This window comes from Polynucleobacter kasalickyi (genome assembly GCF_900176405.1).
Classification (GTDB): domain Bacteria; phylum Pseudomonadota; class Gammaproteobacteria; order Burkholderiales; family Burkholderiaceae; genus Polynucleobacter; species Polynucleobacter kasalickyi.
Genome location: NZ_FWXJ01000001.1, coordinates 230,686 through 288,356, shown reverse-complemented (window position 1 = coordinate 288,356; position 57,671 = coordinate 230,686). Strand labels below are relative to the sequence as shown.

General features: G+C 42.3%; 57 protein-coding genes (2 of these 57 only partly in view). 42 read left to right on the top strand and 15 right to left on the bottom strand.

Translation table 11 applies throughout. The features are described from left to right. Positions 1-1,589: the 5' portion of a DNA translocase FtsK gene (locus B8983_RS01365; protein ID WP_084282193.1), read on the bottom strand. Its footprint begins 778 nt before the window's first position; 1,589 of the gene's 2,367 nt are visible here — the first part of the coding sequence; the start codon lies at positions 1,587-1,589; the stop codon falls past the left edge of the window. A 122-nt stretch (positions 1,590-1,711) separates the two neighbouring features. On the opposite strand from B8983_RS01365, the gene trxB reads away from it, so the two are divergent. From trxB to glnK, 4 genes are all read left to right on the top strand, one after another. Next, positions 1,712-2,668 (top strand): thioredoxin-disulfide reductase, encoded by a 957-nt coding sequence (trxB, locus tag B8983_RS01360; protein WP_084282062.1) that lies wholly within the window; start codon positions 1,712-1,714, stop codon positions 2,666-2,668. Positions 2,669-2,769: 101 nt separating this feature from the next. Continuing rightward, positions 2,770-3,309 carry an inorganic diphosphatase gene (gene ppa, locus B8983_RS01355; RefSeq protein WP_084282061.1) on the top strand — a complete coding sequence of 180 codons (540 nt, stop codon included), beginning with the start codon at positions 2,770-2,772 and terminating at the stop codon, positions 3,307-3,309. 69 nt (positions 3,310-3,378) lie between these two features. Further along, complete coding sequence (locus B8983_RS01350; protein ID WP_084282060.1) at positions 3,379-5,016, top strand: NAD+ synthase; 1,638 nt, start codon at positions 3,379-3,381, stop codon at positions 5,014-5,016. A 70-nt stretch (positions 5,017-5,086) separates the two neighbouring features. Next, positions 5,087-5,425 carry a P-II family nitrogen regulator gene (glnK, locus tag B8983_RS01345; protein WP_084282059.1) on the top strand — a complete coding sequence of 113 codons (339 nt, stop codon included), beginning with the start codon at positions 5,087-5,089 and terminating at the stop codon, positions 5,423-5,425. Positions 5,426-5,492: 67 nt separating this feature from the next. Here glnK and B8983_RS01340 read toward each other — a convergent pair whose 3' ends face one another. After that, entirely contained in the window at positions 5,493-6,044 is a 552-nt protein-coding gene (locus B8983_RS01340) for a phasin family protein (protein ID WP_084282058.1), read from the bottom strand. A 105-nt stretch (positions 6,045-6,149) separates the two neighbouring features. Here B8983_RS01340 and B8983_RS01335 point away from each other — a divergent pair, with 105 nt between their 5' ends. The 3 genes from B8983_RS01335 (at position 6,150) to B8983_RS14085 (ending at position 8,011) form a co-directional block, all read left to right on the top strand. Next, positions 6,150-7,028 carry a DMT family transporter gene (locus B8983_RS01335; protein WP_084282057.1) on the top strand — a complete coding sequence of 293 codons (879 nt, stop codon included), beginning with the start codon at positions 6,150-6,152 and terminating at the stop codon, positions 7,026-7,028. Further along, positions 7,025-7,783, top strand: a complete 759-nt coding sequence (locus tag B8983_RS01330; protein WP_084282056.1) for an SDR family oxidoreductase — start codon at positions 7,025-7,027, stop codon at positions 7,781-7,783. The genes B8983_RS01335 and B8983_RS01330 overlap by 4 nt, the downstream gene beginning before the upstream one ends. Positions 7,784-7,873: 90 nt before the next feature. Continuing rightward, positions 7,874-8,011, top strand: coding sequence for a hypothetical protein (locus B8983_RS14085; protein WP_200806851.1), 138 nt, complete (start codon positions 7,874-7,876; stop codon positions 8,009-8,011). A 120-nt stretch (positions 8,012-8,131) separates the two neighbouring features. On the opposite strand, the gene B8983_RS01325 is transcribed toward B8983_RS14085, so the two are convergent. After that, entirely contained in the window at positions 8,132-8,365 is a 234-nt protein-coding gene (locus tag B8983_RS01325; RefSeq protein WP_084282055.1) for a DUF2798 domain-containing protein, read from the bottom strand. Between the two features lie 201 nt (positions 8,366-8,566). On the opposite strand from B8983_RS01325, the gene B8983_RS01320 reads away from it, so the two are divergent. Both B8983_RS01320 and B8983_RS01315 read left to right on the top strand, forming a co-directional pair. Beyond that, positions 8,567-9,286, top strand: coding sequence for a pirin family protein (locus B8983_RS01320; protein WP_084282054.1), 720 nt, complete (start codon positions 8,567-8,569; stop codon positions 9,284-9,286). A 39-nt stretch (positions 9,287-9,325) separates the two neighbouring features. Continuing rightward, a complete protein-coding gene (locus tag B8983_RS01315) occupies positions 9,326-9,964 on the top strand; it encodes a site-2 protease family protein (protein WP_084282053.1) in 639 nt (212 codons plus the stop codon). 90 nt (positions 9,965-10,054) lie between these two features. Here the strand turns inward: B8983_RS01315 and B8983_RS01310 are convergent, their stop codons facing one another. The 4 genes from B8983_RS01310 to B8983_RS01295 are packed head-to-tail and all read right to left on the bottom strand — an operon-like array spanning position 10,055 to position 14,574. Further along, complete coding sequence (locus B8983_RS01310; RefSeq protein ID WP_084282052.1) at positions 10,055-11,350, bottom strand: TAXI family TRAP transporter solute-binding subunit; 1,296 nt, start codon at positions 11,348-11,350, stop codon at positions 10,055-10,057. Between the two features lie 32 nt (positions 11,351-11,382). After that, positions 11,383-12,651, bottom strand: coding sequence for a TAXI family TRAP transporter solute-binding subunit (locus tag B8983_RS01305; RefSeq protein WP_084282051.1), 1,269 nt, complete (start codon positions 12,649-12,651; stop codon positions 11,383-11,385). 19 nt (positions 12,652-12,670) lie between these two features. Further along, the gene (locus B8983_RS01300; RefSeq protein ID WP_084282050.1) at positions 12,671-14,299 is read right to left on the bottom strand and encodes an FMN-binding glutamate synthase family protein; all 1,629 of its coding nucleotides are present in this window, start codon (positions 14,297-14,299) and stop codon (positions 12,671-12,673) included. Positions 14,300-14,334: 35 nt separating this feature from the next. After that, positions 14,335-14,574 carry a hypothetical protein gene (locus B8983_RS01295; RefSeq protein ID WP_084282049.1) on the bottom strand — a complete coding sequence of 80 codons (240 nt, stop codon included), beginning with the start codon at positions 14,572-14,574 and terminating at the stop codon, positions 14,335-14,337. Between the two features lie 449 nt (positions 14,575-15,023). On the opposite strand from B8983_RS01295, the gene B8983_RS01290 reads away from it, so the two are divergent. From B8983_RS01290 to pobA, 14 genes are all read left to right on the top strand, one after another. After that, entirely contained in the window at positions 15,024-16,547 is a 1,524-nt protein-coding gene (locus B8983_RS01290) for a M23 family metallopeptidase (RefSeq protein WP_143736058.1), read from the top strand. Between the two features lie 70 nt (positions 16,548-16,617). Continuing rightward, positions 16,618-17,595 (top strand): Bug family tripartite tricarboxylate transporter substrate binding protein, encoded by a 978-nt coding sequence (locus B8983_RS01285; protein ID WP_084282047.1) that lies wholly within the window; start codon positions 16,618-16,620, stop codon positions 17,593-17,595. A gap of 82 nt (positions 17,596-17,677) precedes the next feature. Continuing rightward, positions 17,678-18,763 (top strand): 4-oxalomesaconate tautomerase, encoded by a 1,086-nt coding sequence (locus B8983_RS01280; protein ID WP_084282046.1) that lies wholly within the window; start codon positions 17,678-17,680, stop codon positions 18,761-18,763. A gap of 34 nt (positions 18,764-18,797) precedes the next feature. Next, positions 18,798-19,826 (top strand): amidohydrolase family protein, encoded by a 1,029-nt coding sequence (locus tag B8983_RS01275; RefSeq protein ID WP_084282045.1) that lies wholly within the window; start codon positions 18,798-18,800, stop codon positions 19,824-19,826. Between the two features lie 27 nt (positions 19,827-19,853). After that, on the top strand, positions 19,854-20,537 hold the full coding sequence (ligK, locus tag B8983_RS01270; protein WP_084282044.1) for a 4-carboxy-4-hydroxy-2-oxoadipate aldolase/oxaloacetate decarboxylase: 684 nt from the start codon (positions 19,854-19,856) through the stop codon (positions 20,535-20,537). Positions 20,538-20,539: 2 nt separating this feature from the next. Next, positions 20,540-21,451: an amidohydrolase family protein gene (locus tag B8983_RS01265; RefSeq protein ID WP_084282043.1), complete on the top strand. Its 912-nt coding sequence runs from the start codon at positions 20,540-20,542 to the stop codon at positions 21,449-21,451. After that, on the top strand, positions 21,451-21,840 hold the full coding sequence (gene ligA, locus B8983_RS01260) for a protocatechuate 4,5-dioxygenase subunit alpha (RefSeq protein ID WP_084282042.1): 390 nt from the start codon (positions 21,451-21,453) through the stop codon (positions 21,838-21,840). The genes B8983_RS01265 and ligA overlap by 1 nt, the downstream gene beginning before the upstream one ends. A 1-nt stretch (position 21,841) precedes the next feature. After that, the gene (locus B8983_RS01255; RefSeq protein WP_084282041.1) at positions 21,842-22,681 is read left to right on the top strand and encodes a class III extradiol dioxygenase subunit beta; all 840 of its coding nucleotides are present in this window, start codon (positions 21,842-21,844) and stop codon (positions 22,679-22,681) included. Continuing rightward, positions 22,674-23,624, top strand: a complete 951-nt coding sequence (locus B8983_RS01250) for a Gfo/Idh/MocA family oxidoreductase (RefSeq protein WP_084282040.1) — start codon at positions 22,674-22,676, stop codon at positions 23,622-23,624. The genes B8983_RS01255 and B8983_RS01250 overlap by 8 nt, the downstream gene beginning before the upstream one ends. Positions 23,625-23,640: 16 nt before the next feature. Beyond that, the gene (locus tag B8983_RS01245; RefSeq protein WP_084282039.1) at positions 23,641-24,642 is read left to right on the top strand and encodes an aldo/keto reductase; all 1,002 of its coding nucleotides are present in this window, start codon (positions 23,641-23,643) and stop codon (positions 24,640-24,642) included. A 93-nt stretch (positions 24,643-24,735) separates the two neighbouring features. Continuing rightward, the gene (locus B8983_RS01240) at positions 24,736-25,242 is read left to right on the top strand and encodes a TRAP transporter small permease (RefSeq protein ID WP_084282038.1); all 507 of its coding nucleotides are present in this window, start codon (positions 24,736-24,738) and stop codon (positions 25,240-25,242) included. Beyond that, positions 25,239-26,561 (top strand): TRAP transporter large permease, encoded by a 1,323-nt coding sequence (locus tag B8983_RS01235; protein WP_084282037.1) that lies wholly within the window; start codon positions 25,239-25,241, stop codon positions 26,559-26,561. The genes B8983_RS01240 and B8983_RS01235 overlap by 4 nt, the downstream gene beginning before the upstream one ends. A gap of 18 nt (positions 26,562-26,579) precedes the next feature. After that, positions 26,580-27,605: a TRAP transporter substrate-binding protein gene (locus tag B8983_RS01230; RefSeq protein ID WP_084282036.1), complete on the top strand. Its 1,026-nt coding sequence runs from the start codon at positions 26,580-26,582 to the stop codon at positions 27,603-27,605. 84 nt (positions 27,606-27,689) lie between these two features. Next, positions 27,690-28,859 (top strand): 4-hydroxybenzoate 3-monooxygenase, encoded by a 1,170-nt coding sequence (gene pobA, locus B8983_RS01225; protein WP_084282035.1) that lies wholly within the window; start codon positions 27,690-27,692, stop codon positions 28,857-28,859. 26 nt (positions 28,860-28,885) lie between these two features. Here the strand turns inward: pobA and B8983_RS01220 are convergent, their stop codons facing one another. After that, entirely contained in the window at positions 28,886-31,504 is a 2,619-nt protein-coding gene (locus B8983_RS01220) for a DUF748 domain-containing protein (protein WP_084282034.1), read from the bottom strand. A gap of 182 nt (positions 31,505-31,686) precedes the next feature. On the opposite strand from B8983_RS01220, the gene B8983_RS01215 reads away from it, so the two are divergent. Together B8983_RS01215 and B8983_RS01210 are read left to right on the top strand one after the other, a co-directional pair. Then, the gene (locus B8983_RS01215) at positions 31,687-31,881 is read left to right on the top strand and encodes a hypothetical protein (protein WP_084282033.1); all 195 of its coding nucleotides are present in this window, start codon (positions 31,687-31,689) and stop codon (positions 31,879-31,881) included. 80 nt (positions 31,882-31,961) lie between these two features. Then, positions 31,962-32,399 carry an acyl-CoA thioesterase gene (locus tag B8983_RS01210; RefSeq protein ID WP_234986838.1) on the top strand — a complete coding sequence of 146 codons (438 nt, stop codon included), beginning with the start codon at positions 31,962-31,964 and terminating at the stop codon, positions 32,397-32,399. Between the two features lie 61 nt (positions 32,400-32,460). Here the strand turns inward: B8983_RS01210 and B8983_RS01205 are convergent, their stop codons facing one another. From B8983_RS01205 to B8983_RS01195, 3 genes are all read right to left on the bottom strand, one after another. Then, positions 32,461-33,282, bottom strand: a complete 822-nt coding sequence (locus B8983_RS01205) for a peptidylprolyl isomerase (RefSeq protein ID WP_159460781.1) — start codon at positions 33,280-33,282, stop codon at positions 32,461-32,463. Between the two features lie 65 nt (positions 33,283-33,347). Next, entirely contained in the window at positions 33,348-34,328 is a 981-nt protein-coding gene (locus B8983_RS01200) for a Bug family tripartite tricarboxylate transporter substrate binding protein (RefSeq protein ID WP_084282191.1), read from the bottom strand. Positions 34,329-34,366: 38 nt separating this feature from the next. Next, positions 34,367-35,977 (bottom strand): NAD(P)/FAD-dependent oxidoreductase, encoded by a 1,611-nt coding sequence (locus B8983_RS01195; RefSeq protein ID WP_084282031.1) that lies wholly within the window; start codon positions 35,975-35,977, stop codon positions 34,367-34,369. Positions 35,978-36,114: 137 nt separating this feature from the next. On the opposite strand from B8983_RS01195, the gene B8983_RS01190 reads away from it, so the two are divergent. The 6 genes from B8983_RS01190 to B8983_RS01165 are packed head-to-tail and all read left to right on the top strand — an operon-like array spanning position 36,115 to position 42,301. Beyond that, positions 36,115-37,125 (top strand): Bug family tripartite tricarboxylate transporter substrate binding protein, encoded by a 1,011-nt coding sequence (locus B8983_RS01190; protein WP_084282030.1) that lies wholly within the window; start codon positions 36,115-36,117, stop codon positions 37,123-37,125. A 1-nt stretch (position 37,126) separates the two neighbouring features. Continuing rightward, positions 37,127-38,245: a TRAP transporter substrate-binding protein gene (locus tag B8983_RS01185; RefSeq protein ID WP_159460780.1), complete on the top strand. Its 1,119-nt coding sequence runs from the start codon at positions 37,127-37,129 to the stop codon at positions 38,243-38,245. Continuing rightward, on the top strand, positions 38,242-39,138 hold the full coding sequence (locus tag B8983_RS01180) for an NAD(P)-dependent oxidoreductase (protein WP_084282028.1): 897 nt from the start codon (positions 38,242-38,244) through the stop codon (positions 39,136-39,138). Before B8983_RS01185 ends, B8983_RS01180 begins: the two co-directional genes overlap by 4 nt. A 26-nt stretch (positions 39,139-39,164) precedes the next feature. After that, entirely contained in the window at positions 39,165-40,289 is a 1,125-nt protein-coding gene (locus tag B8983_RS01175; RefSeq protein ID WP_084282027.1) for a mandelate racemase/muconate lactonizing enzyme family protein, read from the top strand. Positions 40,290-40,322: 33 nt separating this feature from the next. Beyond that, a complete protein-coding gene (locus tag B8983_RS01170; RefSeq protein WP_084282026.1) occupies positions 40,323-41,330 on the top strand; it encodes a Gfo/Idh/MocA family protein in 1,008 nt (335 codons plus the stop codon). Next, on the top strand, positions 41,327-42,301 hold the full coding sequence (locus B8983_RS01165) for a Bug family tripartite tricarboxylate transporter substrate binding protein (protein ID WP_084282025.1): 975 nt from the start codon (positions 41,327-41,329) through the stop codon (positions 42,299-42,301). Before B8983_RS01170 ends, B8983_RS01165 begins: the two co-directional genes overlap by 4 nt. A 36-nt stretch (positions 42,302-42,337) precedes the next feature. Here B8983_RS01165 and aptA read toward each other — a convergent pair whose 3' ends face one another. The 4 genes from aptA to B8983_RS01145 all read right to left on the bottom strand — a co-directional run bounded on the left by aptA (position 42,338) and on the right by B8983_RS01145 (position 46,937). Continuing rightward, positions 42,338-43,681, bottom strand: coding sequence for an omega-aminotransferase AptA (gene aptA / locus B8983_RS01160; protein WP_084282024.1), 1,344 nt, complete (start codon positions 43,679-43,681; stop codon positions 42,338-42,340). 184 nt (positions 43,682-43,865) lie between these two features. Further along, complete coding sequence (locus B8983_RS01155) at positions 43,866-45,095, bottom strand: CaiB/BaiF CoA transferase family protein (RefSeq protein WP_084282023.1); 1,230 nt, start codon at positions 45,093-45,095, stop codon at positions 43,866-43,868. A gap of 3 nt (positions 45,096-45,098) precedes the next feature. Continuing rightward, positions 45,099-45,977, bottom strand: a complete 879-nt coding sequence (locus tag B8983_RS01150; protein WP_084282022.1) for an enoyl-CoA hydratase/isomerase family protein — start codon at positions 45,975-45,977, stop codon at positions 45,099-45,101. Between the two features lie 33 nt (positions 45,978-46,010). Continuing rightward, positions 46,011-46,937: a 3-hydroxyacyl-CoA dehydrogenase family protein gene (locus B8983_RS01145; RefSeq protein WP_084282021.1), complete on the bottom strand. Its 927-nt coding sequence runs from the start codon at positions 46,935-46,937 to the stop codon at positions 46,011-46,013. Between the two features lie 177 nt (positions 46,938-47,114). On the opposite strand from B8983_RS01145, the gene B8983_RS01140 reads away from it, so the two are divergent. The 11 genes from B8983_RS01140 to B8983_RS01090 form a co-directional block, all read left to right on the top strand. Continuing rightward, positions 47,115-48,038: an SMP-30/gluconolactonase/LRE family protein gene (locus B8983_RS01140; protein ID WP_143736056.1), complete on the top strand. Its 924-nt coding sequence runs from the start codon at positions 47,115-47,117 to the stop codon at positions 48,036-48,038. A 40-nt stretch (positions 48,039-48,078) separates the two neighbouring features. Continuing rightward, positions 48,079-48,825, top strand: a complete 747-nt coding sequence (locus tag B8983_RS01135; RefSeq protein WP_084282020.1) for a GntR family transcriptional regulator — start codon at positions 48,079-48,081, stop codon at positions 48,823-48,825. Between the two features lie 26 nt (positions 48,826-48,851). Continuing rightward, positions 48,852-49,985 carry a mandelate racemase/muconate lactonizing enzyme family protein gene (locus tag B8983_RS01130; RefSeq protein WP_084282019.1) on the top strand — a complete coding sequence of 378 codons (1,134 nt, stop codon included), beginning with the start codon at positions 48,852-48,854 and terminating at the stop codon, positions 49,983-49,985. Beyond that, positions 49,982-51,037: an Ldh family oxidoreductase gene (locus B8983_RS01125; RefSeq protein ID WP_084282018.1), complete on the top strand. Its 1,056-nt coding sequence runs from the start codon at positions 49,982-49,984 to the stop codon at positions 51,035-51,037. Before B8983_RS01130 ends, B8983_RS01125 begins: the two co-directional genes overlap by 4 nt. 1 nt (position 51,038) lies before the next feature. Then, positions 51,039-52,028 carry a Bug family tripartite tricarboxylate transporter substrate binding protein gene (locus tag B8983_RS01120; RefSeq protein WP_084282017.1) on the top strand — a complete coding sequence of 330 codons (990 nt, stop codon included), beginning with the start codon at positions 51,039-51,041 and terminating at the stop codon, positions 52,026-52,028. A gap of 150 nt (positions 52,029-52,178) precedes the next feature. Further along, a complete protein-coding gene (locus tag B8983_RS01115; protein ID WP_084282016.1) occupies positions 52,179-53,147 on the top strand; it encodes a Bug family tripartite tricarboxylate transporter substrate binding protein in 969 nt (322 codons plus the stop codon). Positions 53,148-53,193: 46 nt separating this feature from the next. Beyond that, positions 53,194-54,171: a Bug family tripartite tricarboxylate transporter substrate binding protein gene (locus tag B8983_RS01110; protein ID WP_084282015.1), complete on the top strand. Its 978-nt coding sequence runs from the start codon at positions 53,194-53,196 to the stop codon at positions 54,169-54,171. A gap of 20 nt (positions 54,172-54,191) precedes the next feature. Continuing rightward, positions 54,192-55,475 (top strand): 3-isopropylmalate dehydratase large subunit, encoded by a 1,284-nt coding sequence (locus B8983_RS01105; protein ID WP_084282014.1) that lies wholly within the window; start codon positions 54,192-54,194, stop codon positions 55,473-55,475. After that, positions 55,472-55,978, top strand: coding sequence for a LeuD/DmdB family oxidoreductase small subunit (locus tag B8983_RS01100; RefSeq protein WP_159460779.1), 507 nt, complete (start codon positions 55,472-55,474; stop codon positions 55,976-55,978). The genes B8983_RS01105 and B8983_RS01100 overlap by 4 nt, the downstream gene beginning before the upstream one ends. Continuing rightward, positions 55,975-56,865, top strand: coding sequence for an isocitrate lyase/PEP mutase family protein (locus B8983_RS01095; protein WP_084282012.1), 891 nt, complete (start codon positions 55,975-55,977; stop codon positions 56,863-56,865). Before B8983_RS01100 ends, B8983_RS01095 begins: the two co-directional genes overlap by 4 nt. Before the next feature lie 251 nt (positions 56,866-57,116). Then, positions 57,117-57,671, top strand: the 5' end (the start) of a protein-coding gene (locus B8983_RS01090; protein WP_084282011.1) for a CmpA/NrtA family ABC transporter substrate-binding protein. Its footprint extends 741 nt past the window's final position; only the first 555 of its 1,296 coding nucleotides appear in the window; its start codon is at positions 57,117-57,119; the stop codon falls past the right edge of the window.

Sequence of the window (57,671 nt, the reverse complement as noted above, 5' to 3'; positions counted from 1 at the left end):
TTACTCATTAACTTGTAACGCCGATCCATCTCTTTCACAGCCCACTGTAAGGCATTAGACGCCTGCTTCATATCGGTAACCACTGGCGTTAACAAATGAGGGATATCCTCATACATAGCCATTTCCAACATTTTTGGGTCAATCAAAATCAGCCGAACTTCATCTTGTTTGGCCTTAAATAGCAAGGAAAGAATCATGGCATTAATGCCCACAGACTTACCTGAACCGGTAGTACCAGCGACCAAGCAATGCGGCATTTTTGCCAAATCAGCCACCATCGGCTGACCAGCAATATCTTTACCCAAAGCCAAGGTAAGTAAGGATGGACTACCGTTATAGACTTGAGAGCTTAAGATTTCCGACAAACTAATCATTTGTCGTTTTGGATTTGGTACTTCAAGGCCCATACAAGTTTTACCGGCAATTGTTTCAACCACCCGCAATGCTTGCGTACCTAGCGCTCGATTCAGATCCTTACTAAGATTGACAATCTGACTACCCTTCACGCCTACCGCTGGCTCAATCTCGTAACGTGTAATAACAGGCCCAGGATAAGCAGCAATCACTTTTACTTCGACCCCAAAATCTTTTAATTTGCGTTCAATCAGTCTTGAAGTAAATTCTAAGGTGTCGGCTGAAATCATTTCCTGTCTACCAGGAGCCTCGTCCAATAGAGCTAATGGAGGTAACTCAGAGTCTGGAATTTCTTCGAATAGATTTTTTTGTTTTTCGCGCACAACGCGATCGCTAATTTCAATCGTAGTACTTTGCCTGACTATCTGAATTGGTTCCTCTTCAACATATTTCTCTAACTCTTCTTCGACAAACTCTTCTCTTTCCACCGCCGCAACTTCACCAATCTTGCGATCCTCGACCGTTTGCCTTTTATTTCTTAGGCTAAGAAACATGATTTCCAAATAACGGCCCACTTTTTCTGAAAATGATAGCCAAGAAAAGTGTAAAAACAGGGATAAGCCTGAAAAGAAAACGAACAGTAAAAACAGGGTTGAACCCGTGAAGCCCAATAAATCTTGCAAAGGATCACCAATCATTTCCCCTAAAACACCACCCGGATGATCGTTGGGCAATGGAATTTTTAAGGTGTGCAAGCGAATTGACTCCAAAGTCACGCTAGAAATTAGCGTCATCAGAAAGCCTAACCATCGCACAATGAGTACTTCTTGATTGGACTTCTGATCTTGAGCTTGCGATTTTTCCTGTTCTTCTTGCAACCACTCCGGATTGGCAATTTTTGTCCAACCTTGAGTTACCCGCCTTGCAAACAGAATTACCCACCAATATGCAGAGGCGCCAAATACGAAGAGTAGGAGATCGGCGACGAAAGCACCAGCCCGGCCTCCCAAATTCTTAATTTCTCCACCCGAATTATTCGACCAAGCCGGATCATGTTGGTTGTAAGTAATTAATATGAGCAACAAGGCAACACAAGCAGCCAGCGAAAGAAACCACTTAATCTCGACTAGCAATTTGGTAAATTTGTCTTTACTTTCAGTAGGAGAGGGGTATACCCCCGCATGAAGAGGTGATTTCTTGTTAATGTTTGGTCTTTGAACAGAGTTTTGTCCCATATTGCCATTGTAAACTGCATCCTTATTTTTTAGCAGAATTTCCACGACTCAAATGCAGTGAATTTTGTAAAACCTTTTGCAGAATCATGAAAATTATCGTTATTTCTTATAAAATAGAATTTATGACTGATAAAACAATTAAACACGCGAAATTACTCATTTTGGGTTCTGGGCCCGCAGGATACACTGCGGCTGTATATGCTGCGAGAGCTAACTTAAATCCAGTATTAATTACTGGCTTAGCACAAGGTGGTCAATTAATGACAACTACCGATGTGGAGAATTGGCCAGCTGATCCTCTTGGGGTTCAAGGACCCGAGTTAATGCAACGTTTTCTTGAACATGCTGAACGTTTTAATACTGAAATGATCTTTGATCATATTCATACAGCAAAACTCACTGAAAAACCAATTCGCCTTGAGGGTGACTCTGGGGTTTATACGTGCGACTCACTCATCATCTCTACTGGCGCTTCTGCTCAGTACCTGGGTTTACCTAGCGAAGAGCAATTTATGGGTAGGGGCGTTTCCGCTTGTGCTACTTGCGATGGGTTTTTCTACAAAAACCAAGAGGTTTGCGTCATTGGTGGTGGTAATACAGCGGTGGAAGAAGCCCTTTATCTAACCAGTATTGCCAAAAAAGTAACCGTGATTCACCGTCGCGACAAATTCCGTGCTGAACCTATTTTAATTGACCGGTTAATGGCTAAAGTCGCTGAAGGAAAAGCTGAAATCAAATGGCATAGCCAGATTGATGAAGTACTTGGCGACCAATCTGGAGTTACTGGTGTTCGGATTGTGAAGGCGGATGGCACGAAAGAAGAAATTTCCTTACATGGTATTTTTGTAGCGATTGGCCATAAACCCAATACCGATATTTTCGCTGGTCAACTTGAGATGGAAAATGGCTACATCAAAACCTTAAGCGGTACTTCAGGTAATGCCACGGCCACCAATATTCCAGGCATTTTTGCTGCTGGCGATGTACAAGATCACATTTATCGTCAGGCTATTACCAGTGCTGGCACTGGTTGTATGGCTGCTCTTGACGCGCAAAGATATTTGGAGTCCATTGCTTAAGTTGTAGATCTTTACTTTCTTTCTTCAGTCCCCAGACGCCAGCATGCTTTCAGTTAAAATGGTGGCGTCAATCAACAAAATCCCCGTCCTTTGGAGAATTCATGAGCTTAAATCTAGTTGCAGCCGGTAAAAATGTTCCAGAAAAATTTAATGTCATTATCGAAATCAGTATGAATGCTGATCCGATTAAATACGAAGTGGATAAAGAGACTGGTGCAATATTTGTCGATCGCTTTATGGGTACTGCGATGTTTTACCCTTGTAACTATGGCTATATTCCACAAACTATCGGTTTAGATGGAGATCCAGTTGACGTGTTAGTGATGGCGCCTTACTCATTGCCGCCAGGAGTAGTGGTAAGTTGTAGAACCATTGGGGTCCTCAATATGGAAGATGATGGTGGTGTAGATGCAAAGCTACTAGCAGTACCTGACACCAAACTTTTACCAAGTTATGCCCACATTAATGCACTAGAAGATGTCAGCCCACGGACACTGAACCAAATCAAGCACTTTTTTGAACATTACAAAGATCTTGAAGAAGGCAAGTGGGTTAAAATTCAAGGATGGGATAATGCAGATGCTGCTAAAAAAGAGATTTTGGCCGGTATCGAGCGTTATCAATCTGCCAATAAAGGTTAATTCATATATCTAGATGGGTATTGAAAAATACCCTCTAATTTTTTTGTCTACTCGATCAGCTTAAAGCCAATGCAACATACGCCAATAAAAATAGCATTAGCCCAAATCAATTGTGTAGTTGGTGATTTAGCCGGTAATGTTGTCAAAATCGTTGAACAAGCGAGAAATGCCTACCTTCAGGGTGCAAAGCTACTAATCACTCCGGAACTTTCCATCACTGGTTATCCACCCGAGGATCTGCTATTTAGAGATGCCTTTATCAAAGCCAATGACAAGGCACTCCAACAGTTATGTAAAGAGCTTGCTGAGTTTACTGATTTACATGTAATTGTTGGCCACCCACATCGTGGAGAGACTCCTGAGTCAAAACATTTGCTATTTAACCAAGCGAGTGTTTTGAAAAATGGGGCGGTGGTTGCTAGTTATCAAAAACAAATGCTGCCCAATAACGAAGTTTTTGACGAAGTCAGATACTTTGCGGCGGGGAATGAGGCCTGTGTTTTTGAGATTGAGGGTCTCAAAGTTGGCGTTTTAATCTGCGAAGATGTTTGGCACGCCGGACCTGCTCAAAAAGCAAAAGTTGCGGGAGCGCAGATCCTTGTAATCCCGAATGCTTCGCCGTTTCATATGGACAAGTTAAGTCTTCGCAGTGAAGTGACAAGGCAACAAGTGCTGGCCACTGGACTCCCTGCTGTTTATGTCAACTTGGTTGGTGGTCAAGATGAGCTTGTTTTTGATGGTGCCTCATTTGTCCTAAATCGCGATGGTCAAACAGTTTATAACGCGCCTCAATTTAAAGAGGATTTGGGAATTATCCAGGTTATCAACGGTGAGCCTCAAAAACTGCCTTTACTAAAACCCTACTCTGAACTTCAACAAGTGTATGAAGCGCTTGTTTTAGGTGTGAAAGACTATCTAGGAAAAAATGGTTTTCCTGGTGCGATTATTGGACTATCGGGTGGGGTTGATTCCGCCCTAGTTTTGGCAATTGCCGTTGATGCGCTTGGCGCAGATAAAGTAAGAGCTGTGATGATGCCATCAAAGTACACAGCGGAAATTTCTTGGGTTGATGCGAAAGAAATGGCAGATAAGCTAGCAGTTCAATACGACGAAATTTCTATTTTGCCAATGATGGAAAGCTATGATGCGGCCTTAAAAGATGAGTTTACTGGTTTGCCGCTAGATGCTACTGAAGAGAATATTCAGGCTCGAATTCGAGGTACCTTATTAATGGCACTATCAAATAAATCAGGTCGTATCGTGCTAACGACAGGTAATAAAAGTGAGATGGCGGTAGGCTATTGCACCCTATACGGAGATATGGCCGGGGGATTTGCAGTTATTAAAGACGTCTCAAAAACTCTGGTTTACCAACTTTGTCATTACCGTAATAGTGTCTCTCAAGTGATTCCTGAAAGAATTATTACGAGACCGCCATCTGCCGAACTCAGGCCGGATCAAAAGGATCAAGATAGCTTGCCATCCTATGATATTCTTGACGGTATCGTTCAACATTACATGGAAAATGATATTCCGATTGAATCTCTCCCAGCTTTAGGATATAAACGGGAGGATGTTGAACTGGTGACGCGCTTGATTAAAATTAATGAGTATAAACGTCGTCAGTCCCCGATTGGGGTAAGAATTACTCGCCGAGCATTTGGTCGTGATTGGAGATATCCAATTACCTCTAAGTTCCGAGCTTAGACTTCAAGTTGTTAATTGCCACTTAAGAACTATCGTATTAAATTAAAAATCCAACATTCGGAGAATCATGATGAAATTAGTAACTGCAATTATCAAACCATTTAAATTAGATGAAGTACGTGAAGCACTCTCAGATATTGGGGCAAGTGGACTCACAGTTACGGAAGTTAAAGGTTTTGGCCGTCAAAAGGGTCATACCGAACTGTATCGTGGTGCTGAATATGTGGTCGACTTCTTGCCGAAGGTTAAACTCGAGTTGGTTGTGGAATCTAGTCAAGTCGATCAAGTGATTGACGCAATTGTTAAATCGGCTAAAACTGGAAAAATTGGTGACGGTAAAATTTTCGTAACAGAGGTTGAGCAAGTCATTCGTATTCGTACTGGCGAAACCAACGAGAACGCCGTTTAATCGTCCACTAAGCTCTACAAAAGCCAAAGGAAAATTCCTTTGGCTTTTTTTATGCATTCAATTTAGGCTACTTTTTTGCAGCTGTAAAAGTGGTCTTTGCTTTTTTAGTAGCGGTTTTTGTCTTTTCACTCATTTCATCCAATTGCTTATCGGCAGCTTCTAAAGCGTGGTCAATCGTGCGACGTCCTTCTTTATACACTTTGTTGCTTGCCTCAGAAACTTCCTTAACCATCTTAGAAAACTCAACGCCACCAACTGGCATTTTCTTACCAGCATCTTCTAACCAATCTTCCAAAGCATTTTTTGCTTTATCGTAATGTTTTTCTGCTTCATCAGCAGTTTCTTTACCCATTTGCTTGAGCAAACCCTTTACTTTCTTTTGATACCCTTCCATCCGATCAACCGCCTCTTGAGCAGCTTTTTCTTGGAATTCTTTTAATTTTGTGAGGTCATTTTTTGCAGTTAATTTTGCAAACTCTAATGCTTGTGTCATATTCGTTTGTAGCTCAGCAGCATGATGTTCGCTCAGTTGCTTCGCAACATCCATCAGTTTATGAGAAAGTGCAAATAACTCTTGGGCTTTTTCTGCTGACCAGGGCTGGAAATCTTTTTGGCTCATAACAACTCCTTCGCTCAATGGAACAATTTAAAGTGACTACTCTTCACTTCATGCTACACCAATTTTGTGCTGTGAAGAACACTTGATTACAATTAATTCATTCTTATGTCGATAAATCATCCTTCTCAACGCATCATTGGCATCGTCATTGCCTCTATTGCCACCCTCTTTTTTGCCATTTTGGATACCAGTGGTAAATGGTTGGTGCAGTCGTTTCCAGTGATTGAAGTTGTCTGGGTTCGCTTTGCCGTACATATGCTGCTCGCGCTGATCTGCCTACTTTATGCAGAAGGTTTTAAAAAGTTACTGATCGAAGATATTCGACTACATGCCTTACGGTCTGTCATGTTATGCACGATGACCGCACTCAATTTCTATGCTCTGCAGTACTTACAATTAGCGCAAACAGCGGCCATTTTATTTTCTTCGCCAATTATTATTGCGCTGATTAGTTCCTTCAGCCAACATGAACGATTGACTGCAGTAAAGTGGGTTGCCATCATCGCCGGATTTTTAGGCGTCTTAATCATCTTGGATCCACTTGGCTATCACTTTCACCCAGCCATGTTGTTAGTCTTAGCGCATGCCACCATCTTTGCTTTATTTAATTTTTTATCCAAACGGATCGCCGCAAAAAGTAGCCCCTTAGTCACCCAGTTTTATTCAGCACTAGGTCCCACCATTCTTTTGTTACCCTTTTTATTCAATCACTGGCAAGCACCTAGCCTGCCATTAGAATTTGGCGTATTTTTCTGCGCGGGACTTTTTGGGTTTTTAAGCCATAACTTGATTAGTGTGGCTTATCGCTATGCCAACCCAGCTACTATTGCTCCATTCTTTTATCAACAAATGATTTGGATGGTCTTACTTGGTTGGTTGATCTTTGATCAAATCCCAACCTGGAATGTTTATGCCGGAACCCTTTTAGTCATTGGTTCTGGATTATATTTAGTGTTACACGAATTAAAACAGGAGAAAAAATGACCTCTCAATTCCCTATCGCTCTCGTCACTGGCGCAGGTACTGGCATCGGTAAAGCCTGTGCCCATGCCCTTGTTCAAAATGGCTATCATGTTATTTTTACTGGTCGCAGAATCGAAGTACTCCAACAAGCGATTACTGAGCTAAAGGATCTATCCAATCAAGCAACTCCTTATGCTTTAGATATATCGAAAATAGATCAGGTGCAAGGATTATTCCAAATGATTGACGATCGATTTGGACGCTTAGATGTCCTTTTTAATAATGCAGGCAGAGGCACTCCCGTCATGGACTTTGATGAAATTCCGCACGAATTATGGGCTGAAACCGTTGGTACTAATTTGATGGGAGCGATTTATTGTTCTCAGGGTGCTTTTAAACTCATGAAAAATCAATCTCCCCAGGGAGGCAGGATCATTAATAATGGGTCAATTTCGGCACATACGCCGCGTCCCTACTCCGCCCCTTACACCAGTACTAAGCATGCGATTACTGGGTTAACCAAATCATTGGCGCTCGATGGTCGTAAGTACAATATCGCTTGTGGTCAAATTGATATTGGTAATGCAGCAACCGAAATGACCGACAGAATGGCCGCTGGAATTATTCAAGCAGATGGCAGTATTGCCGCTGAGGATCGCATGGATGTGAATCACGTAGCTCAAGCAGTTGTGCAAATGGCGAAGTTTCCGCTTGAGTCGAATGTTTTATTTATGACGATTATGGCTACCAAAATGCCGTTTGTCGGCAGAGGTTGATTCGCTTTATCAAGGAATTGAAAGAAAATAGGCTGAAATAATAAAAATATTGGATAATAGAAGTATTCAATTTATATTCAAGGATTTGACATGAACGAATGGCACAACGAACCCAAAGAAGAAATCAATAAAAAGATGATTACTCTTATCTCTATGTTAGCTGGTGCAACTTGCTTGGCGATTTTGTTTGCTATTACTGCCGCTCATATTGGTTATGTTTTTGGCTAAGCCCTAATTGAATCAAAAAGAATTGGAAATTTAATCCATTAATATTTTCAACTTCGCTTAAAGAAAGCAGCTTTTAGTTGCTTTTTTATTTGGTGCGAACTTGGTACCAACTCACCGAGATTATTTGGGTGAGTTCAGACTTTTCATCACAATCCCCACCATCATCAGCACGAGTGGGCGATAAAAAATAATGGCCATTGCCGCCAGCGGATACGCAATCGGCCACAACTCCAGCCACTTTTCAAGGAAAGCCCCAGAAAAGCCGAGTAAGTACAAGCTAATAAATAAAGTGAGGGTTAATGACATGAAAAACCCCATAAAAACTGCAAAAAGCACTGCTGGTAATTTAAACATTCTAAATCCTTGATAAATTTAGCAAAATACGACTTCAACGCATGAATTGTACTTTTGAAATTTCCAAGCCCGTAGATTTTTTTAACATCTATTGAATTTATAATAAGGTTCTTAGGTAAATTGAATAATTTCGATTATCCTAAAGCATTCACGGGATCATTTTCCGAGGGGAAAATACCTGGCTAATTTAAGGAAATTCATATGCTTTACAAACGTCTTGCCAATGACCGTGGCTATGGTGACCACGGTTGGCTAAAATCTTTTCATAGTTTTTCTTTTGCTGATTACTATGATCCAAACTTTATGGGCTTCGGGCCACTACGCGTGATCAACGAAGACTGGATTGCCTCTGGTAAAGGTTTTGGTACACATGGCCATCGTGATATGGAAATCATTACCTATGTACTAGAAGGTGAACTTGCCCATAAAGATAATATGGGTAACGGTCGTGCCATCTTGCCCCATGAGGTACAGCGCATGAGTGCGGGTAAGGGCGTGATGCATAGTGAATTCAACCATGCGGAAGGCGAAACTACCCATATTTTACAAATTTGGATTCAACCGGATGTTTTGGGTGTGCCCCCTAGCTACGAACAGACCTATTTTGCTCCTGATGAAAAAAGAGGAAAACTACGCCTGGTAGCCTCGCCAAACGGACAAGATGGTTCTGTAACGATTCATTCGAATACACAACTATATGCTGGTTTATTTGATGGTAATGAAGCAACCTCCTACCCACTCAAAACAGGTCGGATTGCTTATCTTCACCTAGCAAAAGGTCAAGCTACCATCAATGGTGAAGATTTGGTGGCTGGCGATGCACTGATGTTTGTGGAAGAAAGTGAAGTGACTATTACCAATGGTATAGCTGCTGAGGTCTTACTATTTGACTTACCGCTTGCACCTTTAACGAATCAATAACTATATCTTCATTAGTCACCATCAAACGAAAAGGTAAAAATGTTTCCTAGCTGGATTTATCAACTGATCATTGATGCACCGCCACTCATTCTGGCGATTACATTACATGAAGCTGCCCATGGGTATGCCGCCAAACACTTTGGCGACTACACTGCTTATTCGCTGGGTCGGGTCACCTTAAACCCAATCAAACATATTGACGTGTTTGGGACCTTTTTAATTCCATTGATTTTAAAGTTGTCTGGTTCACCCTTTCTATTTGGCTACGCGAAACCCGTACCGGTGAATTTTAATGCCCTAAAAAACCCTAAAAAAGATATGATTTGGGTTGCCTTAGCAGGGCCTGCTTCCAACTTTATCCAAGCCATTGGATGGGCCTTGATATTTAGTTTGATGCTTACTGTCGGTGCGGATGAGCTTCTGTTACAAATGGCAAAAGCTGGTATCTATTGGAATCTCGTCTTAGCGGCCTTTAACCTCTTCCCGATTCCGCCCTTAGATGGTGGGCGGATTTTAGTAGGTCTGCTGCCACGCGCTGTTGCGTCAAAATTTGCTCGGATTGAGCCGGTTGGGATTTTTATTGTGATTGGCTTAGCAATGATTGGTGTATTGGGTCAATTTTGGATGAACCCACTCATTGATGCTTCTTATGTCATCATCAAACAGTTTGTGTTTTAGGTTGATGACCATTTGGCCAACTTGCACGAATTAAAAAAGCTGATTCTGAGACAAGTGCACCACAATCAGCTTTTGTAGCATCTTACTGCTTTATAGTTCAGTCTTAGCGAGGGGCAGTTGGCCAGTTAGTTTTTCTCGGACTAAATCAATATGCGATCGCATATCGAAAATTTCCTCTGCCTCAAATTTAGATTGAATCACTTTGTTTTCAATCAAATTCAAGCGCGTAATAATGAAATCTTTTTCGCCATTTTCAGAAAGTTCTTTTTCTAGATGACGTAACTCAATATAAATTCTTGCTTTCTTCTGTTTTTCGAAATATTCGAAAACACCTGGCAGAAAATTATAAAGTGGTAATAAAACAGCCAATAAGGGTAATACCACTCGGATTAAACGATCAAACCAAACTGCCACCCAAAACGGTAAATACTGATCAACGATCGAGAGGCCGTTTTTAACATACTCTTCAGCGTCCTCATTCACTTTAAAACTTAAATGATTAACATTTGGAAAAGTATTTTCTACCGCAACAATGGTTGGATCGTTAATCACATCATTCATTTCATTCATCAATAAAGTAGTGATTGCAGGGTGAAACCTTTCATTAATGACGAGTTCAGCGACTGGTGAAATCACTCGAATTTCTTTTTCTGGGGTATCTGTAGGTATATCCAGGACACTGCGTGGGATATTAATCACTGTCAAGCTAGGCATTGCTTGTAAATAGCCATAAGCCTCACCAAACGACATAAATTTAATATCATGGTCTTTAAATACTTTACCTATAAAGGGTGCCTCTGCTTTATAAACAAAAATGGCGACATCTAATTCATGTGCTTGTAATTTATTAAATAACGACTCTGGGTCAGCAGCAAAAAAATTAGGACTCTTAGTACTAACGCCATTCAGCTCAAAAATTTGATCAGTAATTTTTCTTGTACCACTGCCAACCAGAGCAATACCGATTCTTTTGTCTTTAATCTCAGCGATTGATGACGGCGTTCCTTTTGGAAATGCTTTCGGCTGGAAAGCTACCCAAACAGGTTCATAAAAAAGACCGGTTAATGACTCAAGATTAGGTCTTTCTTTTGCATTACTAATCCCTGATTGAACGATGGCAATATCTACCCCGCTAGTAGGATCATTGAGTAACTCTAGGTTTTCAACTGAGCCTTGCGTCTTTCGCACTTCAACGGTGATCCCACTATCCGCCAAACGACGTTTGATCTCTTGCCCCATTGCATAATAAGCGCCTTTCTCACCCCCAGTTGCAATAATAATTTTCTTGGGTGGTGTAGGGAAATACAAATGCAAAATAATACTAGCACTAGCGATAATAAATAAAATAAAGATGATTAATCTTTTTGGAGATGCTAATTCTTTCATTGTAATTTTTTCCTTTTATCGCTTCTGAATAATTACAGTAATTGCGCTTTGACAAACTGAATATTTTCCCTTAGGTCAAAAATACTTTTCGTATCCAGTTCTGGTAAATGTAATTGGGTTGCCTTCATTTCAACAGAAATTAAACGTTCAGTGAGTGACAACTTGTCGTGATGCATTTCGACATCATGCTCGATTTGATGTAGCTCCTTATAAATCGCATGTAGTTTTTGCTTCGTTCTAAACGCCACAATTTGAGGGTAAAAATTAATCACTGGAATTAAGACCGCCAGGATAGGAATTAAAATTTTAAGGAGTCTATCGCCCCATACGGCCACCCAAAATGGTAGGTACTTATTGAGAAACGATGGACCATTTTTAAAATACCTTACTGAATCTTCATTTTGCTCAAAAGATAACTCTCGATCGTTCGGGTATTCTTTTTCTTTTTGCAAAATACTACGCGGAGACTCTGTTCTGGCAATGATATCTAACAGCAAGCCTGTGATGGCAGGGTTAATCCCCTTTTGCGCAACTAACTCTGCGCTCACACCAATCGTTCTTATATCATTCGGTGGAATATTATTCTGTAAGCTAAAAGTTGCTCTAGGTATTTCAATTACTTTTGAAGTCTTAATTCGACTTGGATAAGCAAAAGCTTTTGTTAAATTAAAAATTCCAAAATTAGGATTTTTCAAGGCCGCCAATAACTCCTCCTCTTCATCGGGTCGCTCAACAACAAAAAGGACATCAATTTGTTTTCTTTCTAGGGCTTGTAAGGACTTTAAGATGTCGTAATCTTTTTGTACGCCAGTCACAAATTTTCCCTTAGCAGCGCTCAGTTCAGTGAGTTGACGAAATAATAAACTCGCATTCCCTTCAGCCGGACCAATCGATATGTTTTTACCTACAAAATCGCGCATAAACTCCGGTTGTTTTTGGAAAGCATCTTTACGATAAATAGCGAGCAGTGGTGTTAAATATAAATTAGCGATTGACTCTAGTTCTGGATGCTCGACCTGCTTAAAAGTTCCCGACTGAATAATCGCTAAACTCACCGAAGATTTTGGCTTTTCTAATAGCGCAACATTTTCTAAATTCCCCTTGGTAGTAATAATCTCAACCTTGATTCCGTATTTTTCAATTTCATTTTTAATCCGATTGGCTGTAACAAAGCTGGAGCTATCTTCAGATCCAGCGGCAATGCGAATGAATTTGGGAGGTGCTGGTACGATGACAGTCAGGCCGATGACTAGGGCGACCAAAAAGCCGATAACAATAATTACGATCGTTTTAAAGTTCATTTGTTGTTTACTCTATTTTTTACCATTGATGAATGTCTGCCTCTAACCAGTACTTACCCAACCCAGCAAAATGACGGTCCAAGTGCAAATCCGCTTCTTGAGATAAGAGTTCGCCCTCTTCTAATGCCAGTAAAGAGTGACTCAGGGGCGCAGCTTTACCACTTTCAGTTCTCCGAATTACTGACTCCGCGGATAATTCACTAGGATGTTGATATCCTGCTGCGCTCAGTAATTCGCCTAAGGCAATTAATGTATTTTGGTGATAATGAAACACTCGATGTGCTTTGTCTTCTGGATCCAAAGCTTTTTGACGCATGGCGTCTTGCGTGGCGACGCCGGTGGGACATAAATCCGTATGGCAAGTTCTGGACTGGATACAACCCACAGCAAACATGAAACCGCGCGCTGAGTTACACCAATCAGCCCCAATCGCGCAGGCTCTGGTGATATCAAATGCTGAAATAATCTTCCCCGAAGCCCCTAATTTAATTTCCGAGCGCAAGCCAGCACCCACTAAGGTCGCATGGACCAAACGCAAGCCATCTCGCATTGGGGTTCCAACATGATCCACAAACTCCACTGGCGCAGCACCCGTACCACCTTCACTGCCATCAATTACGATGAAATCTGGCGTAATGCCCGTTTCCATCATTGCTTTTACCAAAGCAAACCACTCTCGAAGCTTGCCGATACATAATTTGAAACCAATTGGTTTACCATTCGACAACTGTCTTAACTCGGCAATGAAGTACATTAATTCCAGAGGATTCCTAAATGCCGAATGGGCCGCAGGAGAAACACAATCCTGACCGAGGGGAATACCTCTCGTGATCGCTATCTCAGGAGTAATTTTAGCAGCAGGTAAAACACCGCCATGACCTGGTTTAGCGCCCTGCGACATTTTAATTTCAATCATCTTAATTTGAGGATCATTGGCAACCTTAGCAAATAAATCTCGATCAAAAGTGCCCTCTGCTGTTCTACAACCAAAATATCCAGAACCTAACTCCCAAATTAAATCTCCGCCATGTTTGCGATGGTATGCAGATACTGAGCCTTCACCAGTATCATGGGCAAATCCGCCCATCTGTGCGCCTTTATTCAGAGCCATAATGGCATTAGCCGATAAAGCTCCAAAACTCATCGCTGAAACATTAAAGACGGAGATAGCGTAAGGTTGCGTGCAATCTTTACCCCCCACTAGGGTACGAAGCGCATTAGGTGCTATATGACCAGTAGGATTTGCGGTATGAGCTAACCACTCAGCGCCACTTTTATAAACATCCTCAATGGTACCGAGAGGCCTTTTATCCGAGGCGCCCTTTGCTCTTTGGTAAACAAGAGCCCTTTCATTCCTGGAAAAGGGGAGTTTTTCTGTATCTGACTCCAATAAATACTGCCTAATTTCAGGGCGAAAGGTTTCAAATAAGAAGCGAAGATGGCCTGAAACTGGGTAATTTCTTAAAATGGCATGATTTTTTTGGAGTACATCGGATAAACCTAAAAAACTCATCCAAATGAAAAAAACTGCAAAAAGCCAGGTAGGTAAAGAAGCTTCTAAGGATAGCCGACTAACAATCAGAAGCGCGGACAAGATACACAACCACCAAGGCGTATATCTTGAGTATGCACGAAGCTTAGCAAGCATAAAGGTCCTTCGAAGAAAACCTAGAGCACCTCAAATTACTCGCCAACGGATTCCCTAACGCATTTCTTAATGTGCGCTTCTTTGGCCGCACCATTGGTTCTTTTACTAATATCATCAACCTCACATGCCGCACGAGCATCTTTTTCGCACTTTTTCATAAAGCTGGCCTTGGCAGCTCCGGCTAATTTCTTTTCTGCGGCCCGAGAAGTGCAAGATTCCTCAGCTTGAGCGTAAGACAATGAGAATAAAAATAAAGTAGCAATTAAATATTTCATGAGCAGATCTCCTTCGTTAATAGAATAAAAATAACATAACAAAATTAATATCTTGTAAATACTTACTCAATATTTTTGACAACCATACAGCCCTTGGCCTTTTCATCCTGAATCTCTACTACAAAAAACCTTCGTCAAATGATGCCTCGGAAGGTATTTTCGAAGCAACTCACTAGACTGCATTTTTAGTTACCGAAAAATATTTAAATTTCCCCTTCCATTTTTACATAAGTGATTGAAAAAAAATAACTTATCCTCAATAAAATAGGGTGTATAGGTGTTATTACTAGGGTAAATGCCGAGTCTAAAGAGTACTATGAAGGTTGATTTTTTCAATCGAGGGCTTCTATTTGGTATCCTATCCCTCCTAAAGAATAAAACTAATCGATAAAGTTAAAAGGATAGGCGCTATTCGATCAGATCATGATGGACTCTATAAGGACTTTGAATTGACTTTTTTTTCACGTATTACTTTAAGTAATATTTTTTTGACAGTTTGTATGATTTTCTCTTCAGTAAATGTATTTGCTGCCGAAAAGAAAGTTTCTACAAACGCACCTGTTGTAAAAAAGGATTCTGGTGCCAGTGAGAAAAAATCAAAAAAAAGCGCTTCTAACAAACCTAGCAATAATTCATCTGGCGTGCAACTGAAGCCCAGAGGTAGCAATGGCTCCGGATTTCTCAAGTCATATGATCGCTTAAATTTCCAAAACATTGTCAGTGTGAATGGGGAACCATTACCCACCCCTAATATTTTAGAAAATATCTTACAAATGCCCACCCCTGAGGTTGTCAAACCTCAATCCAAATTAGATTCACTAGCGCTCATTCGGCAAGGTTGTGCCGCCAAGGCCTCAAGTATCCGAAATTTTTTAGAGTCCATCAATCTTCAGGATAGTAATTTTGAAAGTAATTTCAATTTTCAGTTGCCGAATTTTTTTAACGCAACCACTGGAAAATGCCTACCCTTTGCTATCGCTTTAGATAGTTTTGGAAAAATACAATCGCTTTCTATTGTTAATAATGACAAAAGAGACGCCAATTCGACCATGACCACCATTCATAGGTCTGAGACGTCATTTGTTTATCTCGTTGAATCACAGAATTTAAATAGTGGTTTTGAAAATTATCTCGAAGTTGTTTTAGATTTAAACGACCTCATCGTTTATAAATCAAATCAAGCAAACTCCTCCATACCCCCAGAGTTGATTTGGGAAATTAGCTCATTGATTAAAGAGCTCTACTCAAAGGTGAACAACAATGAGCGTTATTTAGCTCGGATTATCTACAACGCCGGGGATAAAAATAACTGGGCACAAGTAGTGAGTTTAGAAATATTAGATGCTGTCAATAAAACCGTTGTTGCTGATGCCTTTTGGGTCGATCGAGATGGTTTACCTGGGGGCTTTTTCACGTCGAGTGGCACTGAATTAGAACAAAATTTTTGGATTAGCCCATTAAATTACACGCGGATCTCAAGAGGTGTTGGACGTTCGTCGATTGTTTTATCGAAGTCAAAACAAGTCAAAAAAGGCAATGCAAATTCTGTTGTGACCCAAAATTACACTTACTCAGCGAGTCACCAAGGTATCGATTTTGCTGCGCCTATTGGCACGCCAATTTATGCGGTTGCGAATGGAAAGATTATTCATTATGGCCCCTACCCCGCCTACGGCAACCTAGTGATTCTTGAACATGAGGGGAATTACAAAACCTACTATGCCCATTTAAGCTCTTACAATCCTGAGCTAGTGGTTGGCAGTGAAGTTCGCCGCGGTTTAGAAATTGGTTATGTAGGCTCAACAGGGCGTTCAACCGGCCCTCACCTCCATTTTGAACTCAGAAAAAATAATGCTTATCTCAATCCATTAGCTAGTCGTTTAGAGTTGGATCTTTGGACACTTCGTAATGATGACCAGTACCACTTAACGCGGAATATGGTTTTATTTTCTAGCCAAGTAGTACCTAAATAGCTCACTGATTCCTTCGTTAGAAGTGCCTCATTATTAGTATTTATAGTGCATTTTGGTTTATATTAGTCGAATGAAAAAATTACTTAAACTCTTCTTATTTAGTTACTTAAGCACCTTTTGTTTATTCAGTAGCGCTCAAAATAGCACTATTGGCTATCCGCTCAAACCGATTAAGATCGTGGTACCTTTTGGTCCTGGTGGGATTGCGGACTTAACCGCACGCGTTGTCGGTCAAAAATTAAGCGTCAAATTAGGCCAATCCGTCGTGATTGAAAACCGTCCTAGCGCAGGTGGTATTGTAGCTGGCGAAATGGTGGCAAAATCCGAACCCGATGGATATACCTTGCTTTTAATGTCAAACGGTACAGCTGTTAGTTCTGCCATCTTCCAAAAATTACCTTTTGATCCAGTGAAAGACTTTGAACCAATTTCTACTTTAGGGTACTTCGATATCGGGTTCTTTGTGAACCAGTCATCACCTTATAAAACTTTACCAGAGTTCATCGCTGCGACCAAAGCCCATCCTGGCAAAATGAATCTTGCCTCCATTAATATCGGTAGTACTCAGCATCTTTCCACCGAGCTCTTTAAAAATTTAGGTGGGCTTGATATTCAAGTGGTCCCTTTTAATGGCACTCCTGCCGTGGTCACTGCATTGCGTGGTGGGCAAGTAGATGGTGCATTAGAAATCCTCGGTCCGATGGTTCCTCAGGTCAAGTCGAACGCAGTCAGACTATTGGCCGTCTCCAGTAGAAAACGTTCTGCCTTTTTCCCTGAAACCCCAACGATTGAGCAATCAGGCATTAAAGAATACGCCGCGTCCTCTTGGAATGCGATAGCAGCTCCAGCAAAAACTCCTGAAAAAATTATTACTTCCTTAAATCAAGCCATCAATGAGGTGGTGAAAGATCCTGAAGTCAAAGCAAAATTGGATGAGATTTATGTCGAATCACAAGGATCAACGCCAAAAGAATTAAAAAATCTATTAGAAAATGACATTAAAAGGTGGTCAATGGTGATCGACAAGGCGCATATTCCGAAACAATAATTGACGAAAATCTAATTAACCCCCATTACCATTGTGGGAATTCCATACAATATTTGTTGACCGTACTTAAAGAGCTTATTTAATGCAAAAATCAATACCTACCTTATTTATGCGCGGGGGCACTTCTAGAGGTCCTTTTTTCTTGGCGGAAGATTTACCCCAAGATATTCCTAGTAGAGATCAAGTGCTGTTAGCAGTGATGGGATCCCCTGACCGTCGACAGATTGATGGGATGGGGGGGGCAAACCCGCTCACCAGTAAAGTGGGAATTGTCAGTCGAGGTACATTGCCCGGTGTCGATTTAAACTTTTTATTTGCGCAAGTAGTCATTGATAAAGCATTCGTTGATACCACGCCTAATTGCGGCAATATGCTGGCAGCGGTTGTGCCATTTGCCATTGAGCGCGGGCTGATTCAAGCGCAACCTGGGACAACTACGGCAAGAGTCCTGACACTCAATACCGATATGCAATGCGACGTTACAGTACAAACGCCAAATGGCCTAATTGAATACGAGGGCGCCGCCAATATTGATGGCGTACCTGGCACCTCTGCACCGATAAAAATCAACTTCCTAGATACTGCAGGATCAGTGTGTAGCGGTTTATTACCCACGGGTAAGATCTTAGATGTGATTGATGACTTAGAAATCACTTGTATCGACAATGGTATGCCGATGGTCTTATTCAAGGCCGAGGATGTAGGTCGAACAGGCTATGAGTCGGTTGCTGAAATGAACGCTGACGTGGAGTTAAAGGCGCGGATTGAAACACTTCGAATTAAAGCAGGACACTTAATGGGACTAGGTGATGTGACGAACAATACCTTCCCAAAAATGTGCTTAGTGGCTAAACCGAACGCTGGCGGTAGTGTTACGACAAGGTGTTTCATTCCACACGTCTGCCATGATGCGATTGGTGTCCTTGCAGCAGTGACGGTGGCGACAGCCTGTGTAATGGAAGGTTCCGTATGCGATGGTATCTGTTCACTAGGCGAAGGGATTGCAAAAACCGTTTCTGTCGAACACCCTACTGGCGAATTTAGTGTTGAACTCGCTTTAGATCCAAATAATCCGCAAAATGTGACCCAAGCGGCCTTACTTCGTACAGCTCGCTTGATTATGCGAGGTGAAGTGATGGTTCCTTCCCATCTATCCAAACTCTTTTAACCTTTAAACCTCTTTTACTATCTCTGGACAAAATATGATTATTGATTGTCATGGCCATTACACTACGGCTCCGAAAGCACTTGAAGATTGGCGTAACCAACAGATTGCTAACTTAACAACGCCTGAATTAGGCCCTAAAGTTAGTGCTTTAAAAATTTCTGATGACGAGTTAATTGAATCCATCGAAAAAAATCAATTGGCAAAAATGAAAGAGCGCGGCAGTGATCTAACCATTTTTTCACCACGTGCAAGCTTTATGGCGCATCACATTGGCGACTTCAACACCTCAGCAACTTGGGCTGCAATTTGTAATGAATTGTGCGCCAGAGTTGCCACACTTTTCCCAGATTATTTTATTGGGGCAGCGATGCTTCCCCAGTCGCCTGGCGTGGATCCGAGAACCAGTATTCCCGAATTAGAAAAGTGCGTAAAAGAATTTGGCATGGTAGGTATCAACCTCAACCCGGATCCATCTGGTGGACATTGGCGTGAACCGCCATTATCTGACAAACATTGGTACCCAATTTACGAAAAAATGGTGGAATATGAAATTCCTGCCATGATTCATGTCAGTACCAGTTGCAATGCCTGCTTTCACACTACCGGTGCCCATTACTTGAATGCAGATACGACTGCATTTATGCAGTGTCTGACGTCTGATTTATTCAAAGATTTTCCGACTTTAAAATTTCTAATTCCCCACGGTGGTGGAGCTGTTCCATATCATTGGGGAAGATTTAGGGGGCTCGCTCAAGAGTTAAAGAAACCACTATTAGATGAGCATTTATTAAATAATATTTTCTTTGATACTTGTGTTTATCACCAACCAGGGATTGATTTACTGACCACCGTAATCCCTGTAAAAAATATTTTATTTGCTTCTGAAATGATTGGTGCCGTTCGTGGGATTGATCCAGAAACCGGTAATTATTTTGACGACACCAAACGTTACATTGAGTCCAGTAACATTCTTACTGCACCTGAACGTCTCCAAATTTATGAGAAAAATGCTCGTCATGTATACCCAAGGCTAGATCGAGCGCTCACCAATAAAGGTCTATAACTCATTAAGAACATAAAGGAAGTTACCATGCAAGCATTCGGAATTGTAAATCGTAAAGTACCAAGAGCAGATCCTCTGCAAGTTGCACGCCTCAGTCACTTTGGTGTTGCCACCATTCATGAAGCAATGGGACGAGTGGGGTTAATGCATACTTATATGCGTCCCATTTATACCGGAGCGCATATGTGCGGTACGGCCGTGACTGTCTTACTGCATCCTGGTGATAATTGGATGATGCATGTGGTGGCAGAACAAATTCAACCAGGGGACGTGGTAGTTGCTGCATGCACAGCAGATAATACCGATGGATTTTTTGGTGATTTACTCGCGACTTCTTTTAAAGCAAGAGGTGCAAAAGGTTTAATCATTGATGCTGGCGTGCGTGATATCAAAGATTTAACAACAATGCAATTTCCAGTATTTAGTAAGGCGATTAGTGCCAAGGGGACTGTGAAAGAAACGGTTGGCTCCGTCAATGTGCCGGTTGTTTGTGCTGGCGCCCTCGTCAATCCAGGTGATGTCATTATTGCCGATGATGATGGTGTGGTAGTGGTGCCTGCTCACCTCGCTTTAGAAGCAGCGGATGCATCAGCCAAGCGGGAAAGTAATGAAGCTGAAAAACGTCAGCGTCTAGCCAGTGGTGAACTCGGTCTAGACATGTATAACATGCGTGAAAAATTAGCGAAAGCTGGCTTACGCTACGTGGATTAAAGATGACTACATTTGAAAAAACTCCAGGCTGGCTTGATTGGTATCAAGGTCCTAGCAAACCAAAATTTCAACTTCCTTTGGGGAGTGTCGACTCTCATTGTCATGTATTTGGTCCTGGCCACCTATTCCCATATGCCCCTGAGCGCAAATATACGCCTTGTGATGCCAGCAAAGATCAATTATTTGCCTTGCGTGATCATTTAGGTTTTACTAAAAATGTGATTGTTCAGGCTACCTGTCATGGTGCAGATAACAGTGCTCTGGTGGATGCTCTAACCCATAGTAACGGCCTAGCTCGAGGTGTCGCTACTATCAAACGTAACATCACCGACGAACAACTGCAAGAATTACATGACGCAGGTGTCCGAGGTGTCAGGTTTAATTTCGTCAAACGTTTAGTTGATTTCACGCCAAAAGATGAATTATTAGAAATTGCCCATCGCATCAAGCAACTCGGTTGGCATATTGTGATTTATTTTGAAGCCGTTGATTTACCAGAACTTTGGGATTTTTTTACGGCGCTACCAACGATTGTGGTGGTTGATCACATGGGTAGACCTGATGTGAGTCAAGCAGTGGATGGACCAGAATTTTCCTTATTCATTCAATTAATGACTGAACACAGTAATATTTGGAGCAAAGTCACGTGTCCAGAAAGACTTTCAGTCACTGGTCCGAAAGCTCTCCATGGAGAACCACACCCTTATCAAGATGTAATTCCTTTTGCCAGAAAAATTGTCGAGTTATTTCCGGACCGTGTTTTAACCGGTACTGATTGGCCGCATCCTAATTTAAAAGATCATATGCCGGATGATGGCTTGCTCGTTGATTGGATTCCGAATATTGCGCCAACAGCTGCCCTACAGCAAAAGTTACTAGTAGACAATCCAAACAGGCTGTATTGGGGAATTTAATGGAAAATTATTACGACGCGTTTAAAAAAATCCCAGGTACTGTGATTTTTGATGCCACCCAGTCGCGGCTTGGCTACCATCTCAATATGTTTGCGATGTCACTCATGAAAAATGAAAATCGTCAGGCATTTAAAGCCGATGAAGTGGCTTATTTGAATCGATTCCCGATGAGCCCAGTGCAGCATCAGGCTGTCTTAGACAGGGACTACAACAAAATGATTGGTCTTGGGGGCAATATTTACTTTTTGGCAAAAATTGGGGCCACCGATGGTCACTCCTTTCAAAAGCTCGCTTCCTTGATGACAGGGATGCCAGAAGATGATTATCGCAATATGATGATTCAGGGTGGTAGAAACCCAACAATGCCAATTGGCCCGGTGGAGAAATAAAATGGCGAAAATTATTGCAGGTGTAGCTACTTCTCATATCCCAGCGGTTGGCGCAGCACTTGATTTAGGTAAAACAGAAGAACCTTACTGGCAACCTGTTTTTAAAGGATATGAAAAAGCGAAAGAATGGTTTAAAGAAACCAAACCTGATGCCATCATTTTGATTTATAACGATCATGCTTCAGCATTTTCCTTAGAAATGATTCCTACTTTTGCGATTGGTTGTGCTGATCAATTTGCCCCTGCAGATGAAGGCTGGGGACCAAGACCAGTGCCCGTAGTACATGGTTACCCTGAACTCGCATGGCATATCGCCCAAAGTACCATCTTAGATGAGTTTGATATGACCATCATTAATAAGATGGATGTTGATCATGGTTTAACAGTCCCTCTGTCTTTAATGTTTGGGCAACCAACCGAGTGGCCGTGTAAAGTCATTCCCCTAGCTGTCAATGTCGTACAGTACCCGCCACCAACAGGAAACCGTTGTTATAACTTAGGTAAAGCCATCCAGCGAGCCGTTGAATCTTTTGAGTCCAATGAGCGAATCGTCATCATGGGCACGGGTGGTATGTCCCATCAATTACAGGGACCACGTGCGGGCTTCATTAATTCAGCATTTGATAAAGCCTTTTTAGATGGCTTAACCCAAGACCCAGATGCTTTAGCAAAAATATCGCACTTGACCTATGTACAAGAAGCCGGTTCCGAAGGGATAGAGCTCGTCATGTGGTTGATTATGCGCGGCGCACTCAATCAAGATTTAAAAGAAGTTCATCGTCACTATCATGTCCCAGCCTCGAATACGGCGGTGGGTCATATTATTTTGGAGAATGTATAGTATGAAAGTTGCATTAGCTGGAGCTGGCGCGTTTGGAAATAAACATTTAGATGCGATCCAACTCATTGATGGGGTTGAAGTGATTTCCTTAGTCGGTCGTGAACTTGGCAAGACTCAAGAAATTGCTGACAAATACAAGATCCCTCATGTGACAACGAATCTAGCCGATAGTCTCGCTATTCAAGAAGTTGACGCCGTTATTTTATGTACTCCGACGCAGATGCACGCCGCTCAAGCAATGGCCTGTTTGAGAGCTGGTAAACATGTGGAAGTAGAAATCCCGATGGCTGATTCACTTGCTGATGCGAAAGAATTAGTTCGCTTACAACAAGAAACCGGTAAAGTGGCGATGGTAGGACATACGCGGCGCTTTAACCCCAGTCATCAGTATATTCATAGAAAAATCGTTGCTAACGAATTTAATATCCAACAAATGGATGTGCAAACCTTTTTCTTCCGTCGTACGAATATGAATGCGCTGGGTCAACCTAGAAGTTGGACCGATCATTTACTATGGCATCACGCGGCCCATACAATCGATTTATTTAGTTATCAGTGTGGCAGTCCCATCGTCAAGGCGAATGCCATCCAAGGGCCGATTCATCCAACTCTAGGGATTGCGATGGATATGTCGATTCAACTCAAAGCGGCCAATGGTGCGATTTGTACCTTAAGTCTTTCCTTTAATAACGATGGTCCACTTGGTACCTACTTCCGTTATATTGGTGACAAGGCAACGTATATTGCGCGCTACGATGATCTATTTGACGGCAAAGAACAAGCCATCGATGTCAGCAAAGTAGATGTCTCCATGAACGGTATTGAAATTCAGGATCGTGAGTTTTTTGCTGCTATTCGCGAAGGTCGTGAGCCGAATGCCAGTGTTGCCCAAGTACTCCCCTGCTATGAAGTAATGCATGAACTCGAATTACAACTTAAATAAAACATGAGAGACTAACATGACGAATTCAACACTTTCCAAACGCAAAATAGGTCCTTTCTCAGTAACGTCGATTGGGCTTGGCTGTATGAATCTGAGTCATGCTTATGGTACGCCTCCAGCCGAAAAAGATGCGACTAAATTACTCTACGAGGCCTATGATCGTGGCATTAATTTTTTTGATACTGCTGCTTTATATGGCTTAGGTCACAACGAAACGCTCATGGGAAGTGATTTCATAAAAACGCATCGTAACCATATTGTGTTGGCCAGTAAAGGTGGGGTTGGTCCGGCAGAAGGAAAGCGCGTGATTGATAGTCGTCCAGCTTCTATCCGTAGAGATTGCGAAGGCAGCCTCCAACGACTGAAGACCGATGTGATTGATTTATATTATCTGCATCGTTGGGATAAACAAGTGCCAATTGAAGACGCCGTTGGCACGCTCGGTGACTTAGTTAAAGAAGGTAAGATACAAAAAATCGGCTTATCAGAAGTTTCAGGAGCAACCATTAGAAAAGCGCATGCAGTTCATCCACTAAGCGCCGTCCAAACAGAGTACTCGCTTTGGACCCGAAATCCTGAAATCGCAGTGTTGCCAACCTGTCGTGAGCTAGATATTGCCTTCGTCGCTTTTAGCCCTATAGGTCGAGGATATTTCAACGCCTCTCCCCTAGATATTGCCAACTTTGCAGAAAAAGATATTCGTCGTAGCATGCCACGTTTTCAGCCGGAGAATTTTTCTAAAAACATGGTCTTCTTCGAAGCACTGCAGGCAGTCGCGAAAGAACAAGGTTGCACAATCGCGCAATTAGGTTTAGCTTGGTTACTGCAATTAGGGCAAGATATTATCCCCATTCCAGGTACCACTCGAATTGACCATTTACAAGAAGATATTGACGCTGATCAAATACGTTTAACTCCAGAAGTGCTAGCAAAGTTGAATCATGTTTTGAATACGATCCCCGTCCATGGCAGTCGTTATAACGCAGTCAGTCAGTCAGAAGTTGATACTGAGCAGTAACAAAAGTCGCTATAGTTTTTCTGAGCCCTGGGTGCACGTCGCGTCTCGTTGTTTTCGATGTGCATCTTGGATTATTAATCAATGTTCTTCTTTATGACTACTTCAAACTCTCAAGTACTTAAATTATTGGGCAAACTGTGTCAGATCAGTGCCATCTTCGGCGGTCTCATATTGGTAGCCTTAGCACTCATGACCTTAGCTAGCGTGATTGGTCGGGCTTTTTTTTCATCCCCAATCCAAGGTGATATTGAACTCGTACAGTTAGGTTGCGCTGTTTGTGTAGCGTGTTTTTTACCCTACACGCAATACCAACGTGCTAATATTATTGTCGATTTTTTCACGGATAAATGCTCTGATAACACGAAGCAATTTTTAGATGGTTTTGGCACTCTTTTGATTGGCCTTTGTTTCAGTCTTCTAGCATGGCGCTTGGCAGTTGGCGGCTTAGTAAACAAAGAAAATGGGGAAACATCCATGTTAATGAGCATCCCAGTTTGGATTCCTTATCTACTCATGGTCCCTGGCTTTACATTGACGGCTTTGGTCAGTTTTGCCCAATCGATTCAATTATTATTTTCTAAAAACCCGGAGTCAGTATGAGTAATTTAAATATTGGCATTGGTGTTTTTATCATGATGCTAGGACTGATGGCAATTCGGATTCCGATTGGCTTGTCAATGTTCATTCCTGGCGCTCTTGGCTATATGATGATTGCTAGTGACTTGGCTCTTTTAAACCATTTAAAGGGTGCGGTCTATGCCAGACTTTCGGTCTATGATCTGTCCGTGATTCCTTTATTTATGCTGATGGGTGCTTTTGCCATGCATGGCGGACTATCCAAGGCATTATTTGAATTTTCGAATGCGATCTTAGGACGATTCAAAGGTGGTATGGCGATGGCAGGAGTACTCGCTTGTGCTGCATTTGGTTCCATCTCAGGCTCCTCGGTGGCAACTACTGCCACCATCGCTCAGGTAGCTTATCCGGAGATGCGTAAACTCAACTACTCCGGCCGATTAGCCACAGCAGCCTTAGCGACTGGCGGTACGATGGGCATCTTATTACCCCCATCAGTCACCTTGATGATCTACGCCATCATTACAGAACAAAATATCACCAAGATGTTTTTAGCTGCTTATGCGCCGGCATTATTAGCAGCGATTGGTTACCTATTAGCGATTGCTGTCTATGTGCGTATTTACCCAGAACATGCGCCAGCTCCTTCTAAACCGACCCGTCAAGAATTCCTCGCCGCAGCCAAAAACGTTTGGCCGATAGGATTGATTTTCACCTTAGTATTTGGCGGCATTTACGGAGGCATCTTTACTCCCACGGAGGGCGCTTCGATTGGCACTGCGATGACCTTTTTGATTGCCACGATCCGAGGAAACATGAGTGTTCCAGTGTTAAAGAAAAGTCTGTTATCAACTGCCCAGACGAGTGGCATGATTTTCATGATCTTCATTGGCGCTGACATGATGAATGCTTGTTTAGCACTATCCCAGCTCCCCAATGAACTAGCCAGTTATGTCGCGAATGCCCATATATCCCCAGTGGCTGTAATGTTTGCGATCATGCTATTTTATGTCATACTTGGTTGCGTTATGGATGAAATGTCCATGATTTTATTAACGGTTCCGGTCATTTTCCCGGTCATTATTGGACTTGATTTTTTTGGTCTGCCCCCTTCTGATAAAGCACTTTGGTTTGGGGTCTTAATCTTAATGGTTTGTGAAATTGGGATGATCTTTCCACCTGTAGGATTAAACGTTTATATTATGAATGGTTTAGCCAAAGATGTCCCGATGTCTGAAACTTACAAAGGCGTCATTCCTTTTTTAATTTCAGATGCCATTAGAATGGTTTTATTAATAGCGTTTCCTGGTATTACTTTGTGGTTGGTTCACCGATTAACTTAATTGAATTGAAGGGTATTTATGAAAAAAATTAGCATTTTGCTCGCAACCTTATTTGCAGGTTTAAGTGTATCTTCCGCGAATGCCGTGGTGACCTTAAAAGTTCATCACTTTTTACCAGCAGCTTCTAGTTTTAACGTACGCGTGATTCAACCTTGGTGTGAAAAAATTGCCAAGGAATCAAGTGGTGAAATGGTCTGTCAAATTTACCCTTCTATGCAATTAGGTGGGACTCCCCCACAACTCGTCGATCAAGTAAAAGATGGTGTGGTCGATATCGTTTGGGTCATTCCAACCTATGCGGCTGGTCGTTTCACCAAGTCGGAAGTTTTTGAATTACCTTTTTTAACGGCGAGTGCAAAGCAAGGTTCACAAGCGCTATGGGAGTATGTACAGAAAAATGCCATGGATGAATATAAAGGGATTAAGCCTTTATTCATGCATACCACGGAAGGCTACGTTCTCCACTCAAATAAACAAGTGAAGACTTTAGAAGACTTAAAAGGCCTCAAGATTCGGAGTGCCACCCGTATTAATGCAAAATTAATCGCCTCCTTAGGTGCTACCCCCGTCCAAATGCCTTTACCTAACGTAGCTGACTCCATTTCTAAAGGGGTCATTGATGCTGCGATGGTACCTTGGGAAGGTGTGCCGGCCACGAAGATTCATGAAATTGTAAAGTACCATTTAGATGCTCCTGCAGGTGGCCCACGTTTCTCGAATTCGATTTTTCTGTTTGGTATGAATCAAGCAAAATATGAGAGTCTCACGCCGGCGTTGAAAAAAGTCATCGACAATAATAGTGGGCTCGCCACTTCAGCTTGGGCAGGTGCTACAGGCTTTGATGCGATTGTTGAACCGTTTAGTAAAATGGCAAAAGATCGCGGTAATACAGTTGCATCCTTAGCGCCCGCAGAACTCGAACGTTGGAAAAAAGCGAGTGATAACGTTGATGATGACTGGGTCAAAGAAGCGAATGCGAAAGGTGCAGACGGTGCAAAATTACTAGAAGAAGCACGTGCACTTTTGAAAAAATACGAAAAATAATTCTATTACTACAGACGATTCAAAGGGAGCGAACGCTCCCTTTTTATTGTAAAGTAGAACCATTTTCCACTTCATCTTTATTTCATGAAAACTCAAGTTGTCATTATTGGAGCAGGTCCTGCTGGTTTACTGCTAGGTCAATTACTGCATCTTGCTGGAATTGAGACCGTCATCATAGAACGTCAATCGCAAGAGTATGTTCTCTCGAGAATTCGTGCGGGTGTTTTGGAGCAAGGTACAGTAAATCTGCTGCATGAGGCTGGTTTAGGTGCACGATTAGCCAAAGAAGGCTTAGTCCACCATGGCTTTGATTTAGCTTTTGGCACACAAATTCTCAATATTAATTTACATCAATTGCTCGGGAAAGAGGTCACTGTCTATGGTCAAACCGAAGTCACGAAAGATTTAGCAAACGCCAGATCTGCCGCTCATTTAACGACGATTTACAGCGCTGAAAATGTTTCAATCACAGGCTTTGATTCCAACCATCCGAAGGTGCAATACCAATTGGCTGGCAAAACGCATGAAATTGATTGCGACTTTATTGCTGGATGTGATGGTTACCATGGCGTATGTCGGGCCAGCATTCCTCAAAATGCCATTAAAGAATATGAACGTGTTTACCCATTTGGCTGGTTAGGCATTCTGGCCGATACCAAGCCCGTTCAAGAAGAACTAATTTACGGCAACCACCCTGATGGTTTTTATTTATGCAGCATGCGCTCCCCCACTAGAAGTCGCTATTATTTACAATGTACTCTAGATGACCATGTCAATCATTGGAGTGACGAGCGTTTTTGGCAAACCCTCCAATCGCGCTTGCCTGAAAATCTCCAGGCAGCTCTAGAAACGGGTCCTTCCATTGAAAAAAGTATTGCTCCCTTGCGTAGTTTCGTTGCCGAGCCTTTGCGTTTTGGCCGGCTATTTTTAGCTGGGGATGCTGGTCATATTGTGCCTCCCACTGGCGCCAAGGGGCTAAATCTAGCTGTCTCCGATGTACGTTACTTATCTTGGGCGCTCATGGAGTATTACCAAGAAAAGAATGAATCAGGTATTCAGCATTACTCACAAAGAGCACTAGCGAGGATTTGGAAGGCGGAAAGGTTTTCTTGGTCACTGACGAATTTGATGCATCAATTTCCGGACATGTCTGGTTTTGAAAAGAAAATGCAAATTGCCGAGTTTGATTTTTTAATGAGTTCGGAAAGTGCGCAAAGAGCCATTGCGGAAAACTACGTAGGCTTAGCTTACTAAAAATTAACTAGAAAAGTACTGCTTTTCTAGTTAATAAAAGCCACCCCCATCGGAATGCCGTCCGACTCGGCTTTAACATTTTTGATGACATCGACCTTCACCCGATCTTTTAGATGAGGGTGATTTTTCGCCATATCCTGTTGCACTATCGCGGCTCTTTGATGCGCGAGCTGTTGAAGATCTGCCTCTGTCACTTTGACACGTTGAATCAAGGTTTGGTGCAATTCTGCAAAATATTTTTCGGTGGCGATTCCTGGGGTCACACCAGCACTATTTGGTAGCGGGATACCACCCTCCTCAAACAAGCGTTTAATTGCTCTTTGGATACGATCATCTGATAGTGGGATTTTTGGCAGAGGTTCATTCGGTAATACGCTAAAACCACCGCGTTTGAAAATCTGTCGATTGACCTCCGAAGTAGCAAGTTCAATAGTATCTACGGATGCATCAAAGGCCCCATTGATTCGAAATAGTAATTTAGGTTTTTTATCTAAACCAGTAGCAATTTTTTCTAATTTAAGCGTCTCTGAAGGGCGGAGTTGATCGGATCCTGGGCTAAAGTAAATGCCATTGAGATTCTCAAAACCAAGTAATCGACCCACACCAATAAATGGTGATTTCACCACATTACTAATAATCGTGAAAAATGCATCCCACAATAATTTACTAATTTGAAATTCAGGGCTATCGACATTACCTTGTACTTTTAAATTCAAGTCAATCACTCCATCCTTATCTTCTAAGAGCGAAGTAATTAATTTCATAGGAATAAATATACCCTTATAGTTTGGATTGCGATCTCCCATTTGAATTTGGTTAATCACAAAGCGGTTATCGCCAACTAACTTGCCATCTTTTGTCTGATAGGAGGAATCGTACGATAGAATCCCATCCACCACATCATAACCAGCCAAACTAGAGTAATAGGGGTTAATCGTGGCTAACGGAATTCGTCTAAATGACAGTTGTATGTCGTTATTTCGGCGTGGGTCTTCAAAGGCAATTTGTCCCCTAATTTTGACGTCCCCTTGTGGGCCTACTAAACCATCAAAAGCAGCAGTAGCATACCGCTTTGGCTTAGTACTAATCCCCACTACAGTACCGCGCAGACCAGTAATTTGTGTTTTAAACACTGGTAAAACAGAAAAGTCCGTGAAGTTCACCGCACTATTTTTTATAGCAATCGATTTAATATTGGCATTAAACTGACCACTATTTTTATCGACCAACTGCCCCTTACTCACCTGCAGTTGGAGGCTCTTTAAGTCTTTAATTTTTTCACTTTGATCATTGTTTTCTGACTCTGCTTGGAGAGTCGCTATTTGTCTAGCTAACTCGATTTTCATCGCCTCCTTCGCTGAAGGAGGAAACATTCGCATAAAGTTATTACTTTTGTCAGCGTAAATAGTCACCCTTGCTTTTAGTCCATCCAACAAAACCTCATCCATGCGTAGGCGACTATCCTTACCTACTTCCTCGTATTCAAAATGTTTAATGCTACCGATTTTCCAGGCTAACAGTTCATTCGTTTTATCCGTTTCGAAAATAGCTAAATCCTTGACATTCACATTGCCACTTACTTGGAATTTATTTTGAGTGTCTTCGATCGTCAGAATACCATCCGCTTTGCCAGACTTACCGACTAATTTAATATTGGCCGGTAACAACTCAAGTAAGGGGGGAATATTTACATCCTTAACAGTGAACTGTCCCTTGAAATGATCCTCTTTAAGATCTGATAGGTAATGTAATGCACCAGTTACAGAACCCGACTTTAAAGTCCGTGCACTTTTTGGCGCTGCCATCTGCAATAGTGGCACCAAAGAAACGTCGGCTAATTTCATCTCGATATCGAGATGATCAAATTGATTCGACATCGATAAGTTGGTGGAAGCTTGCCCACCTTCTACATCGGCCTCTAGATTTATTTTTAAATTTGCTTGTTGATCCAATAATAAGTTACCAACAAATGCCATCGGGCCGGTTTCAAGGACTTTGGGAGAGTTCGGTAGATTGAGTTTTAAATGTTCTAAGTTGATTTGGAACTTCGACTGGAATATGCTGTCGATCATTTTCTTCGCGTTGTAATTCCCGATATTGGTTAAATTCAAGTCTTTAACCACAAACTCATTCTTAAAATGTTTGGGTTCTAGATGAACTTTAAAAATAGCATCATTGACGTGGAGATGATTCACGCTATACAACCACTTACTCGGCTGATTCGCCAACTTGGGATCAGATGGGTATATTTTTTCAATTTGCGCAATGAACTTTGAAAAATTGAGCTGAGGATCTTTATGAACATTCAGGACCAAGTGACTAGCGTTAATCCGCTTGATTTCAATTTCTTGAGACAATAACGGCAAAATTCTATAACTTACTTCCAATTGACCAATGGAGATGAGCTCCTCTTGGTTGGATTTTTGGACGATCTTGAAGTTTGAAAAACGAATTTTAGGGTCTCTAATCGAGTACTCAAAGTCCTTAAAATCAATGACATAGCCCGCTTTATCACCAATTTCCTGCGCTTTTTCGTGCAACCATACGGGTAATTGCGAGAAGGCATAGATCAGTCCCGTACCGACTAGGACTAAAGCAACAGCAAAAGTGCTAAAAATTATTTTTAAGTATTTCACAAAATACATCTCAAACTTTTAAAGTTAAATTTTACAGAACAAAAACAAAAACTTGTAACCATGAAAATTAATTTGAATTTTCTTTAAATTTTGTCAACTTTAAGTATTTCTAGGCGTTTAATACACAAGGTTAAACAATCTTCACAGTTTTAATAGTTGCTTAACCACCTGATTAAAGACGGAGAAATTCTATGAAAACCAATGATTTACCAACTTCTACTCTCAATGCATTTAACGGTGCTAATGTAACCCAAGAATTAGAACAGTTTAATCGTAAAAGAACTGCCCGTGGATTGATTCCTGTTTCTTTAGAAGAGTTTGCTGAGTTATCCCTCAAAGTAATGGGCTTTGGCAATTGGACTTCTTCATCAGCGATGGTACATTAATTCATCCAACTGCCTGAGGCGTAAGAGTAATTTTATTCCTAGATCGAATCACCTAAAGGAGACCTTGGTCTCCTTTTTCAATGTCAGCTAATTCTAAAATGGCTAAAGCAGATTTCACTTTTACCTTTCCTTTGCGTGTCCGTTGGTCAGAAATTGACCAACAAGCCATTGTTTTTAATAGTCATTATCTAACCTACTGTGATATCGGATTTACTGAATTTTGGAGAATTCTACCTCTACCAAGCTTCTTGGAGATGAGTGATTTAGGCAATGAGTTTTTCGTCAAAAAAGCCAACCTCGAATACCACCAATCTGCAAAATTTGATGATTTACTCGATATTTGCGTGAGATGTTCTCGTTTAGGGAACTCATCGATGCAAATCACTACAGAAATTTACCATGGGGATGAACTACTGGTGAATGCCGAATTAACCTATGTTTACGCCAATACAGCGACCAAAAAAAGCACGTCAATACCAGCAGAATGGCGGGAAGTATTACTTCCCACACTGCGCTGAACTCCCGCTGTCATTCTCAAACAGCCAACATCTGAGTCAGATTAGCGGTTGTAATACCAAGTTACTTTACCGGCACTACCGTTACTTTTTTCATTAATTCAGAAATTGCTTCTTGCTTACGGCGATTAAAGATGGATTGGGAAATAGCGCCTTTGGACTCTTCAAAAGTCGGTAATTTAAATTTCCGCATATCATCCAAACGAACCACGTGCCAACCCAAATTCGTCCGAACAGCCTTTGAAGCCACTTTACCCTTTGTTAGGGCAATGACTGTTTCGCCTAGCGGAGGCACTAATTGATCAGGCAGAATCCAGTTTGGAATTTCGCCGCCATTGACCGCACTTTGTTTGTCTAATGACTTTTCTTTTGCTAACTGGCTAAAGTTTCCACCGCCATTGAGTTTATTGACCACATCGCTTGCATCACTCTCCGTGGCGAGAATAATTTGTGAAATTTTATACTCATTGGAATTCTTACCATCTTTGGTTAAAGCAGCCTGTCGATCATACTCGGCTCTTAGCTCAGGCTCATTAATTGGGTGCGCTTTCATGAACTCAGCAAACCATAAATCAATCAAGATATTTTGATTGGCAATTTTGATACGAGCCTCGTTATCAGCTCGTTTTTCGAGGTTATTCTTTTTGACATCTTGCAGAATTGCTTCACGGATCACGAGGTCGTTTAAGATGGCATTGCGCAAGTCTGGAGAATCTTTTGCACCCGAAGCCTCAGCAGCTTTCACCATTGTTTCAAGCTCTTTATTAAAAACCTTAACGCCATTCACCGTGGCAACTACTCCCGAGTTTGCGGTGGTTTGCGCAACCGCAACACTTGAAATACTCATTGCCAACAAACTACCTAGAACATATTGATTGATTTTCATACTCACCTTCATTAAAAACTGCTATGTATATACCGACCTTATAAGGCCGTATAAATTTAAATAAATTAATCTTCTTTCATATTCGTAGCTTTTACGATTGCACCTAAACGCGCTCTTTCTTCCTCGATAAATTTCACAAAAGAGGCGCGTGTTCCACCAACAGGTTCAATCCCTTGGCTAATGAGACGGTCTTTAATTTCTGGTCTTTTTAAAGCTTTATTCAGGGCGTCATTCATTTTTTCTAAAATGTCATTCGGTGTGCCTGCAGGGGCAAGCAACCCAGCCCAGTGGCCAATAAAAATATTTGAGTAACCTAGTTCTTTGGCAGTTGGCACATCTTTCAAGGCGGCAATCCTTGTATTCCAGGTCGATGCTATTGGACGTAGCTTATTCCCAGCAATTTGTGGAATAACTACGACGCTAGCCTCAGAGGTAGCATCTGTTTGGTGCCCTACAACAGCGACCATTCCCTCAGAGCCACTTTTATAGGGGATGATGTCAAACTTACCACCACCACTGATTTTAAGCATTTCAGCGACAAAATGGGGAGTGCTGCCAGTACCTGCTGTAGAAAAATTAAGGCCCTGTCCTTTTTTCGAGGCTTCAATGAGTTCTTTTAAATTTTTAATCGGTGAGTCAGCTGCCACCACAATGACAGAAGGACTCACTGCAATCATACCAACGGGAGTCAAATCTGCATCCTTATAGGGCATTTTCGCTTTAATTAAGCTATTCGTTACCAGCCCTGCTGCTGCAATTAAAAAGGTGTAACCATCCGGTGTTGCCTTAGCAACAAAATCAGCGCCTAAAGTTGCACCTGCCCCGGGTTTATTTTCGACCACAATACTTTGACCTAATTCTTTTGACATGCCCTCGGCAGCTGCGCGAGCAATTAAATCATTAGCTCCACCTGGCCCAAAGGGCACAACAATTTTAATCGTATGAGTAGGCCAAGCCTGCGCAAATGCACTCTGAGTAGTTAAAGCGGTGATGGCTAATAAAGCGATCAATACAGATTTCGCTAAAGGGCGAGAGATTTTATTCATGGTTTGCATCATAACTCCTTAAAATTACATTAGATGAACTAATTAGAAACATTTTGCATCATATCGATAGCGACAGCTTGGGCAACTTTAATGCCATCAACGCCGGCAGATAAAATTCCACCTGCATAACCAGCACCTTCACCAGCTGGATAGAGGCCTCGAACATTGAGCGATTGAAAATCTAAGCCACGCGTAATACGTAAAGGCGCAGAGGTTCTTGTCTCAACCCCAGTAAAGATGGCATCATTCATGGAAAATCCAGCAATTTTTTTATCAAAATGGGGGATCGCTTCTTGGATTGCCTCGATGGCATAGTGAGGGAGCGCTTGGGTTAAATCGGTCAAATGTACGCCTGGTTTATAGGAAGGTAAAACGCTCCGAAACTCTTGTGAGACTTGGCCTTTTAAAAAATCCCCGACCAATGATCCTGGCGCTTCATAATTACTACCTCCCATGATGAAAGCTTTGGATTCAAGGTCACGTTGGAATTCAATCCCAGCTAAGGGGCCACCGGGATAATCCTCTGGACTAATACCCACCACAATTGCGGCATTGGCATTCCGCTCATTTCTAGAATACTGGCTCATACCATTCGTCACCACTCGATTGGGTTCAGAGGTTGCAGCAACCACAGTCCCACCTGGGCACATACAAAAACTATACACAGAACGGCCATTTTTGGCGTGATGGACTAATTTGTAATCCGCAGCACCTACGATAGGATTACCCGCATGCGGACCTAATCTGGCACGGTCAATGATTGATTGCGGATGTTCAATGCGAAAACCCACTGAAAAAGGTTTCTGCTCTAAATACACTTTCGCTTGATGTAAGGCTGTAAAAGTATCTCGGGAACTATGGCCTAGGGCTAAAATCGCTCGTTGGGTTGCAATCGTTTGACCATCTTCTAACTTTAGCCCCTCTAACTGTCCATTGTTAATCAAAAACTCGGTGACCTTACTAGAAAAACGAACTTCTCCACCGAGCGCAATGATTTCTTCTCGCATCTTTTCAACGACACCAACGAGTCGAAAAGTACCGATATGAGGTTTGGCGACATATTGAATTTCAGCAGGTGCTCCCGCCTTAATAAATTCGGCGATTACCTTACGCCCTAAGAATTGAGGATCTTTAATCTGACTATACAACTTACCATCCGAAAACAAGCCAGCTCCACCTTCACCAAATTGCACATTCGACTCAGGATTCAGGGTGTTTCTACGCCATAACCCCCAAGTATCTTGTGTTCTTTCTCGAACAGCCTTGCCCCTCTCCAACACAATAGGTTTAAAACCCATTTGCGCTAGAACCAAAGCAGCAAACAAGCCGCACGGACCAAAGCCAATCACAACCGGTCGCTGATCAAATAACTCAGGTGCTTTCGCCACAAAATGATAGCGCGTATCAGGGGCTGGTCGCACCTGTGGGTCGAACGACCATTTAGATAAAACAGCCGACTCATCTTTGACAGAGACGTGAACGGTATAAGTTAAAGTCAGTTCAACATTTTTACGGGCATCCACACTTCGCTTAAAAATTTCAAAGCGAATCAACTCCTCAGGGGCTAATTGAAGTCGATGAAGAATCGCCTGTTCTAGTGCTTGCGGCACATGATCAATCGGCAACCTTAATTCATTTATTTGAATCATTATTTTGTCTAAAATTAAATTACCTTAATTATCCACCGATTAACGAGTTTGTTTTAATTCCGGCACTACCTAAGCAGCTTTATTTCAGCTAAAATTAAACAAAAGATTAAAAAAATAGATCAATTACGGAGGCTACAATGATTTCAATGTTGCAAAAACATCACCAAACCAAATTCAGCAGAGGCTTGCTCTCATTCAGTTTATTAGCTCTTTTTACCACTTCACCAAGCATCGTTTACAGTCAAACGGATACCTATCCGAATCGTGCCATCACGATGACACTCCCCATGGCTGCTGGCGGTACATCTGATTTAGTAGCCAGAATGTTAGCGCCGGCTCTCAATGAAGAGTTTGGACAGACAGTCATTATCGAAAATCGCCCAGGCGCAAATGGCGCAATTGGCGAAGAGTTTTTTTCACGGGCCAAACCTGATGGCTATAACATCATGCTGGAGTCTACCTCCATTGCGACTAATCCTTGGATGAGTAAGCAAACTTATGATGCTAGAAAAGACTTTATCCCTGTCATCCTAATGGCTTCAGTCCCACTCGTATTAGTCGTCAACGAAAAAGTTCCAGCAAAAAATCTCGCCGAATTTATTGAGTTAGCAAAAAAGCAACCTGGCAAGATCAGCTACTCTTCTTGGGGTAATGGCAGTATTGGTCATTTCGCTGGGGAATCTTTCAAGATCAGTGCAAAAGTCGATATCCTTCATGTACCCTATAAATCTACTGCGCAATCGATTAGTGATGCTTTAGCAGGTCAAGTGAACTCTGTTTTCCCGACTTTACCCTTAGCGATTCAACACCTAAAATCAGGCAAGATTCGTGCCCTTGCAGTTCTTTCTGCGAAGCGCTCACCAATGGCTCCAGAGATTCCAACTACTGCAGAACTTGGTTACCCAGGTTTAGAAATCGAAACTTGGTTTGGTTTCTTTTTGCCAGCAAAAACTCCCGATGCTATCGTGCAAAAAGTCTATCAAGTTGCCTCAAAAGTGATTCAAAGACCCGAAATCAAAGCGAAATTAGAAGAACAAGGATTTCGCATGATCAACAGCCCACCAGCCGAATTTGCAAAATACTATCAAGCTGAAATTGCACGTTACGGAAAAATTGTGAAAGAAGCAAACTTGAAAGATGCTGATTAATATGTCTCCTATACAAATCGCTGGAAATGACAGCGTTGAACAAGTCATTCAAAAAACCAATATAGCTAGAGCATGGCTTGACGTTCCTGCTCAGGATTTAGTGTCGGTTGAACCACAGTTTGTTTTGCGCGTTAGTGCGCATATTCCTGGCAGTTCACCCGCGGTAGTGGATGTGTTTGAACCTGCGTTTAAACGTCTTCATCAAATGACCGCTGGAGCAATCCAAGTAAAAGCTTTTTGGGGTGGAAGTTTGCATAAAGAGCGTGAAGGTATCGAAGCACTTAAAGCCGGTATTACAGATATGTGTCCGGTCTATTCCGCATGGGATGCAACCATGTTTCCTGCAGCTCAGGCGTTAAGCCTCCCCTTTATCTTTGATAGTGCGGAAGGGGCAACTGCTGTCTCTGAGGCGCTGTATCACAAACATTTCAAAAAAGATTTTGAGAGTCAAGGCGTTTTGATGGGCCGCATGGTAGCAACGAGTGAATACAATTTATTCAGTCGCGAACCTATTAGAACCCTGGCGGATATTGCCGGAAAAAAAATCGCCTGTAGTAATGGCGTTGAGTCCGACCTATTTTCTGCGCTAGGTGCAATCCCTGTTGGCTGTAGTACCCCAGAGGGTAAAAAGGCTTACGAAGGAAATGAGGTTTTTGCCATCTCTATTTCTGATAGTGCCGCACATACTGTTGGACTCTATAAACATGCCAATTACCGCACTAGTGCAAACTTAGTACGCGTCAACCTTGAATATGGTTTGTCACCTACGTTTTATCAACAATTACCTGAAGATTTAAAGATCATTCTCAATCAATGGTTAAGGGGCTTAGCGCAAGCAGGCGCGCAACTTTTTTACGGCCTAGCTGGTGCAAAAGCTTGTGAAGCGTTTTTAGAAAATGGCATGGAATTCATTTCCTTAACCACTGAAGAACAAAGTATTTGGCGCAATCAAGTAGCGCCAGTAAAACAGCAATTAATTGACCAACTCACTGCCCAAGGTTACAGTGGCGATGAGATCGTCGAAGATATTTTGCAATGGGCTAAACACTATGCTGAATTTACCTCCGATGAATTAATGCAGGAATCGCTGGATCATCCGTTTATGGATTTGTTACCATGAGTACCCCACTGTCTAACCATGTGGGAGTAATTGGTCTTGGACTGATGGGCAATGCACTCGTCAAAAGATTAGATAGTGCTGGCGTCCAATTGCTGGGCTATGATGTCGATTTAAATCGCTGTAAAGAGTTTGGCGCCGACCGGATTCGTACAATTCCAGGTCTAGGGACTGCTTGTCGAGTGATTTTTTTGGCTGTATTTAATACGGCACAAGTCGAGGCAACCCTATTAGGAGCTGATGGCTTACTAAAAGACCAACCTAAAGAACCGATTACCGTCATTTGCACAAGTACCTGTGACCCTGATGAAATCAAGCGTATTGCCAAAGCCTTTACCGATCTTGGCCACCACTTTTTAGAGCTACCCATTTCCGGCACTAGTCTGCAACTTGCGCGAGGTGATGCGCTAGGCTTGATGGGAGGAGATGAAACTCAGTTTAGTCAGGTGAGCGCTCTACTAGATATTGTGACACCTAAACGTCAACATATTGGCGAAGTAGGCGATGCTGGTAAAGCGAAGTTAGCGATTAACTTAGTACTAGGCTTACACCGTGCGTCGATGGCTGAAGGACTCGTATTTGGTCAACAATTAGGGCTAGATCCAGCAAAATTATTAGCGACCTTGCAACTCTCCGCTGCGGCTTCGAGTGTGATGGGAGTAAAGGGTAGTCTGATGGTGCAACGCCAGTACCAGAATCCTCAAAGTAAAGTCGATCAAAGCTTGAAAGATTTTCATTTAATCTGGGATCTTGCGCAGGCTAAGGATCAACATCTCCCGTTAGCGCAGCGCTATATCGAATTACTTGAAACAGAGTTAGCACAGGGTAATGGCCATTTAGATAACGCCATTATTTTTGAAGCCATCCTGAAAAATAGTTTAGTAAAACCCCAATAAACCATTGAACCTGCGGAAATAAACCTATGGATACAAGTACACTCTCACCACTCATTATCAAAAAAGTTGAAGCATTTGCAGTATGTTTGCCGATGATTAAGCCTGTTCTCATGGCTGGTGTCGAATTACGGGAAGCCGAAACCATGTTGGTTCGAATCGAGGCGACAAATGGTTTGGTTGGCTGGGGAGAAACTACTTCAGCCCCAAGTCACGGTGGCTCTACTTTAGCTGAATTAATGAGTGCCTTTAATGACTCGATCAAAGATCACTTACCTGGCAAAAACGCTCTGGATTTATCTGGTATCACAAAGTCTCTTTACCCGTTCGTCAAACAAGGGAAAAGCGCCATTGCTGCCATTGATATTGCCTTATATGACCTCGTGGGTCGCTATCTACAAGTACCAGTACACGTGTTAATTGGTGGTAAACAACGCGAAAAAGCCGAACCTTTATGGTTAATCGGTAATAAGAGTGTGGAAAAAGATGTGCATGAAACAGGCAAAATGATAGAACAAGGTTACCGCTTTTTCAAATTAAAGCTTGGCGTAAAATCCCTCGCTGATGATATTTTGCTAACGAATACTCTACGTGCTGAGTATGGTGATGAGATTAAGTACTGTGGTGATGCCAACATGGGCATGAACCTTGAACAAGCCTCCAGCTATGTCGTAGGGGTAAAAGATGCAAATTTATCTTATTTTGAACAGCCGTTGCAAAAATCAGCGATACAGGATTTAGAAAAGCTGATTGCCTTAAGTCCTGTCAAAATTGGTTTAGATGAATCCGTAACCGATATGGCCGCTGTTTTGGCACATTTGCCCTTAGGTATTGCTGGGGTATCGTTAAAAACCTTAAAGTTTGGTGGTATTAGTGGTCTCATGGCCGCTGGACATGCCTGTGCAGCGCTGGGCCTAGAACTCAATTTGGCAGGAAAATTAGCTGAATCCAGTATTGCATCAGCGGCTTTACTGCACCTCAGCGCCGCCCTGCCTCATGTCAGATGGGGTGTAAGTCCAAGCCACTTGTCATTGGCGCAAGATATTGTGCAAGCCCCGATCCAAACGGTGAATGGCATGCTCTATGTACCAAATACTGCTGGGCTAGGTATTGAAGTAGATGAAAGTTTAGTCCAAAAATATCAAATGAAATAAAGAAATTATTAACCTAAGAGACTGAGTATAAAAATGATTAATGCAGCACTTGTTGGAATGGGCTGGTGGGGAAAAAATATTGCCACCGCAGTACAAAATAAAAGTACAGAAATTCGCTTTAGTTTAGGGATCACGAAAGAAGTCACTGAGACGCAAAGCTTTGCCAATCAACATGGCATGGCTTTAGCAAGCGACTTATCTGACGCACTACAAAACCCAGAAATTAAAGCGGTTGTATTGGCTACGCCACACTCTTTACATGCCGAACAGATTATTGCCTCAGCGAATGCTGGTAAGCATATATTTTGTGAAAAACCATTAACTTTAACTTTTAATGAAGCAAAATCGGCCATTGCGGCCTGCCAGCAAAATAATGTAGTTTTGGCTGTTGGCCAAAATAAACACTTTTGGCCTTCGATGGCAAAGTTAAGAGAACTTGTAAAAAGTGGCATCTTAGGTGACGTGTTACATATCGAAGGACATTACAGTAACGAGCACTCGACTAAATTCTTTTCAGACTGGCGTGAATCTCCCTACGAATCTCCAGCAGGTGGACTCACTGGCACAGGGATCCACATGATTGAAGCGTTTGTGAACATCATTGGCCCAGCAAAATCCGTTACTGCCATGGTTTGCAGCCAACGTAAAGGGCATGATCCAAGAGATTCAACGACCGTTACTGTCAAATTTAATAATGGCTTAAGTGGTTATTTTGCAATGGTACGAGCCACACCAATTTTTTGGCGCGTTCATGTGTTTGGTGACCAAGCATCGATTGAAGCCTTAGGTGAAAACGAAGTAGTGGTTCGTTATAAAGGTGGTCGGGTTGAACGTTTTGTGATGCCACCTCTTGACTCTGTTCGTGCCGAATTAGATGCTTTTAGTCTAGCCATTCCGAGCGCAGCCCATACAGGTATTGATAGTACTAGAGTCCCTACCCCCTACCCTATTTCCCCATTGCAAATGGAACAAACCATTGCGATGTTTGAGTCAATTGTTTTATCTGTTAATAACGAAGAAACTGTGAAGGTACCACAATGAAAAAATCCCTAACGATTGCATTTATTCTTTTTTTAAACTTGCTATGTGCTTTTACCGTCAGGGCTGAAGACCCTTATCCAAGTTCGCCAATTAATTTAATTGTGGCGAACCCACCTGGTGGCGCAGCCGACTTAAACGCACGGATTTTAGCCGAACCTTTAGGCACCGTTCTAAAGCAAGCAATTGTGGTGCAAAATAAACCTGGCATCGGTGGCGCTTTAGGAACGGCTTATGTAGTAAAGTCAAAACCCGATGGCTATACATTAGCCATGTCACTTTCTTCGGTTGTAGTTCACCCAGAGGCAGAAAGAATTTCTGGTAGAAAACCACAATACGAAATTAATCAACTTGAACCGATTGCTTTACTCTCAAGTGATCCAATGATTATTCTTGTGAAAACAGAATCTCCTTTCAAAACCCTTGAAGACTTAATTAAAGCAGCGAAGGCAGATCCTGGAAAATATAATTATTCTTCTTCTGGAAATTTTGGTCCGATTCATCTTTCGGTCGAAATGCTTGCCTATCAAGCAGGTGTGAAATTTACACAAGTACCATTTGGTGGTGGTGGTCCTTCATTATTGGCTCTACTTGGTGGTCAAGTTGACTTTACTACGGCAGCACCTGGCGTAGCAGCGGCGCAAATTGCATCGGGTAAAGTTCGCCCCTTAGCGGTTTCTAGTGCAAAGCGGATTACGGCATTTCCAGATGTTCCTTCTTACAGAGAAGCTGGTTATGATGCGCAGTACTATATTTGGGCAGGCATCTATGCGCCTAAAGGCACGCCAGCTCCAATTGTACAAACACTTAGAAATGCTATGAAAGATGCAGTGAAATCACCCCAATTGATTTCTGGATTTCAAAAACAGAATATCGTCATGGACTATCGTGATGCGCCAGACTTTGAAAAGTTCGCCCAAGAAGATGGCAAAAGAATGCTCACTTTACTCAAAGCAATTGGCAAAATTGATTAAATATCCTGTAGTTATCTCTTTTTAGGGAATCTCTTCTTAGGCAAGCTCTTGAATAGAGCTGCCTATGATTTCAATTAATGTAGTAATTTGCGCTTCAGTAGAAATAAAGGGTGGACATACGGCAATCGTATCCCCAGAGATGCGGACCAGTGCCCCCTTTTCTAAACACTTTTCTAACATTTGCATACCACGCTTGCCTGGCTCACTTGCGATTGGCTCAAGATCAATCGCAGCAGCTAAACCAATATTACGAATATCTAAAATCTTACTCTGGCCTTTTAAGCTATGAATTGCTTGCTCTAAAATTGGCTCTAAAGATTTACTCCGGTTCACGAGATCATCACTCTCAAAGATATCAAGCACTGCATGACCTGCAGCGATAGCCATTGGATGACCGGAGTAAGTGTATCCATGAAAAAACTCAATCCACTGTTCTTGGCCACCATGATTCATGATGGTCTCATAGATATCGTCACGAACAATCACTCCACCTAATGGAATCACACCATTAGTAATCGCTTTAGCAAAAGTAATCATATCTGGGACCACGCCAAATCGATCTGCGGCAAAAGTCGTTCCTAAACGTCCAAAACCTGTAATGACTTCATCAAATATTAATAAGATGCCATACTTTGTACAAATTTCACGGATTCTTTGTAAATATCCCTCTGGTGGGACGAGGACACCCGTGGAGCCTTGCATCGGCTCTAAAATCACTGCCGCAATTGTGCCCGCATCATGCAAAGCCACTAATTTTTCTAACTCGTCAGCTAAATGCGCACCCCAAGTTGGTTGCCCCTTAGAGAAGGCCATTTGTGAAAGATTATAGGTATGGGGTAAATGATCTACGCCATTCATCATCATTGAAGCAAACATTTTTCGATTGGCGACAATACCACCAACCGAAATACCGCCAATACCCACCCCGTGATAGGCTCTTTCTCGGCCAATACATCGAAACTTGTCACCCCGCCCTGAAACTTTATGAAAGCCAATCGCAATCTTTAATGCGGTATCCACCGCCTCTGATCCGGAATTCGTAAAAAAGACCTTCCCAAGTCCATTGGGTGCCATGTTTGCAATGCGCTTTGCGAGGGTAAATGTATCCGGACTAGCAATTTGAAACGCCGTACAGTAATCCATCTTCTCAAATTGTTTCTGCAAAGCTTGACCAATCCTTGGATCTCCATGACCGATCGGCGAGCACCATAAACCAGAAATCCCATCAAAAATTTGATGTCCTGCGGTATCAAAGTAATACGCACCCTTCGCGGATGCCATGAGTTTTGGAGTTTTCTTAAAGTAGCGATTGGGCGTGTATGGCAACCAATAAGCTGACATATCGAGCGCTGATGCTGATAACTGAGAGTCACTACCCATAAATACCTCTACCTAGAAACGAATTGGAGTGCAACTACACGTTGCAAGTCGAAAACAATGAGTATATTCAATTCAATGGGATTTGAAACAAAAATAACCCGAAAAAAAGTATTAAACGGTTTAAATCGACTAAATTTAAACCGTTTTTTCCATCAATTTCATGAACTTATACGAATACAGAGTATCACTGAATAATCTTTTTTTCTTTTAACTCATCGAGTTGCGCATCACTGAGTTGTAAGTATTTTTTCAACAGTTCATCCGTGTGTTGACCCAACATGGGTGGCGCCATTCTCACACTGGTTGGTGTTTGATGCATCTTCAATGGCGTACCAAGACTTTTGAAGGTGCCAATTTTTTCATGCGCAATGTCTACCACCATTTCCTTGACTTTGGCATGTTCAGAACTTAATGCTTCAGCGACGGTGTTAACCCCACCTACTGGTATGCCATTTTTTCTTAAGGTGGTGATAATGTCTTTTGATTGCATCGTTTTCAGAGACTCTGCGACCATCCCATCAACAATTTCACGATGTTGAACTCTGGCGGTATTCGTCCTGAATCGTTCATCCTGTGCCCATTCAGGATGACCTAAAACTTCTGCTAATTTTGCAAACTGCCCATCATTACCAACAGCTAAAGCAATCATCTTGTCCGCTGCTGGAAAGGTCGTGTAAGGAACAATCGTTGGATGGCCGTTGCCAAATCTTCTGGCATCTTTACCCGTGGCCAAGTGACTACTGCCCACATTCGCCAGTAAGGCAGTTGAAGTGTCAAACAAACTCACTTCGACATGCTGCCCTTTACCCGTTCTGTATCTCGCTAATAATGCCGCTTGCACAGCATTACAGGCCATCATGCCGGTCGCCAAATCAACAATCGCAACACCATATTTACTGGGTACACCACCCTCTTCGCCACAAATACTCATTAAACCGGATTCGGCTTGCAAAATAAAGTCATAACCGGGTAAGTGAGAAAGTGGTCCATAGGTACCATAGCCAGTAATTGAGCACCGAACCACTTTTGGTGCGTTGGTCTCAAACCACTGTTGATCAAAGCCCCATTTTTCTAAGGTGCCATTTTTGAAGTTTTCTACCACCACATCAAACTGTGGAATAAGCTTTGCTAAAAGTGCTTTGCCTTCAGCAGAACCAAAATGAATACTCAAACCTGACTTGTTTCTATTTGCGCCTAAAAAATAAGCAGACTCGCCTTCTAAGAAGGGTGGCCCCCAACCTCGGGTGTCATCACCCGAGCCTGGAGATTCAACTTTTACTACTTCGGCCCCCAAATCACCGAGTAGCATTCCACACCAAGGACCCGCAAGTACGCGACTTAAATCAAGCACCTTAAAGCCTGTCAAAGCACCTTCTGGAAGTTGGTGTTGTGAAGTAGTAGAAGTAGTAGTCATTTTTTAATCACGCATATCTGGAGGTGCATTAAGATTCTTGTGGAATCCATCCATGTAATCAGCTAACGCTGCTTTGTTCGCTAAACGGAATTTTTGGAAGTCAGGCTTACGACCTTCCAAGAATGCATTCATACCTTCTAAGCACTCCTCAGAGCCCCAGACATAAGCCAACAATTCCATACCGTGCTGCCATGAAGCATACAACTGGTCTGATTCAAAGTTCAGACTCTTCTTCGTCATGCGGATAGTTTGTGAACTATTGCTCTTAATGTTTTCACACCAAGCTAATGTCTCCTCCATTAACGTCTCTTCTGGAACACACTTGTTGATCAAACCAATGCGCTCTGCCTCTTTTGCATCAAAACGTTTTGCTAAGAAAATCATTTCTCTTGCGATACGCTCGCCAACGATTCTTGGCAAATACTGTGTAGCACCAACAGTTGGACATGCGCCAACTTTTGCACCTGTTTGACCTAAAACAGATTTTTCGGATGCAATCACCAAATCACACCAGAGTGCTAATTCGTGTCCACCACCAACACACCAACCATTCACCATAGCGATCACAGGAATAGTTACGCCACGGATAGCCATTGCTAAACCGAGCATACGATCATTCCACATAGAACCATTTGTAAACGTTAAACGTTTCATGGCATAAAAGTCACCGCCTGCTGAGAAAGCACGATCACCAGCACCACGGAATACGATACAAGCGATTGATGGGTCTTCTCTAGTTGCCATAACAGCACTAATCATTTCATCCAAAGTTTGCTCTCTGAATGCGTTGAGTACACGTGGGCGATTGATCGTAATCCAAGCTACCTGATCTTTTACCTCAAACAAAATATCTTTAAAGTTCTTACCTTGATCTACTGACATACCTTCTCCTAGTTATAAAAATGAATGCGAATCTTATGATTCGTCTGGTTCTACTTGTAAAACGTTAAAGGCCGCTTTGAGTCTAGCATTATATTTTTTACGCATTTGCATGATTTCCTCATCGCTCCAAGTCCTAAATCCCTCTTTGGACTTCATCCCATATTTTCCTTCTGCAATCAGTTTAGCCATACTGGGTTGTAATTCTTTTACGTTATATAAATCAGGCCAAATTTCTACTGATGCACCTGCCATCCCCTCCCAACCACTAATTTCTTTCTGCGTCATTGGACCTACTGCCGCATACCGGAAACCGAAACTGTATCTTACAGCAGCGTCCACATCATCTGGTGTCGCAATGCCAGCATCCACCAATGACAAAGCCTCACGCATCAGAGCATGCTGAATCCGATTAGCTAAAAATCCTGGAATATCTTTTTTAACGAGCACTGGCTTCTTGCCAGCTGCACGGTACATCTCACAAACTTGTTCACCTATTGCAGGGTCAGACTTTTCACCCAAAACTACTTCTACCAAAGGCACAATATGCGCCGGCATAAAGTAATGCGCATTCAGCATGCGATTTGCGGTACTTAAACCCGCCGCAATTTTAGAAATAGGGAAACCAGAACTGTTACTACCAATCGGAATATGCGGCGGTACATGTTGGTCAAGCATCGCAAAAACTTGTTGCTTTAAAGCCATGTCTTCACTAACCGTTTCTATCACCCAAACAACATCGCTCCAGTCAGACCAAGTGTTCATCTCACCCGTAATGATTTGTGCGCCAGTTTGTTGCCAAGCCGGGTTAATGGTTGTTGTGAGCTGTTCAATTTCATTCACAAATTCTTCAGCACGCGCCTTACTGCGACCCAAAAGAATCACACTCAGATTGGTGGCTAAAAAGCCCGCTGCGATACCAACCGCCATAATACCCGTGCCAACGACAACAACTTTTTTCATGAGTAGCCTTTAACTTTATACAACTTGTAATAACAAGTTACATTAATTAATTTTAAATTAATATAAGTAATTTAACAATTAAACAAGTATATACTATCGCTTAAGTTGAATTCCAAAATTTAATTTATTAAGCATAAAATATTATTGTTAACCTGTCACAACAAGTTAGGAGAAAAAATGATCAATCCATTTAAGCCCGTTGAGCTCATTAAAACTGAAGTTTTTATGTCCATGCCGGCAAAGTTTCGTAATGCTAAACCAACTTCTTGGGCTATCCCAAATCGTCAAGGTGCTGAAATCGAATGTTTCTTAGAAGGTCCCTCTTTTGATAGAGAAGGTAACTTGTGGTTTACCGATATTCCTTATGGACGTATTTTCCGCATTTCTACCAAGGGTGAGTGGGAGTTAATTACTCAGTATGATGGCTGGCCTAATGGCTTAAAGTTCCATAAAGATGGTCGTGCATTTATCTGCGATTACAAAATGGGCTTATTAGAATTAGATACCAAAACTGGCAACATCACGACGATTCTTGGCTCTATGTACAGTGAGTCTTTTAAAGGCTTAAACGATTTACATTTCGCATCCAATGGCGATTTATATTTCACTGACCAAGGTCAAACTGGTATTGCAGATCCAACTGGTCGTGTTTTCAGATTAAGTGCAAGTGGTCAATTAGATCGTTTAGCAATTAATGTCCCAAGTCCAAATGGTATTACTCTAAACACTTCAGAAAAGCATGTATTTGTGGCTGTAACTCGTGCCCAACAAATTTGGCGTTTGCCTTTAATGGCAGATGGTTCAGTATCTAAGACTGGCGTTGCGATTCAATTGTCCGGTGGCGCTGCTGGCCCTGATGGTATTGAAATGGACTCTGAAAATGGTTTGTTAGTTTGTCATTTAGGGGTTGGCGTTTGGCGCTTTGATAACAACATGTTACCAACTCACCTCATTTACTCAGAAAACAAACATCATCATCATTTAGCCAATATCGCTTGTAGTCCTGATGGTCAAGATTTGTACATTACTGAGTCCATGTCAGGTGATATTTTGAAAGCAAAATTACCTGTTCCAGGTAAAAAATTATTTGGTTTAAGTTAATCAGTCGCCTTGATACAAACAACAAATAAAAGTTAGCTAGATGGAAAGTTCTAAACGCCCTGTACTGTATAAAAAAGCCTCAAAAGACTTACTTACAAAGATACAGTCAGGCGTTTGGGCGGTAGGAGACAACTTACCCTCTGAAGCGCAGTTATGTGAAATGCTGCAGGTCAGTCGGCAAACCATTCGACATGCCTTGCAACACCTCCAAGAAGCGGGCTATATACACCGTCAACAAGGTGCTGCAACCCGGGTGATTTCAACCTCATCCCCCAGAAAATTTAGTCAAAGTTTCAACTCTTTAGGAGAGATCCTAAATTATCCTCGCAATACCTATCGTAAAAATCACATCGAAGAATATGTTGAATGTGATGTACAACTACAAAAATTATTAGATGCGCCCATCGGCTCAGCTTGGTATCACATTGGTGCCGTGCGACTAGAGGAAGAGTCTAATTTGCGATTAGCTTGGACAGATATTTATATTCTTCAACAATTCGCCAAGTTAACCCAAAATAAAAACCATGGCCAACATATGGTTTATGCTCAGATTGAAGAAGAGTATGGTGTCAGTATGGCAAAAGCAGATGTTGAAATTTATGCTTCCACTTTTTCAAAGCTACATGCTGATTTATTAGGCGTCGAAGTGGGTTCACCCTGTTTAGTGGTCGTGAGAAAATATTACGATAAAGATGGGCAACCATTTGAGGTAACCTTGACGCAACATCCTGAACATCGATACACGTTTAAGATGAGTTTAAGAAGTTCAAACACGGAAAATAATTAACGAAATTCAATACCTGGAGACCCTTTATGTCGATCATTGAGTCCATTGAAGTGATGAATGTTGCAGTACCTTTAGATAAAGTAACTTCCTTTTCTACCAGAACAGTTACGGAACGACATTATTGTTTGGTCAAAGTTAGAAATAGCGTCGGTGTTGAAGGTATTGGTTTTTGTTATGTTGGCAGTGGTGCGGGATCTATCGCACGCGTTGCTGTTGAAGAGTTATTAGCGCCAAAACTAATTGGTCAGAACAGTCACCGCACTGAAGGCTTATGGCAAGAAATGTATGCTGAAGCAATTCTGCAAGGTCGTTCAGGCTCGGTCATGCGCGGTATTTCCATTTTAGATAATGCCATGTGGGATCTAAATGCCCAAATGGCAAAATTACCGTTGCATGAATATTTAGGAGCCGTCACTTTAGATAAAGTGCCAGCATACGCAAGTGGTGGTTATTATGTTGACGGCAAAACTCCAGCTTTGCTAGCGAAAGAGATGGAAGCCTATGTTGCCCTTGGCTTTAAAGCCGTCAAAATGAAAACCGGACGCTTATCACCAGCCCAAGAGGAAGAGCGCTTGGCAGCGGTCAGAGACGCCGTCGGCGAAGATATTTTAGTGACAATGGATGCTAATAATGCCTGGGCAGACTTACCAACAGCGATGGAATATATCAAACGCTTTGAGCAATATAACCCTTATTGGATTGAGGAGCCTTTCTCTCCAGATGCCATCGACTTACACGCCAGACTAGCTGCTAGAACGTCTATTACGGTTGCCACCGGAGAAATTGAAGTAGGTCGTTGGCGCTTTCGGGAGTTGATTGAAGCGCAGGGTTGCGAAATACTACAAACCGATGCTGCAGTTTGTGGTGGCATTAGCGAATGGCGCAGGATTGCAGCTTATGCAAGTGCCAAAGGGGTCACGGTAAGTCCACACTGGTTTCATGACTTACACGCACCACTAGTGGCAGCAACCCCCAATGCAAGATTTGTAGAATACTTTACAGATGATCAAGTATTAAACTTTAGAAGATTAATTAGCCGTCAGTTAGACTTTAACAACGGCGATTTAATGCTGCATCAAACTCCTGGCTTAGGCTTTCATTTTGATGAAGTAGCAATAAAAAAATATAGCAACGGACAATCATGGGTAAAAATTAAATGAGTCACACAATAACAGCACAACAAGCAGAAGAATTTATCACACGCGTCTATGTAGGACTTGGTATGCCTGCAGCCGATGCAAAAATCATCGCAGAATTAATGGTCACAGCCGATTTATCAGGTGCTGATGGCCATGGTATTTTTCGCTTACCCCAATACTCAAAACGGATTGTAGAAGGTGGCATTAACCTCCATCCACAGATGAAGTTATTAAAAGATGCGCCGTCCATTGCTCTCTTACATGGCGATAACGCGATGGGCCATTTAATTATGCATCGCTGTACCGAGTTAGCGATCGAAAAAGCTAAGAAAAACGGCATTGGTTGGGTTGGCTGTTGCTATGGCAACCATGCTGGAGCCGGCTCAATGTATACGAACTTAGTCGCAGAAGCTGGTTTAGTCGGGATGTATCTAGCGGTTGGCAGTGCTAATCATATGGCACCTTGGGGTGGTATTGATATGTTACTTTCCACTAATCCAATCGCTATTTCAGTGCCAATGGGTGCAGGCAAACCACCCGTTCTCCTTGACATGGCGACAACGGTTGCAGCTTATGGCAAAGTCAAAATGAAAGCGCAACAAGGTGAAGAAATGCCGGTTGGTTGGATGATCGATAAACAAGGGAATCCACTCACCGATCCGAATAGATCCCATGAGGGGATGTTAGTACCTATTGGTGAATACAAAGGTTACGGTCTTTCCCTGATGATTGCTTTGTTAGCAGGCTGTATGAACGGTGCAGCGGTCGGTTCTGAGTTAGTCGACTTTAATGCGGATTCCAAAGCGGTCACCAATACTGGTCAAACGATCGTGGCGATCAATCCTGATTTCTTGGGTGGTACGGAACATCTTGTCCAAGATGCAACTCGCTTGGTGACTGAAATCAAAGGTTCACAAAAACTGCCAGGAGTGAGCGAAATTCGAGTCCCCGGTGACGGCATTGCTAAATCAAAAGCAAAACGGACCGCTGCTGGCATTCCGATTCCAGATAACTTGTTTAAAGCTTTACAAGAAACAGCCAAACTGGCTGGCGTTGCGCCGTTGGAAGGATAAAATGCAGACAAAACTCTATCGTAGGTCAACTCAGATATTACAAAACTTACTTTTGACGAGTAGTATCTTGTCAGGGATGGTATTTGCCCAATCGAATTACCCGAACCACACGATTCAGGTAACGATGCCATTACAAGCAGGATCTGCGGTAGATGTTCTGATGCGTCCGTTCAGTCAAAAGATGTCTGAAGTCTTAGGGCAGTCGATGATTATCGAAAATATTACCGGTGGTGCTGGTTTGATTGGTGCCAATAAAGTTGCCCAAGCAAACCCGGATGGTTACGTCCTTGGCGCCTTTAATGACAGCATCTTAAATATGGTCCCGAACCTATATAAAAAGGTGGACTATGACCCACTCACTAGCTTTACTGGAATTTCGCAAATCGCTGGTATTACTTTCGTCTTAGTGGCGAATCCTAACTTTAAGCCGAACAACATTAAACAACTGATTGAATACGCTAAAGCAAACCCCGGAAAGCTGGACTATGCCTCGGGTGGCAACGGTTCACCCCAGCATATTGGGATGGAAATGTTGCGACAGATGACTGGCGCTCCTTTAGTTCACATCCCCTACAAGGGAGCTGCGGCTCCAGTCACGGATGTAATGGCAGGTCAAGTACCGATGATGATTAGTGCCTTAGCGGTTGTGTTACCCCATATTAAAGCAGGCAAACTCAAAGCGATTGCGATTACTAGCTCAAAAAGATCACTATTGTTACCGGATGTACCAACTGTCGCTGAGACAGTACCTGGCTATGAATTAATGGCATGGGCAGCACTTGTTGCACCCAAAGGCACCCCCAATGACGTGATCAACAAGCTCAACGATGCTATTACACAAGTTCTCAAAGACCCAAAAATGAAAGAGCAAATAATCGCTCAAGGCTTTGAACTCGTGCCAACCGGTCAAGCTGCATATAATCAGGCAAATAAAGATGGCTTTAATCGCATGAGAAAAATCATCAAAGATGGTGGGATTAGCTTAGATTAATTTTTCAAGAAAATAAACCCGCGAACACTTGCTCAATTGGCAGGTGTTTTGCGATTAGAATAAGTATATAAATTACTTCGACGTCTTTGGACTGTTGGGGATAAGAATCACTCAGTGATTACAACATAAGACTTTTAACTGGAGATATACATGACTCGTCAATTGATTAATCGGTTTTTACTCGCCATCTCCATCAGCTCAGGCTTCAGTATTCAAGCACAAGCTAATGACAATAAAACAATTAGAGCGTATGTCGGCTATGTCGCAGGAAGTTCTACGGATATTGCAGCAAGAATTGTGAGTCAAGCCTTAGGTGATGAACTCAAACAAAATGTTATCGTAGAAAATCGTGGCGGTGCAGCGGGAAATATTGCCGCCGATGCAACAGCAAAAAGTGCTGGTGATGGTAGCACCATCTTGATTGCACAAAATGGTCTTGCGATTAGTGTTGCTCTCAATACAGCCTTACCCTTTAATGGCACTAAAGACTTAATTCCAATTGTGGGATTTTCTGCTACACCACATATTTTAGTTGTTGGTGCGAATTCGCCTTATAAAAATGTGGGGGAAATTATTGCCGCTGCAAAAAAAGAGCCAGGTAAGTTAACTTACGCTTCTTCAGGCATTGGTAACTCAGATCATATGGCTGGTGAAATGTTTAATGTGCTTGCTGGTTTAAATACGATTCACGTCCCTTATAAAGGTGGCGCACCAGCTGCCACCGATACCATTGGTGGCCAAATTGATTATTATTTTGCCGGCATGCCGGTGGGCCTAGCTCAATATCGCGGTGGCAAGATGCGCGCCCTTGCAGTAACGAGTAAAGAACGTTTTTCAGGAACACCAGAAGTCCCAACGATGCAAGAATCTGGTGTGAAAGATTATGAGATTACTCTCTGGCAAGGTATTTTTATGCCTGCAAGCACACCAATTGAAATGCAGAAAAAAATTAGTGAAGCAACCTTAAAGGTATTAAGCCAACAAAGTGTAAAAGATAGCTTTACAAAGGCTGGCATCAATATGGCTCCTCTTAATCAAGACGATTTTAAAAAATTATTCTTAGTCGATATTGGTCGTTGGAAAGATATTGCGAAAAAATCCAATATCAAGCTCAATTAAGTCCTGAAATAACAATTAATCGCAAAAGATTCTGAAAGGTTTTTCTATGCAAAAAGTTAGTATTTCTAGCCTAGTTATCGCCACACTGAGTCTCTTACCCACCTTGGGCAATGCCCAAGATGCTAAAAATTTTCCGAATAAGCCAGTTCACATTATTATTGGTTTTGCTGCAGGTGGCGGCTCGGATACGACCGCAAGAGTATTGGTACCCAAGTTGTCGGAAATTCTTGGGCAAACCGTCATTATTGATAATAAGCCTGGTGCCGGGGGTAACCTTGCCAGTGACTATTTAATGAAGCTCCCGCCTGACGGATACAACATTGCGCTCACCACCATTGGTTCCCTAGCCATTAATCCTCATATGCCAGGTGGTACCAATTTCAATCCTTTAAAAGACTTTACATTTTTATCGCAAGGAGTCGTGTTTCCAAACGTGCTTGTGGTGAAGGCTGATTCACCGATTAAAACTTTTAAAGACTTTGTCGATGCAGGTAAGAAAGCGGGTAGTTTTATTACTTTTGGTTCATCGGGGCAAGGTAGCACTGGACATCTGGCGGGTGAATTATTAAAAGTTCGTTCTGGCATGAATGCTCAGCATGTGAACTATAAGGGTGGTGGCCCGGCGATGAATGATTTATTAGGTGGAAATATCGTGGCAATTTTTGCTAGTACGCCCACTGCCATTCCTTTCATTGAGGCTGGTAAACTCCGCGCCTTAGCGACTTCCGGAGTAAAACGAGCTGATTCTTTACCGACTGTTCCCACGGTTGCTGAACAAGGCTACCCTGGCTATCAAGCACAGAACTGGTACGCTTTTATTGGCCCAGCAAAAATACCAACCGACATACAAAACAAATTAAATCAAGCATTAGTCGCCACCCTGAAAGATCCTAGCACTGCTGAAAAATTGAGGAATATTGGTGTAGAACCTGCGCCTTCAACGCCCAATGAGTTAGCCGCCTACACCAAGTCAGAGTTTGAGACCTGGGGCAAAATTATCAGTAATATTCAGTGGGAAAAATAATCATTTAAGAAGGTAGCCATATGGGTTCAACAATCTCTGAAAAAATCTTAGCATCGCATGCCGGAGTTTCACAAGTAAAAGCTGGTGACGTCGTTGTTTGCAATGTGGACTTTGCCATGGTCACGGATACGCGTGCTGGCAATGCCATGCAAGTCATGAAAAAATTAGATAAGCCCTCTTTAAACTTTGCTAAAAACACGGCAATGGTGTTAGATCACTATTCACCACCACCCCATGAAGAAGCTGCCCAAACGCATCAATTAATGCGCAACTTTTCAAAGCAAGCTGGCACTCACTTATACGATATTGGTGATGGCATTTGTCACCAAGTATTACCCGAAGGTGGTCATCTCACCAGCGGTAATTTAATCGTTGGTACTGACACGCACTCCACGACGTATGGCGCTTTTAACGCTTTTGGTACTGGCATTGAAGGTAGCGATGTCGTCGGTGTAATGGCTAGCGGCAAAATCTGGTTAAGAGCGCCAGAAACCGTCAAAGTCCACTTAGATGGCCAACTTCAACCTGGAGTATGGGCCAAAGATATCACTTTACAGATGCTTGGCAAATTTAAAGCCGAGGGTCTCAATTACAAAGCGATTGAATACGTTGGTAGTGCAGTGAGTGCGATGGATATTGATGACCGGATGACTCTGTGCAACCATGCAGCCGAGTTAGGTGCCAAAGCGGCTATTTTAGAAGCTGATCAAAAAACGATTGATTGGTTACACGCCCATGGTGCTCAAACACCGCAACCGGTGTTTGCCGATGCCGATGCACACTACGAGCAAGAATTTCGAATGAATATCAGCGACTTAGTTCCTCAGGTTGCTAGAAAACATGCTGTGGATGACATTGTTGGCGTCAATGAAATTGTTCAACAAAAAATTCAGTTTGCGTTAATTGGTACCTGCACCAATGGTCGTTTGGATGATATTCGTCAAGCCGCAGCTATTTTAAAAGGCAAAAAAATTGCCGCGGGAGTTCGCATGATTATTACCCCTGCTTCTCGGCAGATTTATTTAGCCGCGCTACGAGAAGGATTAATTGAAATTTTCACGATGGCCGGTGCCTCTTTCGAAGCTGCTGGTTGTGGAACTTGCGTAGGCATTACGAATCATTTAGTCCCTGGCGATCATGAGGTGGTCATCTCCACTGCCAATAGAAATTTTAAAGGTCGCTTAGTGAATCCTAATGCAGACATTTGGCTAGGATCTGCCGCCACAGTGGCAGCGTCTGCCCTAACCGGTTTTATTACCGATCCGCGAACCATTGAAGGTGGTTCATGGAGGGCGGTAGCATGAGCATCATTCATGGACAGGCTTTTCAATTAGGGGATGATGTCAATACCGATATTCATTGTTCTAGTAAGTACGCTCCTGGTAAAGATAGTCAATTTATCAGTACGATTGCATTTGAAAAGTTAAGCTCAGGGTTTAGTGGGCGATTAAAGCTTGCTCAAGGAGGCATTATTATCGCCGGCGAACACTTTGGCATTAACTCTTCACGCGAACAAGCTATCGCCATATTGCACCTGATGCAAGTTCGCTGTATCTTAGCTCCGTCATTTGGACGTCAGTTTTTCAGAAATGCGATTAACAATGGGCTCGCGATCCTTGAATGTGACACCAGTCAAATCCTTGACGGCGCAGAACTAACGATTGATTTACAAACTGGTATCGTGCAAACGAATCACCATCAAACCATTCAGGCAAGCTTATTACCAAAAGAAGTGTTAAAAATCATTTCGATGGGTGGACTCATTCCGTTTTTAAATCAACACCCTGACTGGAATTTTGCAGCATGACCAAAAACAGTGCGCACCAAAAGAGACAAGCATTACGTCATTTAATGACCCAACAGGAAACGTTAATTGCGCCTGGTATCTATGATGGTTATGGGGCAAAGTTAGTAGAAAATGCAGGCTTCGCTGCCGTCTATATGACAGGTAACGGAGTATCAGCGTCCCTTCTCGGCAAGCCGGATATTGGCCAAGTGGATTTAACTTTGATGACTGATCATGCCAGGCGCGTTGCACACAGCATCAATGTGCCGTTAATCTGTGATGCAGATACTGGTTATGGTGGAGTTTTTAACATCCAACGTACGATTGAAGAATTTGAAGCATCCGGCGTGAGTGGGATACATATTGAAGATCAAACTTTCCCAAAAAGATGTGCGCAATTTGAAGGGGCTAGGACAGTACTAGAGCGTCCAGCGGCCATCTCCCAAATCCAAGCAGCAGTTGCAAGTCGAGTGGACTCCAGCTTCATGATTATTGCTCGAACCGATTGTGCAGAAAGTTTAGGCCTTGATGAAGCAATTCTGCGGGCAAAGATTTTTATAGCGGAAGGCGCAGATGCAGTTTTTGTTGAGTTAAAACCCCATCCGGATACCTTAGCAAAAATTAGTCGTATCAAAGCAGAGGTCAACGCAACATGCCTATATAACCTTGATGTAGGTGGGCCCATCTCTCAATTAAAGGCAAGCGAAATGAAATCCCTTGGGATTGATATTGGTATTCGACCAGGACTCGCTCGAGGTGTCTTTGGCTTTGCGATGTCACAAGCCTTAAATAGCTTAAAAGTACATGAGAATTTACAAGAGATGCAATCCCAAATTTGGAGTGGCAAGCAATACAATACAGCTCTCGGACTGGCGGAACTTGAGGAATGGGAAAAGAAGTTTAGTTAAGCAAATAAGTGGCTTTTGCCCCTGGTTATAGCACTAAATTGGTGCATATTTTAAAGGGTTTTTAGCATAAAAAACCCGTTGAAAAATACTTGAAGCAAGTATTTATATAGAAGAGATGGCCAATCTTAGCCTGTTCGTTATTGACCTCTTTGGCTTTCAAGGTTTCTAAGTCATCGCACCATTTCGGCACCTTTCCTGATCGTCTTCTTTACGGCCTCCACTATATTGGAAGGACGATTTAAGGAGAAATCATGGCAGATACTAAAGATCAAACATCAGTTTCCATTATCCCTTCAGTAAATACTGAGCAAGTAACTGATTCAGGGCGTCGCAAACTCATACAGTCAATTGGTGCTGCTAGTATTTACTCTCTCGTTGATCCATTGGTCAAGTCAGGGGCATGGGCAGCTGGCTCGGATGCTCCAGAAAAAACAGATGTGAAAGTGAGCTTTATTGCTTTGACCGATTGCTCCTCAGTCGTCATGGCAAACCATTTAGGCTTAGATAAAAAATACGGTATCAAAATTATTCCAACCAAGGAAGCATCTTGGGCAGCTATCCGTGACAAGTTAATTAATGGTGAAAATGATTTATCTCATATTTTATATGGGCTTGTTTACGGTCTGCAAATGGGTATCGGTGGGCAACAAAAGGATATGTCTATTCTCATGTCCTTAAATAATAACGGTCAGGCTATCACCCTATCAAAAGCGCTTTATCAAAAAGGTGTTACCGATGGGGCAAGTTTAAAAACATTGATGGATAAAGAAAAGCGTGATTACACCTTTGCGCAAACTTTCCCAACC

Coding starts and splice junctions, on each gene's coding strand:
- trxB (WP_084282062.1), top strand. CDS start 1,712: ATGACTGATAAAACAATTAAACACGCGAAATTACTCATTTTGGGTTCT.
- ppa (WP_084282061.1), top strand. CDS start 2,770: ATGAGCTTAAATCTAGTTGCAGCCGGTAAAAATGTTCCAGAAAAATTT.
- B8983_RS01350 (WP_084282060.1), top strand. CDS start 3,379: ATGCAACATACGCCAATAAAAATAGCATTAGCCCAAATCAATTGTGTA.
- glnK (WP_084282059.1), top strand. CDS start 5,087: ATGAAATTAGTAACTGCAATTATCAAACCATTTAAATTAGATGAAGTA.
- B8983_RS01340 (WP_084282058.1), bottom strand. CDS start 6,044: ATGAGCCAAAAAGATTTCCAGCCCTGGTCAGCAGAAAAAGCCCAAGAG.
- B8983_RS01335 (WP_084282057.1), top strand. CDS start 6,150: ATGTCGATAAATCATCCTTCTCAACGCATCATTGGCATCGTCATTGCC.
- B8983_RS01330 (WP_084282056.1), top strand. CDS start 7,025: ATGACCTCTCAATTCCCTATCGCTCTCGTCACTGGCGCAGGTACTGGC.
- B8983_RS14085 (WP_200806851.1), top strand. CDS start 7,874: ATGAACGAATGGCACAACGAACCCAAAGAAGAAATCAATAAAAAGATG.
- B8983_RS01325 (WP_084282055.1), bottom strand. CDS start 8,365: ATGTTTAAATTACCAGCAGTGCTTTTTGCAGTTTTTATGGGGTTTTTC.
- B8983_RS01320 (WP_084282054.1), top strand. CDS start 8,567: ATGCTTTACAAACGTCTTGCCAATGACCGTGGCTATGGTGACCACGGT.
- B8983_RS01315 (WP_084282053.1), top strand. CDS start 9,326: ATGTTTCCTAGCTGGATTTATCAACTGATCATTGATGCACCGCCACTC.
- B8983_RS01310 (WP_084282052.1), bottom strand. CDS start 11,350: ATGAAAGAATTAGCATCTCCAAAAAGATTAATCATCTTTATTTTATTT.
- B8983_RS01305 (WP_084282051.1), bottom strand. CDS start 12,651: ATGAACTTTAAAACGATCGTAATTATTGTTATCGGCTTTTTGGTCGCC.
- B8983_RS01300 (WP_084282050.1), bottom strand. CDS start 14,299: ATGCTTGCTAAGCTTCGTGCATACTCAAGATATACGCCTTGGTGGTTG.
- B8983_RS01295 (WP_084282049.1), bottom strand. CDS start 14,574: ATGAAATATTTAATTGCTACTTTATTTTTATTCTCATTGTCTTACGCT.
- B8983_RS01285 (WP_084282047.1), top strand. CDS start 16,618: ATGAAAAAATTACTTAAACTCTTCTTATTTAGTTACTTAAGCACCTTT.
- B8983_RS01280 (WP_084282046.1), top strand. CDS start 17,678: ATGCAAAAATCAATACCTACCTTATTTATGCGCGGGGGCACTTCTAGA.
- B8983_RS01275 (WP_084282045.1), top strand. CDS start 18,798: ATGATTATTGATTGTCATGGCCATTACACTACGGCTCCGAAAGCACTT.
- ligK (WP_084282044.1), top strand. CDS start 19,854: ATGCAAGCATTCGGAATTGTAAATCGTAAAGTACCAAGAGCAGATCCT.
- B8983_RS01265 (WP_084282043.1), top strand. CDS start 20,540: ATGACTACATTTGAAAAAACTCCAGGCTGGCTTGATTGGTATCAAGGT.
- ligA (WP_084282042.1), top strand. CDS start 21,451: ATGGAAAATTATTACGACGCGTTTAAAAAAATCCCAGGTACTGTGATT.
- B8983_RS01255 (WP_084282041.1), top strand. CDS start 21,842: ATGGCGAAAATTATTGCAGGTGTAGCTACTTCTCATATCCCAGCGGTT.
- B8983_RS01250 (WP_084282040.1), top strand. CDS start 22,674: ATGTATAGTATGAAAGTTGCATTAGCTGGAGCTGGCGCGTTTGGAAAT.
- B8983_RS01245 (WP_084282039.1), top strand. CDS start 23,641: ATGACGAATTCAACACTTTCCAAACGCAAAATAGGTCCTTTCTCAGTA.
- B8983_RS01240 (WP_084282038.1), top strand. CDS start 24,736: ATGACTACTTCAAACTCTCAAGTACTTAAATTATTGGGCAAACTGTGT.
- B8983_RS01235 (WP_084282037.1), top strand. CDS start 25,239: ATGAGTAATTTAAATATTGGCATTGGTGTTTTTATCATGATGCTAGGA.
- B8983_RS01230 (WP_084282036.1), top strand. CDS start 26,580: ATGAAAAAAATTAGCATTTTGCTCGCAACCTTATTTGCAGGTTTAAGT.
- pobA (WP_084282035.1), top strand. CDS start 27,690: ATGAAAACTCAAGTTGTCATTATTGGAGCAGGTCCTGCTGGTTTACTG.
- B8983_RS01220 (WP_084282034.1), bottom strand. CDS start 31,504: ATGTATTTTGTGAAATACTTAAAAATAATTTTTAGCACTTTTGCTGTT.
- B8983_RS01215 (WP_084282033.1), top strand. CDS start 31,687: ATGAAAACCAATGATTTACCAACTTCTACTCTCAATGCATTTAACGGT.
- B8983_RS01210 (WP_234986838.1), top strand. CDS start 31,962: ATGTCAGCTAATTCTAAAATGGCTAAAGCAGATTTCACTTTTACCTTT.
- B8983_RS01205 (WP_159460781.1), bottom strand. CDS start 33,282: ATGAAAATCAATCAATATGTTCTAGGTAGTTTGTTGGCAATGAGTATT.
- B8983_RS01200 (WP_084282191.1), bottom strand. CDS start 34,328: ATGAATAAAATCTCTCGCCCTTTAGCGAAATCTGTATTGATCGCTTTA.
- B8983_RS01195 (WP_084282031.1), bottom strand. CDS start 35,977: ATGATTCAAATAAATGAATTAAGGTTGCCGATTGATCATGTGCCGCAA.
- B8983_RS01190 (WP_084282030.1), top strand. CDS start 36,115: ATGATTTCAATGTTGCAAAAACATCACCAAACCAAATTCAGCAGAGGC.
- B8983_RS01185 (WP_159460780.1), top strand. CDS start 37,127: ATGTCTCCTATACAAATCGCTGGAAATGACAGCGTTGAACAAGTCATT.
- B8983_RS01180 (WP_084282028.1), top strand. CDS start 38,242: ATGAGTACCCCACTGTCTAACCATGTGGGAGTAATTGGTCTTGGACTG.
- B8983_RS01175 (WP_084282027.1), top strand. CDS start 39,165: ATGGATACAAGTACACTCTCACCACTCATTATCAAAAAAGTTGAAGCA.
- B8983_RS01170 (WP_084282026.1), top strand. CDS start 40,323: ATGATTAATGCAGCACTTGTTGGAATGGGCTGGTGGGGAAAAAATATT.
- B8983_RS01165 (WP_084282025.1), top strand. CDS start 41,327: ATGAAAAAATCCCTAACGATTGCATTTATTCTTTTTTTAAACTTGCTA.
- aptA (WP_084282024.1), bottom strand. CDS start 43,681: ATGGGTAGTGACTCTCAGTTATCAGCATCAGCGCTCGATATGTCAGCT.
- B8983_RS01155 (WP_084282023.1), bottom strand. CDS start 45,095: ATGACTACTACTTCTACTACTTCACAACACCAACTTCCAGAAGGTGCT.
- B8983_RS01150 (WP_084282022.1), bottom strand. CDS start 45,977: ATGTCAGTAGATCAAGGTAAGAACTTTAAAGATATTTTGTTTGAGGTA.
- B8983_RS01145 (WP_084282021.1), bottom strand. CDS start 46,937: ATGAAAAAAGTTGTTGTCGTTGGCACGGGTATTATGGCGGTTGGTATC.
- B8983_RS01140 (WP_143736056.1), top strand. CDS start 47,115: ATGATCAATCCATTTAAGCCCGTTGAGCTCATTAAAACTGAAGTTTTT.
- B8983_RS01135 (WP_084282020.1), top strand. CDS start 48,079: ATGGAAAGTTCTAAACGCCCTGTACTGTATAAAAAAGCCTCAAAAGAC.
- B8983_RS01130 (WP_084282019.1), top strand. CDS start 48,852: ATGTCGATCATTGAGTCCATTGAAGTGATGAATGTTGCAGTACCTTTA.
- B8983_RS01125 (WP_084282018.1), top strand. CDS start 49,982: ATGAGTCACACAATAACAGCACAACAAGCAGAAGAATTTATCACACGC.
- B8983_RS01120 (WP_084282017.1), top strand. CDS start 51,039: ATGCAGACAAAACTCTATCGTAGGTCAACTCAGATATTACAAAACTTA.
- B8983_RS01115 (WP_084282016.1), top strand. CDS start 52,179: ATGACTCGTCAATTGATTAATCGGTTTTTACTCGCCATCTCCATCAGC.
- B8983_RS01110 (WP_084282015.1), top strand. CDS start 53,194: ATGCAAAAAGTTAGTATTTCTAGCCTAGTTATCGCCACACTGAGTCTC.
- B8983_RS01105 (WP_084282014.1), top strand. CDS start 54,192: ATGGGTTCAACAATCTCTGAAAAAATCTTAGCATCGCATGCCGGAGTT.
- B8983_RS01100 (WP_159460779.1), top strand. CDS start 55,472: ATGAGCATCATTCATGGACAGGCTTTTCAATTAGGGGATGATGTCAAT.
- B8983_RS01095 (WP_084282012.1), top strand. CDS start 55,975: ATGACCAAAAACAGTGCGCACCAAAAGAGACAAGCATTACGTCATTTA.